The 55,623-nt window shown below is 71.5% G+C and carries 52 protein-coding genes and 2 tRNA genes (1 of these 54 only partly in view); 26 read left to right on the forward strand and 28 right to left on the reverse strand.

Going from position 1 to position 55,623, the window contains the following annotated elements; genetic code table 11:
* Positions 1-8 precede the first annotated feature (8 nt).
* The 8 genes from V7Q31_RS02760 to V7Q31_RS02795 all read right to left on the reverse strand — a co-directional run bounded on the left by V7Q31_RS02760 (position 9) and on the right by V7Q31_RS02795 (position 6,385).
* Positions 9-98, reverse strand: a tRNA-Ser gene (locus V7Q31_RS02760).
* Positions 99-176: 78 nt separating this feature from the next.
* The gene (locus V7Q31_RS02765; RefSeq protein ID WP_333832143.1) at positions 177-1,646 is read right to left on the reverse strand and encodes a GntP family permease; all 1,470 of its coding nucleotides are present in this window, start codon (positions 1,644-1,646) and stop codon (positions 177-179) included.
* A 3-nt stretch (positions 1,647-1,649) separates the two neighbouring features.
* Positions 1,650-2,690, reverse strand: a complete 1,041-nt coding sequence (locus V7Q31_RS02770; protein ID WP_333832144.1) for a patatin-like phospholipase family protein — start codon at positions 2,688-2,690, stop codon at positions 1,650-1,652.
* 70 nt (positions 2,691-2,760) lie between these two features.
* On the reverse strand, positions 2,761-3,948 hold the full coding sequence (locus V7Q31_RS02775) for an MFS transporter (RefSeq protein WP_333832145.1): 1,188 nt from the start codon (positions 3,946-3,948) through the stop codon (positions 2,761-2,763).
* 18 nt (positions 3,949-3,966) lie between these two features.
* On the reverse strand, positions 3,967-5,034 hold the full coding sequence (locus V7Q31_RS02780; RefSeq protein WP_333832146.1) for an AI-2E family transporter: 1,068 nt from the start codon (positions 5,032-5,034) through the stop codon (positions 3,967-3,969).
* A 24-nt stretch (positions 5,035-5,058) separates the two neighbouring features.
* Complete coding sequence (locus V7Q31_RS02785; RefSeq protein WP_333832147.1) at positions 5,059-5,559, reverse strand: DUF1269 domain-containing protein; 501 nt, start codon at positions 5,557-5,559, stop codon at positions 5,059-5,061.
* Between the two features lie 41 nt (positions 5,560-5,600).
* A complete protein-coding gene (locus V7Q31_RS02790; RefSeq protein WP_333832148.1) occupies positions 5,601-6,206 on the reverse strand; it encodes a DUF3611 family protein in 606 nt (201 codons plus the stop codon).
* Positions 6,203-6,385, reverse strand: coding sequence for a hypothetical protein (locus V7Q31_RS02795; RefSeq protein WP_333832149.1), 183 nt, complete (start codon positions 6,383-6,385; stop codon positions 6,203-6,205). Before V7Q31_RS02795 ends, V7Q31_RS02790 begins: the two co-directional genes overlap by 4 nt.
* Here V7Q31_RS02795 and V7Q31_RS02800 point away from each other — a divergent pair.
* From V7Q31_RS02800 to purL, 7 genes are all read left to right on the forward strand, one after another.
* On the forward strand, positions 6,384-7,733 hold the full coding sequence (locus V7Q31_RS02800; RefSeq protein ID WP_333832150.1) for a hypothetical protein: 1,350 nt from the start codon (positions 6,384-6,386) through the stop codon (positions 7,731-7,733). The two genes, V7Q31_RS02795 and V7Q31_RS02800, sit on opposite strands and share 2 nt — an antisense overlap.
* Positions 7,730-8,716: a hypothetical protein gene (locus tag V7Q31_RS02805; RefSeq protein ID WP_333832151.1), complete on the forward strand. Its 987-nt coding sequence runs from the start codon at positions 7,730-7,732 to the stop codon at positions 8,714-8,716. The genes V7Q31_RS02800 and V7Q31_RS02805 overlap by 4 nt, the downstream gene beginning before the upstream one ends.
* Positions 8,717-8,904: 188 nt before the next feature.
* A complete protein-coding gene (gene gyrA / locus V7Q31_RS02810) occupies positions 8,905-11,565 on the forward strand; it encodes a DNA gyrase subunit A (RefSeq protein ID WP_442976324.1) in 2,661 nt (886 codons plus the stop codon).
* On the forward strand, positions 11,549-12,403 hold the full coding sequence (locus tag V7Q31_RS02815; RefSeq protein ID WP_333832152.1) for an ABC transporter substrate-binding protein: 855 nt from the start codon (positions 11,549-11,551) through the stop codon (positions 12,401-12,403). The genes gyrA and V7Q31_RS02815 overlap by 17 nt, the downstream gene beginning before the upstream one ends.
* The gene (locus tag V7Q31_RS02820) at positions 12,400-13,404 is read left to right on the forward strand and encodes a FecCD family ABC transporter permease (RefSeq protein ID WP_333832153.1); all 1,005 of its coding nucleotides are present in this window, start codon (positions 12,400-12,402) and stop codon (positions 13,402-13,404) included. The genes V7Q31_RS02815 and V7Q31_RS02820 overlap by 4 nt, the downstream gene beginning before the upstream one ends.
* Positions 13,401-14,174, forward strand: coding sequence for an ABC transporter ATP-binding protein (locus tag V7Q31_RS02825; protein WP_442976323.1), 774 nt, complete (start codon positions 13,401-13,403; stop codon positions 14,172-14,174). The genes V7Q31_RS02820 and V7Q31_RS02825 overlap by 4 nt, the downstream gene beginning before the upstream one ends.
* 56 nt (positions 14,175-14,230) lie before the next feature.
* Positions 14,231-16,450, forward strand: a complete 2,220-nt coding sequence (purL, locus tag V7Q31_RS02830; RefSeq protein ID WP_333832154.1) for a phosphoribosylformylglycinamidine synthase subunit PurL — start codon at positions 14,231-14,233, stop codon at positions 16,448-16,450.
* Here purL and V7Q31_RS02835 read toward each other — a convergent pair.
* From V7Q31_RS02835 to V7Q31_RS02895, 13 genes are all read right to left on the reverse strand, one after another.
* Entirely contained in the window at positions 16,441-19,326 is a 2,886-nt protein-coding gene (locus V7Q31_RS02835; RefSeq protein ID WP_333832155.1) for an FAD-binding and (Fe-S)-binding domain-containing protein, read from the reverse strand. The two genes, purL and V7Q31_RS02835, sit on opposite strands and share 10 nt — an antisense overlap.
* A gap of 196 nt (positions 19,327-19,522) precedes the next feature.
* Positions 19,523-21,271 carry a nickel-dependent hydrogenase large subunit gene (locus tag V7Q31_RS02840; RefSeq protein ID WP_333832156.1) on the reverse strand — a complete coding sequence of 583 codons (1,749 nt, stop codon included), beginning with the start codon at positions 21,269-21,271 and terminating at the stop codon, positions 19,523-19,525.
* A gap of 4 nt (positions 21,272-21,275) precedes the next feature.
* Positions 21,276-22,598, reverse strand: a complete 1,323-nt coding sequence (locus tag V7Q31_RS02845) for a (Fe-S)-binding protein (RefSeq protein WP_333832157.1) — start codon at positions 22,596-22,598, stop codon at positions 21,276-21,278.
* Positions 22,595-23,248, reverse strand: a complete 654-nt coding sequence (locus V7Q31_RS02850; RefSeq protein WP_333832158.1) for a nitrate reductase — start codon at positions 23,246-23,248, stop codon at positions 22,595-22,597. The genes V7Q31_RS02845 and V7Q31_RS02850 overlap by 4 nt, the downstream gene beginning before the upstream one ends.
* A gap of 3 nt (positions 23,249-23,251) precedes the next feature.
* Entirely contained in the window at positions 23,252-24,313 is a 1,062-nt protein-coding gene (locus V7Q31_RS02855) for a hydrogenase small subunit (protein ID WP_333832159.1), read from the reverse strand.
* A 50-nt stretch (positions 24,314-24,363) separates the two neighbouring features.
* Positions 24,364-24,846, reverse strand: coding sequence for a hydrogenase expression/formation C-terminal domain-containing protein (locus tag V7Q31_RS02860; RefSeq protein ID WP_333832160.1), 483 nt, complete (start codon positions 24,844-24,846; stop codon positions 24,364-24,366).
* Positions 24,843-25,334: a HyaD/HybD family hydrogenase maturation endopeptidase gene (locus V7Q31_RS02865; protein ID WP_333832161.1), complete on the reverse strand. Its 492-nt coding sequence runs from the start codon at positions 25,332-25,334 to the stop codon at positions 24,843-24,845. The genes V7Q31_RS02860 and V7Q31_RS02865 overlap by 4 nt, the downstream gene beginning before the upstream one ends.
* 172 nt (positions 25,335-25,506) lie before the next feature.
* Positions 25,507-26,268, reverse strand: a complete 762-nt coding sequence (locus tag V7Q31_RS02870; RefSeq protein WP_333832162.1) for a succinate dehydrogenase/fumarate reductase iron-sulfur subunit — start codon at positions 26,266-26,268, stop codon at positions 25,507-25,509.
* Positions 26,269-26,281: 13 nt separating this feature from the next.
* Positions 26,282-28,243: a fumarate reductase/succinate dehydrogenase flavoprotein subunit gene (locus V7Q31_RS02875; protein ID WP_333832163.1), complete on the reverse strand. Its 1,962-nt coding sequence runs from the start codon at positions 28,241-28,243 to the stop codon at positions 26,282-26,284.
* Between the two features lie 5 nt (positions 28,244-28,248).
* Positions 28,249-29,010, reverse strand: a complete 762-nt coding sequence (locus tag V7Q31_RS02880) for a succinate dehydrogenase cytochrome b subunit (RefSeq protein WP_333832164.1) — start codon at positions 29,008-29,010, stop codon at positions 28,249-28,251.
* Positions 29,011-29,204: 194 nt separating this feature from the next.
* On the reverse strand, positions 29,205-31,157 hold the full coding sequence (locus tag V7Q31_RS02885) for a TRAP transporter permease (RefSeq protein WP_333832165.1): 1,953 nt from the start codon (positions 31,155-31,157) through the stop codon (positions 29,205-29,207).
* Positions 31,158-31,166: 9 nt separating this feature from the next.
* Positions 31,167-32,096: a TAXI family TRAP transporter solute-binding subunit gene (locus V7Q31_RS02890; protein ID WP_333832166.1), complete on the reverse strand. Its 930-nt coding sequence runs from the start codon at positions 32,094-32,096 to the stop codon at positions 31,167-31,169.
* A 137-nt stretch (positions 32,097-32,233) separates the two neighbouring features.
* Positions 32,234-33,073, reverse strand: a complete 840-nt coding sequence (locus V7Q31_RS02895; RefSeq protein WP_333832167.1) for a class I SAM-dependent methyltransferase — start codon at positions 33,071-33,073, stop codon at positions 32,234-32,236.
* A gap of 145 nt (positions 33,074-33,218) precedes the next feature.
* Between V7Q31_RS02895 and V7Q31_RS02900 the strand changes: the two genes are divergently transcribed.
* The gene (locus V7Q31_RS02900) at positions 33,219-34,433 is read left to right on the forward strand and encodes an NADP-dependent isocitrate dehydrogenase (RefSeq protein WP_333832168.1); all 1,215 of its coding nucleotides are present in this window, start codon (positions 33,219-33,221) and stop codon (positions 34,431-34,433) included.
* 28 nt (positions 34,434-34,461) lie between these two features.
* Here V7Q31_RS02900 and phnF read toward each other — a convergent pair whose 3' ends face one another.
* Positions 34,462-35,172, reverse strand: a complete 711-nt coding sequence (gene phnF, locus V7Q31_RS02905) for a phosphonate metabolism transcriptional regulator PhnF (protein ID WP_333832169.1) — start codon at positions 35,170-35,172, stop codon at positions 34,462-34,464.
* Between the two features lie 127 nt (positions 35,173-35,299).
* Between phnF and phnG the strand changes: the two genes are divergently transcribed.
* From phnG to V7Q31_RS02945, 8 genes are read left to right on the forward strand one after another with little or no spacing between them, the layout of a single operon-like run.
* The gene (phnG, locus tag V7Q31_RS02910; RefSeq protein ID WP_333832170.1) at positions 35,300-35,764 is read left to right on the forward strand and encodes a phosphonate C-P lyase system protein PhnG; all 465 of its coding nucleotides are present in this window, start codon (positions 35,300-35,302) and stop codon (positions 35,762-35,764) included.
* A complete protein-coding gene (phnH, locus tag V7Q31_RS02915) occupies positions 35,761-36,360 on the forward strand; it encodes a phosphonate C-P lyase system protein PhnH (protein WP_333832171.1) in 600 nt (199 codons plus the stop codon). The genes phnG and phnH overlap by 4 nt, the downstream gene beginning before the upstream one ends.
* Position 36,361: 1 nt before the next feature.
* Positions 36,362-37,438 (forward strand): carbon-phosphorus lyase complex subunit PhnI, encoded by a 1,077-nt coding sequence (locus tag V7Q31_RS02920; RefSeq protein ID WP_333832172.1) that lies wholly within the window; start codon positions 36,362-36,364, stop codon positions 37,436-37,438.
* Positions 37,435-38,307, forward strand: a complete 873-nt coding sequence (locus V7Q31_RS02925) for an alpha-D-ribose 1-methylphosphonate 5-phosphate C-P-lyase PhnJ (RefSeq protein ID WP_333832173.1) — start codon at positions 37,435-37,437, stop codon at positions 38,305-38,307. The genes V7Q31_RS02920 and V7Q31_RS02925 overlap by 4 nt, the downstream gene beginning before the upstream one ends.
* Entirely contained in the window at positions 38,304-39,128 is an 825-nt protein-coding gene (gene phnK, locus V7Q31_RS02930; RefSeq protein WP_333832174.1) for a phosphonate C-P lyase system protein PhnK, read from the forward strand. The genes V7Q31_RS02925 and phnK overlap by 4 nt, the downstream gene beginning before the upstream one ends.
* 9 nt (positions 39,129-39,137) lie before the next feature.
* A complete protein-coding gene (gene phnL, locus V7Q31_RS02935; protein ID WP_333832229.1) occupies positions 39,138-39,824 on the forward strand; it encodes a phosphonate C-P lyase system protein PhnL in 687 nt (228 codons plus the stop codon).
* Positions 39,821-40,429, forward strand: a complete 609-nt coding sequence (gene phnN, locus V7Q31_RS02940; RefSeq protein ID WP_333832175.1) for a phosphonate metabolism protein/1,5-bisphosphokinase (PRPP-forming) PhnN — start codon at positions 39,821-39,823, stop codon at positions 40,427-40,429. Before phnL ends, phnN begins: the two co-directional genes overlap by 4 nt.
* The gene (locus tag V7Q31_RS02945) at positions 40,429-41,361 is read left to right on the forward strand and encodes a LysM peptidoglycan-binding domain-containing protein (RefSeq protein WP_333832176.1); all 933 of its coding nucleotides are present in this window, start codon (positions 40,429-40,431) and stop codon (positions 41,359-41,361) included. Before phnN ends, V7Q31_RS02945 begins: the two co-directional genes overlap by 1 nt.
* On the opposite strand, the gene V7Q31_RS02950 is transcribed toward V7Q31_RS02945, so the two are convergent.
* Entirely contained in the window at positions 41,334-42,119 is a 786-nt protein-coding gene (locus tag V7Q31_RS02950) for a DUF1045 domain-containing protein (protein ID WP_333832177.1), read from the reverse strand. The genes V7Q31_RS02945 and V7Q31_RS02950 overlap by 28 nt on opposite strands.
* A 132-nt stretch (positions 42,120-42,251) precedes the next feature.
* Between V7Q31_RS02950 and V7Q31_RS02955 the strand changes: the two genes are divergently transcribed.
* Positions 42,252-43,403 carry an alpha-D-ribose 1-methylphosphonate 5-triphosphate diphosphatase gene (locus V7Q31_RS02955; RefSeq protein WP_333832178.1) on the forward strand — a complete coding sequence of 384 codons (1,152 nt, stop codon included), beginning with the start codon at positions 42,252-42,254 and terminating at the stop codon, positions 43,401-43,403.
* Here the strand turns inward: V7Q31_RS02955 and V7Q31_RS02960 are convergent.
* Genes V7Q31_RS02960 through V7Q31_RS02970 form a run of 3 tightly spaced genes read right to left on the reverse strand, consistent with a single transcriptional unit; the run spans position 43,391 to position 45,886 of the window.
* Complete coding sequence (locus tag V7Q31_RS02960; RefSeq protein ID WP_333832179.1) at positions 43,391-44,500, reverse strand: hypothetical protein; 1,110 nt, start codon at positions 44,498-44,500, stop codon at positions 43,391-43,393. The genes V7Q31_RS02955 and V7Q31_RS02960 overlap by 13 nt on opposite strands.
* 4 nt (positions 44,501-44,504) lie before the next feature.
* Positions 44,505-45,215: an ATP12 family chaperone protein gene (locus V7Q31_RS02965; RefSeq protein WP_333832180.1), complete on the reverse strand. Its 711-nt coding sequence runs from the start codon at positions 45,213-45,215 to the stop codon at positions 44,505-44,507.
* Entirely contained in the window at positions 45,212-45,886 is a 675-nt protein-coding gene (locus V7Q31_RS02970) for an HAD-IA family hydrolase (protein ID WP_333832181.1), read from the reverse strand. Before V7Q31_RS02970 ends, V7Q31_RS02965 begins: the two co-directional genes overlap by 4 nt.
* 159 nt (positions 45,887-46,045) lie before the next feature.
* Between V7Q31_RS02970 and V7Q31_RS02975 the strand changes: the two genes are divergently transcribed.
* From V7Q31_RS02975 to V7Q31_RS02985, 3 genes are all read left to right on the forward strand, one after another.
* Positions 46,046-47,512, forward strand: a complete 1,467-nt coding sequence (locus V7Q31_RS02975) for a YcjX family protein (protein WP_333832182.1) — start codon at positions 46,046-46,048, stop codon at positions 47,510-47,512.
* An 11-nt stretch (positions 47,513-47,523) separates the two neighbouring features.
* Positions 47,524-48,546, forward strand: a complete 1,023-nt coding sequence (locus tag V7Q31_RS02980) for a YcjF family protein (protein WP_333832183.1) — start codon at positions 47,524-47,526, stop codon at positions 48,544-48,546.
* 145 nt (positions 48,547-48,691) lie between these two features.
* On the forward strand, positions 48,692-50,734 hold the full coding sequence (locus V7Q31_RS02985; RefSeq protein WP_333832184.1) for a hybrid sensor histidine kinase/response regulator: 2,043 nt from the start codon (positions 48,692-48,694) through the stop codon (positions 50,732-50,734).
* Here V7Q31_RS02985 and V7Q31_RS02990 read toward each other — a convergent pair.
* Positions 50,706-51,317: a flavin reductase family protein gene (locus tag V7Q31_RS02990; protein ID WP_333832185.1), complete on the reverse strand. Its 612-nt coding sequence runs from the start codon at positions 51,315-51,317 to the stop codon at positions 50,706-50,708. The two genes, V7Q31_RS02985 and V7Q31_RS02990, sit on opposite strands and share 29 nt — an antisense overlap.
* Positions 51,318-51,396: 79 nt before the next feature.
* Here V7Q31_RS02990 and V7Q31_RS02995 point away from each other — a divergent pair, with 79 nt between their 5' ends.
* On the forward strand, positions 51,397-51,903 hold the full coding sequence (locus V7Q31_RS02995) for a GNAT family N-acetyltransferase (protein ID WP_333832186.1): 507 nt from the start codon (positions 51,397-51,399) through the stop codon (positions 51,901-51,903).
* Between the two features lie 10 nt (positions 51,904-51,913).
* Here the strand turns inward: V7Q31_RS02995 and V7Q31_RS03000 are convergent, their stop codons facing one another.
* On the reverse strand, positions 51,914-52,954 hold the full coding sequence (locus V7Q31_RS03000) for an ABC transporter ATP-binding protein (protein ID WP_333832187.1): 1,041 nt from the start codon (positions 52,952-52,954) through the stop codon (positions 51,914-51,916).
* 324 nt (positions 52,955-53,278) lie between these two features.
* On the opposite strand from V7Q31_RS03000, the gene V7Q31_RS03005 reads away from it, so the two are divergent.
* From V7Q31_RS03005 to V7Q31_RS03025, 5 genes are all read left to right on the forward strand, one after another.
* Positions 53,279-53,590: an ETC complex I subunit gene (locus V7Q31_RS03005; RefSeq protein WP_333832188.1), complete on the forward strand. Its 312-nt coding sequence runs from the start codon at positions 53,279-53,281 to the stop codon at positions 53,588-53,590.
* 27 nt (positions 53,591-53,617) lie between these two features.
* A tRNA-Arg gene (locus V7Q31_RS03010) sits at positions 53,618-53,694 on the forward strand.
* A 24-nt stretch (positions 53,695-53,718) separates the two neighbouring features.
* Entirely contained in the window at positions 53,719-54,885 is a 1,167-nt protein-coding gene (locus V7Q31_RS03015) for a D-alanyl-D-alanine carboxypeptidase family protein (protein ID WP_333832189.1), read from the forward strand.
* The gene (gene tmk / locus V7Q31_RS03020) at positions 54,882-55,523 is read left to right on the forward strand and encodes a dTMP kinase (protein WP_333832190.1); all 642 of its coding nucleotides are present in this window, start codon (positions 54,882-54,884) and stop codon (positions 55,521-55,523) included. Before V7Q31_RS03015 ends, tmk begins: the two co-directional genes overlap by 4 nt.
* A protein-coding gene (locus V7Q31_RS03025; protein ID WP_333832191.1) for a DNA polymerase III subunit delta' crosses the window boundary here: on the forward strand, positions 55,520-55,623 show its beginning. Its footprint extends 1,066 nt past the window's final position; 104 of the gene's 1,170 nt are visible here — the first part of the coding sequence; its start codon is at positions 55,520-55,522; its stop codon lies off the right edge, out of view. The genes tmk and V7Q31_RS03025 overlap by 4 nt, the downstream gene beginning before the upstream one ends.

Here is a 55,623-nt window from a genome sequence, read left to right on the forward strand (position 1 = left end):
AGGGCAAGTGGCGGAGAGGGTGGGATTCGAACCCACGGTGGGGTCGCCCCCACAACGGTTTTCGAGACCGCCCCGATCGACCACTCCGGCACCTCTCCGCAGCTCGGCTGTCGATGGTGGGGGACGCTTACAGGGGCGGCCGGCGGGGCGCAAGGCCCCGGGGCGACCCAATCGCGTCAGAAAGATCCGACCAGACCGCCGAGCAGGATCACCACCGCCAGCGCCGCGAGCGCCCCTACCACCGCGACCATCACGATGTCGAGATAGCTGTCGCGATGGGTGCAGCCGCACACCGCCAGCATCGTCACAACAGCGCCGTTGTGCGGCAGGCTGTCGAGAGTGCCGGAGGAGATCACGGCGACCCTGTGCATCAGCGCGGGGTCGAGCCCGGTGTCGGCTGAGATCTGCATGAAGGTCCCGCCCAGCGCCTCGAGCGCGATGGTCATGCCGCCCGAAGCCGAACCCGTGAGGGCTGCGAGGATGTTGGTCGCGACCGCCAGCGACACCAGCGGCCCGCCGCCGATGCCAAGCACCCAATCGCGCACCATCTCGAAGGCCGGCAACGCCGCCACCACGGCGCCGAAGCCCACGAGGCTCGCCACGCTGAGGACCGGCAGCACCGAGGCGTTGGCGCCGGCGTCCACCGAGGCGCGCAGATCGACCAGCCGCCGGAAGTTCAGCGCCACAAGAACGAGGATCGCCGCCGCCAGCGCCGCTGCGACCGACCACACCCCCGCCACCGCCGAGAGCGACACGCCGCCCCAGCGCTCCTCGGCGAGGAAACCCGCGTCGATGCGCGGCAGCACGAGCTGCGACAGGATCAGGTTGACCGCGATCACCACGACGAGCGGCGCGATGGCGACCAGCGGGCCGGGTTGCGCGGCCGAACGCGCGCCGCGGTCGATCTCGGCGGGGTCGAACTCGCGCGCCGTGCTGGCGAGCTCGCGCACCTGCAGATCCTGCGCGGCCTCCTGCGCCGGCGCCGCCGGGTCGCCTGCGCCGCGCGCGCCGTCGAAGCCCTCGCCCGCCCGCTGCGCCCGCTTGAAGGCCTGCGTCAGCCAGAGCATCCCCATCCCGAACATCACCAGCGCGGCGATCAGCCCGAGGCCCGGCGCGGCGAAAGGGTCGGTCCCGAAGAACGGCATCGGGATCGCGTTCTGGATCGCGGGCGTGCCCGGCAGCGCCGACATGGTGAAGGTCGAGGTGCCGAGCGCCAGCGTCGCCGGCAGCAGCCGCCGCGGCACCTGCCCCGCGCGGAACAGCGCGAGCCCCATCGGCGCGATCACGAAGAACGCCACGAACAGCGACACGCCGCCATAGGTCACCAGCGCGCCCGCCAGCGTCACCGCGAGGATCGCGCGCGACGGCCCGAGCTTGCGCGTCATCAGGTCGGCGATGGCGCCGACCGAGCCGCTGTCGTCCATCAGCTTGCCGAACAGCGCGCCGAGCAGGAAGAGCGGGAAGAACTGCGCCACGAACCCCGCGGCGGCGGGCATGAAAGTCTGAGTCCAATGCGCCAGCAGCGGCTCGGCGGCGAAGGCCGCGGCGATCAGCGCCGCGATGGGCGCCAGCATCAGGATGGTCCAGCCGCGGAAAGCGAAGAACATCATCGCCGACAAGGCGACGAAAATACCCAGAAGTCCCATGGTTCAAGCTCCGCGGATGAAGTCTTCGATGTCGAAGGTCGAGCGCAGACCAATGTCCGCGCGATGGCGCTCGGCGAAGGCCTCGGTGGCGCGGCGGCCCTCGTCGCGCAGCATTTCGAGGAACGCCCATTCCGCGTTGAGCTTCGAAGAGGCGCCGAGCTCGACCATCAGGTCAGTCGTTATTCGGTGCATGCGCATGTCGGCCCACAGCGCGCCCTCGCCTGCGCCTGCGTCGACGACCTTGCGCAGCAGCGCCATCATGCGCAGCTCCTTGAGCAGCGTGGCGTTGAAGGAGATCTCGTTGAGGCGGCTCTGGATGTCTCGCGCGTCCTTGGGCACACCGGGGCGCTCGACGGGGTTGATCTGCACCAGCACGACGTCATGCGCGTCGCATTCGTTGACCAGCGGCGTGATGGTCGGATTGCCCGAGAAGCCGCCATCCCAATAGGCCTCGCCGTCGATCTCGACCGCCTTGTGGAGCGTCGGCAGGCAGGCCGAGGCGAGGAGCACTTCCGGCGTGATCTCGTGCCGGCGGAACACCCGCCCGCGCCCGGTCCGAACATTGGTCGCGGTGATGAAGAGCTTGACCGGACCGTTCGCGATCGCCTCGAAATCGAGCATGTCGCACAGAAGGTCGCGCAGCGGATTGTAGTCGCCCATGCCGATGGCGTAGGGCGATATCAGTCGCGCCATCAGATCCGCCGCCAGATAGGCGGGCGAGTTGTCGAGCGTCCAGCGCCCCATGATCTTGTCGAGCGGCGTGCGCTGGAAAGGGCTCATCGCCGCAGCGCGCGAGACGCGCCGCCAGAACTCCGCCAGCGCCGCCCGCGCTCCCTCGCGCCCGCCCGTCGCCATGCCATGGGCGAGGACGACCGCGTTCATCGCGCCGGCGGAGGTGCCGGAAATCCCCTCGATCTCGATCCAGGGCGCTTCGAGCATCCGGTCGAGCACGCCCCAGGTGAACGCCCCGTGCGAGCCGCCGCCTTGCAGGGCGAGGTCGATCAGCAGCGTCTCGCGGGGGGCGGCGCCCTTGGCGTCTGTCATCTCGACATGTCTCCGATCAAGCGTTGTGCGGCGCAATAGACTCCATAACGATTCGGCGCAATCGCGCCTCTCACGCCGCGCCTGCGCGCAGCGTCCCGGGCGCTGGCCAGACCAGCGCCGCGACCAGCGTCGCCACGGTCGCGACGCCCGCGAAGACCAGCGAGGCGACCTGCATCGACACGGCCACGTCGAGCGCGCCCGCCGCCGCATAGCCCGCGCCGCTCGCCAGCGCCCCGAGCGCGAGATTGGCCGCATAGACGCTCTGGCGGCTGTCCGCCGGCGCAGCCCGCCGGATCAGCGCCGCCGCCGGCGCCTGCGCCATCGCCGCGCCGAACCCGGCCACGGCCCAGAGCGCCAGCAGGCTGCCATAGAGCGACACGCCCGCCGAGAGCGCCAGCGCCCCCGCCATGGTCGCGCCGCCTGCGAGCATCAGCGCGCGCTCCCCGCGCTCGGCCATCAGCCGCGGCAGCATCAGCGCGCCGATCACCGCGCCGAGCCCGAAGGCCGCCAGCGCCGCCGCCGCCCAGCGCCCTTCGAGGCCGAATTTCCCCAGCACCAGCGGCGCGGTGTTGACCGTGATCATCGCCGTCGCCGCCCCCACCCCCAGCGCGAGCGGCGCGAGCCCCGCCAGCGCCGGCGCAGACAGCAGGATGCGGAACCCCGCGACTGGCCCGACCGCCGCCCCTTCGCGCGCGCCCCGCGGCAGACGCGCCCGCGCGACCAGCAGCGCCGAGAGCAGGAACGCCGCCATGGTCGCGATCAGCAGCCCGCGTGGGCTGAGCGCGATCAGCAGCGCCGCGGCGACCAGCGGGCTGATGGCGCCCTCCACTTCCTGCGCGATGCGCGAGCGCGCGAGCGACTGCGCGTAGTCCCCCGGCTCGGGCAGCAACAGCGGCACGCTCGCCTGATAGGCGGGGGTGAAGGCCGCCGAAGCGAGCGAGAACAGCGCGATCAGCGCGTAGAGCTGCCAGATCTCGCTCGCGAAAGGCAAGGCGAGCAGCGCGCCCGCGCGCAGCAGATCCAGCCCGATCATCAGCGGCCGCCGCGCCGCCCGCGCCGTCAGCGCCGCGGCGAGCGGCGCGCCCAGCACATAGGCCAGCGTCTTGATCGACAGCGCCGCCCCGATCACCGCAGGCGCATCGGCCTCGCCCGCGAGCTCGTAGGCCAGCAGCGACAGCGCGACCACGGCGACGCCGGTGCCCAGCAGCGCCAGAAGATAGGCCGAGAACAGCTTGTAATAGCTCGCCTTGTCGGTCACGCCCGAACCCTCCGGCACCTACCCGCGCGGGGCGCCCAGCTCGCCCTTGCGCGACAGCATCACCGCGAAGGGCCGGGTGCTCTCGAACTCCGACAGCACCACCACCGCCACGGCCATGATCGGCACCGAGAACACCGCCCCCGCCACGCCCCACAGGCTCGTCCAGAAGGTCAGCCCCACGAGGATCGCCCAGGGGCTGAGGTTGAGCGAATCCCCCATCACCTTGGGCGCGACGATGTTGCCGATCAGGAACTGCGCCCCCGCCAGCCAGATCGCCAGCCAAACCGCCGCGCCCGGCTCTGGGAACTGCACCAGCGCCGCCGCCACCGGGAAGGCGACGCCGATGAAGGAGCCGAAATAGGGGATGAAGTTCAGCGCCGCGATCACGATGGCGAACACCACTGCGAACTCCAGCCCGAAGGCCCGCATGATGGCCCAGGACAGCACGCCCAGCGCGATGTTGAGCAGCGTCTGCACCGCCAGATACCGCCCGACCCGCGCGCTCACGTCGTCGAGCACCTCGCCGAGCCGCGCCCGCTGCGCCGGCTCCAGCCCCAGCTTGCCGAGCTTCTCCACGAAGTCCCGCCGCTCGACCATGAGGAAGCCGATGTTGAGCAACACGAAGACCAGCACCGCCAGCATCGCCGCGATCGATCCGGCGGCGGCGCGCAGGAAGGAGGGCAGGTTGAGCACCCGCGCCGTCTCGGCCCGCAGCTCGCGCAGCGCCTCCTCATGGTCGAGGTCGAGGAACATCGCGATGCGCTGGAAGGCGTCGAGCAGCGCCGTCTGGTAGTTCGGCGCCCGCGCGGCCAGCGCCCCGATGTTGGCGATGGCGAGCGCGACGAGTTCGACCAGCAGGAACACGATCAGCCCCGCTGCGATCAGGTCGCGCCCCCAGCCGGGCAGGGCGGCGAGGCGGGGGATGCGGGTCAGCAGATTGGACAGGCCGGTGATGACGAAAACCGCCAGCACCGCCGCCACGATTGGCGTCAGCAGCCCCCGCCCGACGAACAGAATCCAGCCGACCATCAGCGCCAGCGCGACGGCGTAGGCGCCGTTCGCGAGCCGACGATCCGCCCCGCCCATCCCGGGCGCCCCCTGCGCCGGGTCTCAGGCGCCGGCCGGCTTCTCGATCAGCGCCTTGAGCTTGGCTTCCTGCTCGCCGCTGAGCGAGGTGTGGATCACCCGGCCCTTCTCGCGGAAAGCGCCGAGCCGCTCCAGCACCTTGTCGCCGGTCACCCGCCGCACCAGCACGAACAGCGCCGAGCCGCCCTCGGGCAGCCCGTTCGCCATCTCGCGGATCGTGTCGTCGTTGATCCCGATGTCGGTCAGCCGCCCCGAGATCGCGCCCGCGCCCGCGCCCACCGCCGCGCCGACCAGCGGGTTGAGGAACAGCAAGCCGATCAGCGCGCCCCACATCGCGCCGCCCGCAGCGCCCGCCGCCGTCAGGTTCACCGCCTGATGCAGCTTCACGTCGCCCCCCGCCTCGCGGGTGACGACGACCACATCCTCCATCTCGATCAGATATTCCTTCTGGAACTTCACCAGCTCCGCCCGCAGGTCGAAGGCGGAGGCGGCGTCGTCGAATTCGACGGCGATCAGGTCGGCCATTGAAGCGATCCTCTGACGGGCTTGCTCGGGGTGAAGTCGGTTCAGTCGGCGCGCGCAGCGCGCGACGTCACGCGGTAGAGCAGCCAGAGGCCCGACACAAGCACGATGATCTCCGCCCCGATGGTCAGCGCGAGGGTCATCAGCCCGAGCATATCGAGCGCGGAAATCCACGTCGCGCCGGCCTCCGCCGTCTGCACCACCATCGCGCCCGCCTGCGGGGCTTCGAGGAAGCGCACGAGCAGATAGACCACCTCCGCCGTCAGCACGACCAGCGAGAAGAGGATACCGACGCTGCTGGCCACAAGGCCGACCCAGACCGCGCGCACCAGCTTCGGCGGATCGGCGCGCTCGCCGCCTTCCTCGAGCCGACGCCCGCGCTTCATGTGCCGCCACGCCCAGAAGGTCGTGAACAGCAGGATCGCGAAGCCGAGCGCGGACATGTAGCCGAGCAAGTTCAGCGACGAGCCCGGCGACTGGGCGTTGGGGATCGAGGCGAAAATGCCCGAGATCACCGCGACCGGCAGGATCGCGATGAAAAGCTGCGTCCAGAAGGTGATCGCGCCCACCTGCCAGAACGATCTGCCGAGGCTCTCGCTCAGCGGGTCCAGCGCCTGCGGTTGCGCGGCGGATTGCGCGGCGTCGCTCATAACATATCTCCCCCGTTCCTGTTTTTCGTCTTGCCGCAGAATGTTACGCCGAACGCCGACGGTTTCCAACCAGCGAACGCGCGACGGTTCCGCGACACCGCGCCGACCTTCGCGATCCCGCTTGCGTCCTTGCGCGCGAGCGGGGACAACTCCGACGCCACCAGGAGGTCGAAGGTCATGCGAGAGAGCTCTGCGACGCGGTCGCAATGGCGTTGGCCGATCCGGATCGGCGCGACGCTCGCCGCCCTCGGCCTGATCTGGTTTCTCACCGGCTGGACGCCGCTCGCGACACTGGCGGCGCGCCTGACCATCTCGGCCGAGTCGGTCATCCCCGAACTCGCGCCCGACGAGGAATACGAGGCCGTCATCCCCTATTACGCCGAAATCTGCGCCACCAGCCAGTGGCGCAAGCAGGTCGGCGGCGGCGGCAATCCGTTCGGCCACGCCATCATCTATCTCAAGGGCGCCTGCGTGGACGAGGAGGCGCCCTTTCCCCAACTCCGCCGCTGCGCGAGCGTCGCCGAAACCTCGACCGACCCCGAGCATGGCGCGGGCGTCAGCGTCGGACGCTTCTTCCGCAACGTGAACTGGATCGCCGTGCCGGGCCGCGCGCTCACTTTCGAGGGCCTCGTCGCCCCCGACGAGCGGCTCACGCAGGAGCGCCTCGACGAAACTGTCCAGCACGCCATCGACGCAGGCCTCTTCCGCGGCGTCGAACTCCACGCCCCCTACAGCGCCGCCACGCGCGAGGATCTGGCCGCCTATATCGGCTCGCACTCCGTCGGCACCGATTTCGCGCTGCGCTACGCCCGCAACGTGTTCTGCGCGCGCGTGCCCATCCCCGAGCCCGCGCTGGAGGAGGCGATCGCCTTTCTCAACGACAAGAACCGCGAATACGCCGAGGGCGAGGCCGACTACAACTGGAGCCTGTTCAACCACAACTGCGTGCACACCGTCCGCAACGCGCTGGCGGCGGCGAATTTCTGGGGGCCGATCTCGGTCGGCGAAGTCAAGCTGCGCGCGCTGTTCAACCTCGCCGTGCCCGCCAACGAGTTCGTCAATCTCGCGCTGCTCGGCGCCGACGGTCCGCTGTCGGCGCCTCAGGTCGCGCGCGACCGCCATGTGCGCGACGCGCTGCACGAATGGGGCTGGACGCCCACCCGCCACGGCGCCGTGGTCAAGTTCCTGCCCGCGATCCGCGACAACGCGCTCTTCGTGCCCGACTTCCAGCTCTTCGCGGTGCAGTCGCTGCTCTGGATGCCGGCGACTCAGGCGACCATGGCGCTGATGGAGGAGCCGCGCCATGTCGATCTCGAGACCAACCTGCGCTGGTTCATCGACCGCTACGCCGCCGAGGAGGCGCGGCACGAAGCGGTCCGCGACCCGCTGGCCAGCGTTCGCGGCGACGCCGAGCGGCGGCTGTCGCGACTGCATCTCGACCACATCCGCGCCCAGCGCGCCGACGCGGAGGCGATGCTCGCCGAGGTGGTCTCATTGAAGGCCGCCCATGCGCAGGCAGGTCCATGAGCGCGGACCTCCCCGAGATCCCGCTGGTCGAGGCCGGCGAGGACTGGGTTGTCGAGACGCTTCGAACTCATGCCGACCGCGCCCACGCGCTGATCGAGGCCGGGGCGGGGAGCCTGCCGACGGCGGCGATCCGCATGGCCGACGCGGTGTCGCGGCGCTGGCTCGCCCGCCACCGCGCGCCGCAACTCGCCGAACTCGACCGCATCGCCGCGATCATTGGCCGGCCCGGCGCGCATTACCTCAACGTCAGCTACGAGTGGGGGTGCAGCTGCGCCGCCGGCCCTTCGCCGGACGGCGCGTCGGCGCGCCTTCTGCGTGTGCTCGACTGGCCCGATCCGGGCCTCGGGCGGTATGTGATGGCGGTGCGGGTCGCCAGTCCGCTCGGGCGCTGGCTGACCCTCACCTGGCCGGGTTACGCTGGCGTCCTTCAGGCCGTGGCGCCGGGCCGGTTCGCGGCTGCGCTCAATCAGGCGCCGCTCGACGGACCGACTGGGCTGTTCGCGCTCGACTGGGTCGCCGCGCGCGGAAAAGTCTGGCGCAGGCCGCACCCGACCGCCTCGCATCTGTTGCGCCGCGTCTTCGAGACGGCGCCCGACTTCGCCGCCGCCCGCAGGATGCTGTCCGAGACGCCCGTCGCCGCCGGCGCCATTTTCACGCTCGCAGGGGTCCGCCCCGAGGAGAGTTGCGTCATCGAGCGCCGCCCCGATACCGCCCATGTGATCGACGGCCCCGCGCGCGCCGTGAACGCCTGGCAGTCGCCCGGCTGGAAGGGCCTGCCGCGCGGCGACGACAACCCTCGCCGCCTCGACGCGATGGCCGCCGCCGCGCTGACGCTCGACCCGGCCCTCCCGTGGCTGCGACCCCCCGTGCTCAACGACCGCACCCGCCTCGTCTTCGCCGCCGATCCCTCCACCGGCGCTTTCGTCGCCCAGGGGCGCGAGGCCGACGGGCCGGCGACCCGCACGCTGGAGGCGGCAGCGTGAGCGAGCGTCGCCCCCCTCCCTCGCATTGCCCGCCCCGGCGCGCGCGCCTATAGTCGCGCCCGAGAGGCCGCAAGGCCCGCGAGCAGGAGACCACCGTGAGCGAGGACGACCCGACCGAGGGCGCGGACGGCCCGCAGCGCCCCGACCGCCCCGCCTATGACGGCCCCACCATCTCGGTCGAGGCCGAGATGAAGCGCAGCTATCTCGACTACGCGATGAGCGTGGTCGTGAGCCGCGCGATCCCCGACCTGCGCGACGGGCTGAAGCCGGTGCACCGGCGCATCCTGTTCTCGATGCACCAGAACGGCTTCACCCACGACAAGCCCTATCGCAAGTCCGCCCGCGTGGTCGGCGACGTGATCGGCAAATACCATCCGCACGGCGACCAGTCTGTCTACGACGCGCTGGTGCGGATGGCGCAGGATTTCTCGATGCGCTTGCCGCTCTTGGACGGGCAAGGCAATTTCGGCTCGATGGACGCCGACCCCCCGGCGGCGATGCGCTACACCGAAGTGCGCATGGACAAGCCGGCGTCCTATCTGCTTGCGGATCTCGACAAGGAAACGGTCGACTTCCAGGACAATTACGACGGACAGGACGAAGAGCCCGTCGTGATGCCGGCGCGTTTCCCGAACCTGCTGGTCAACGGCTCGGGCGGGATCGCCGTCGGCATGGCGACCAACATCCCGCCGCACAATCTGGGCGAAGTGGTCGACGCCTGCCTCGCGCTGATCGACAACCCGGAGCTGTCGGTCGCGGAATTGATGGAGCACATCCCCGCCCCCGATTTTCCAACCGGCGGCGTGATCCTCGGTCGCTCCGGCGCGCGGGCGGCCTATCACCTCGGGCGCGGCTCGGTGGTGATGCGGGCGAAGTCGAAGATCGAGGAGATCCGCAAGGACCGCTACGCCATCGTCGTCGAGGAGATGCCGTATCAGGTCAACAAGGCGGCGATGATCGAGAAGATCGCGGAACTCGCCCGCGACCGCAAGATCGAGGGCATCGCCCATGTGCAGGACGAGAGCGACCGCTTCGGCGTGCGGGTGGTGATCGAACTCAAGCGCGACGCGACGCCCGAAGTGGTGCTGAACCAGCTGCACCGCTTCACGCCGCTGCAAACCTCTTTCGGCTGCAACATGCTGGCGTTGAACGGCGGGCGGCCCGAGCAGATGGATCTGCGCACGATCCTGAGCGCCTTCCTGCGCTTCCGCGAGGAAGTGGTGGCGCGGCGCACCGCCTTCGAGCTGCGCAAGGCGCGCGAGCGGGCCCATGTGTTATGCGGCCTCGCCGTCGCCGTCTCGAATGTGGACGAAGTGGTGGCGACGATCCGGGCGTCGGCGGATGCGGCGGAGGCGCGCCAGAAGCTGATGGCGCGGCGCTGGCCGGCGGCGGACATCGCCGACTATATCCAGCTGGTGGACGACCCCAGCCACAAGATGAACGAAGACGGCACCTACAACCTGTCCGAGACGCAGGCGCGCGCGATCCTCGAACTGCGGTTGCAGCGGCTGACGGCGCTGGGGGTGAAGGAAGTCACCGACGAGCTGGCGGAACTGGCCGGCAAGATCGTCGATTATCTCGACATCCTGCGCTCGCGTGAGCGGATCATGGCGATCATCTCGGCGGAGCTCGCGGAGGTGAAGGAGCTTTTCGCGACGCCACGGCGCACCGAGATCGTCGAGGCCGAAGGCGAGGTGGACGACGAGGACCTCATCGAGCGCGAGGACATGGTCGTCACCATCACCCATGGCGGCTACGTCAAGCGCACGCCGCTGGCCGACTATCGCGCGCAGGGGCGCGGCGGAAAGGGCCTCGGCGGCATGGCGATGAAGGAGGAGGATTTCGTCACCACCCTCTTCGTCGCCAACACGCACACGCCGATCCTGTTCTTCACGACCGACGGCATGGTCTACAAGCTCAAGACCTGGCGGGCGCCGCTGGGGTCGCGCAACGCGCGCGGGCGGCCCGTGGTCAACGTGCTGCCGGTGGCGCCCGGCGTATCGATCGCGGCGATGATGCCGGTGGATGCGCCGGAGGAGGAGTGGGACAACCTCCAGATCGTGTTCGCGACGTCCGAAGGCGACGTGCGGCGCAACCGGCTGTCGGATTTCACCAACGTGATGCGCAACGGCAAGATCGCGATGAAGCTGCCGGAGGGCGTCCGCCTCGTCGGCGCGCGCATCTGCGACGAGGACACCGACCTGATCCTGAGCACGGCGAACGGGCGGGCGATCCGCTTCCGGGTGACCGATGTGCGGGTCTTCGCGGGGCGCGACAGCACCGGCGTGCGCGGCGTGCGGCTCGGCGCCGGCGACGAGGTGGTGTCGATGGCGACGCTGCGCCATTTCGAGGCCAGCCCCGAGGAGCGCGCGGCCTATCTCAAGATGCGCCGCGCGGTCGAGGGCGGCGCGCCGGAGGACGAGGACGCGCCGGTGGAGGCCGAGGAGGACGCGGCGGTCGCCGACATCGCGCTGGGCCAGGAGCGCTATGCGGAGATGTCGGCGGCGGAGGAGATCATCCTCACCATCACGTCAAAGGGCCTCGGCAAGCGGACCTCGAGCCACGAATTCCCGCTGCGCGGGCGCGGCGGGCAAGGCGTGATCGCCGCCGATCTCAGCCCCCGCAAGAACGACCCCGACCGCAGCGCCGCCAAAGTGGTGGCGGCCTGGCCGGTGGGCGCGGAGGACCAGATCATGCTGGTGACCGACCGCGGCCAGTCGATCCGCTGCGCGGCCTCGGAGATTTCGGCCATGTCGCGCGCGGCGCGGGGCGTGCGGGTGCTCAACATCGCCGAAGGCGAGCGCGTGGTCAGCGTGGCGCGGATCGCCGAGGATGGCGCGGAGGACTGAGCCGCCGCGGCGGCGCGCTTTCGGGGCGATCGCGGCATTCTGCGCCCTGTGGCTCGGGCTCGCTCCGGCGCAGGCCGCCCCCGCCCGCGTCGTGTCGATGAATCTCTGCGCCGACCAGCTGGCGATGCTCCTCGCCGCGCCCGGCCAGCTCGTCGGCGTGTCGGACTGGGCGGCGCGGCCCGAGGCCTCGAACATGGCGGAACAGGCGCGGGCTTATCCGCTCAACTCGGGCTCGGCGGAGCAGGTCTTCCTCGCGCGCCCCGATCTGGTGCTCGCCGGCGCGTTCTCCGACCCGGTGACGGTCGCGATGCTGCGCCGGCTGGGGCTGGAGGTGGCCCTCCTCCCCGCAGCCTCCGGCTTCGCGGACATCCCCGTCCTCATCCGCGAGATCGGACGGCTGCTGGGCCGCGCGGCGCAGGCGGAGGCGCTCGTCGCCGAGTTCGAGACCGGGCTGGCCGCGCTTGCGGCGCAGGCCCGCGACCTGCCCCGCCAAGCCGGCGCCTATCACTATCCCAACAACTACACCTCCGGCGCCGGCACCCTCGCGCATGACGCGATGGACGCCGCGGGGCTCGACAACGCCACCGCCGCGCTCGGCCTGACCAGCACGGCGCAGATCGAACTAGAGGCGCTGGTGATGGCGCGGCCCTTCCTGATCCGCACGCGCGCCATCTCGCAGGGCCGGCACGGGCGCGCCTATGAGAGCGCCGCACACCCCGCGCTGCGCGCGCTCGACGCGAAGGGCGGCGCGGTGGTGGAGGAGCGCTGGCAGGTCTGCGGCGCGCCCTTCGTGCTGGAGGCGGTGGCCGCGCTGCTGGCGGCGCGCGGCGCGCAGTGACCTCGGACCGCCGCTTCCGTCTGCTGCTCTGGACGCTCGGCGCCATCGCGGCGGCGCTGTTCTGCGCCTCGCTGCTGACCGGGCCGGCGGGCCTGAGCCTCGACCAGAGCCTCGGCGCGCTGCTCGCGGGCGAAGGCGACGCGGCGACGCTGGTGATGCGCGAGATCCGCCTGCCCCGCGCGATCCTGGGGCTGGCCATCGGCGCCTCCCTCGGCCTGTCGGGGGCGGCGCTGCAGGGCTATCTGCGCAACCCGCTCGCCGAACCGGGGCTGATCGGCGTGTCGTCCACGGCGGCGCTGGGGGCGGTGCTGGCGATCCATACGGGGCTCGCGGCGAGCCTGCCGCTCGCCCTCCCGCTCTCGGCGCTGGCGGGGGCGCTGCTGGCGGTGTTCGTCGTGCTGGCGATGGCGGGCGGCGCGGCCTCCACGATCACGCTGATCCTCGCGGGCGTCGCGGTGACCAGCTTCGCCGGCGCGATGACCTCGCTCGCGCTCAACCTCTCGCCCAACCCCTTCGCGGCGGTCGAGATCGTGTTCTGGATGCTGGGGTCGCTGTCGGACCGCTCCTGGCTGCATGTCCAGCTCGCTTTGCCGTTCATGGCGCTGGGCTGGGCGCTGCTGGCTGGCCTCGGGCGCGGGCTCGACGCGCTGACGCTGGGCGAGGACGCCGCGGCCTCGCTCGGCGTTCGGCTCGACCGGCTGCGGCTCGCCGCGGTGATCGGGACGGCGGCGAGCATCGGCGCGGCGACGGCGGTGGCGGGCGCAGTCGGCTTCGTCGGGCTGGTCGTTCCGCATCTGCTGCGGCCGCTGGTGGGCGCGCAGCCCTCGCGGCTTCTGCCGGCCTCGGCCCTCGGCGGCGCGGCGATGCTGCTCGCGGCCGATGTCGCGGTGCGGGTGATCGCGCCGGGGCGCGACCTCAAGCTCGGCGTGCTGACGGCGCTGGTCGGCGCGCCGTTCTTCCTTTGGCTCGTGCTGCGCAGCCGAAAGGGAGGGCTGGCGTGAGCCCGCTTCTGGAGTTGCGCGATCTGCGCGTGAAGCTGGGCGCGCGGGAGGCGGTGCGGGGCGTGACGCTGGCGCTGGCGCGCGGCGCGTTCGTCGGGCTGATCGGGCCGAACGGGGCCGGCAAATCCACGCTGATGCGCGCCGCGCTGGGGCTTATCCCGGCGCAGGGCGACCGCCTGCTCGGCGGCGACCCGGTCGCCCGCCTCGCCCCGCCCGAGCGCGCCCGCCGCGCCGCCTGGGCGCCGCAGGAGCGCGAGATCGCCTGGCCCCTGCCCGTCCGCGCGCTGGTGGCGCTTGGGCGCGCGCCGCATCGCGCCGGTCCCGCGACGGCGCGGGACGCGCGCGCCGTCGACGCAGCGATGGCGCGGATGGACGTCGCCCAGTTCGCCGACCGCCCCGCCGACCAGCTGTCGGGCGGCGAGCGGGCGCGCGCGTTGATCGCCCGTGCGCTCGCGCAGGAGGCGCCGCTGCTGCTGGCCGACGAGCCGACTGCGGGCCTCGACCCCGCTCATCAGATCGCGCTGATGGAGGCGTTCGCCGCACTCGCCGCAGAGGGGCGCGGGGTGATGGCCTCGCTGCACGATCTGGGGCTGGCCGCGCGCTGGTGCCATCGGCTGATCCTGCTGGATGCGGGCCGCGTCGCCGCCGAAGGCCCGCCGCGCGAGGTGCTGACGCCGGAGCTGCTCGCCCGCATCTACGGCGTGCGCGCGCATCTGGACTGGGGGCCGGAGGGGCCGGTGGTGCAGCCCACGGGCCTCGCCCGCGCTTGACAGCCGGGCGCCCGCGCGCGATGCGACGCCCGGCCCATCGCCGAGGGAGCGCCCGAATGACACCCCCAGTCGCCGAGCTTCGCGAACCGCAGGTCGATCAGGCGCTCGCCGCCGATCACGGGCTGAAGCCCGACGAGTACGAGCGCATCCTGCGCCTGCTCGGCCGCACGCCGAGCTTCACCGAACTGGGCATCTTCTCGGCGATGTGGAACGAGCACTGCTCCTACAAATCGTCGAAGAAGTGGCTGCGCACGCTGCCGACCACGGGTCCGCAGGTGATCTGCGGTCCCGGCGAGAACGCCGGCGTGGTGGACATCGGGGACGGGCAGGCGGTGATCTTCAAGATGGAGAGCCACAACCACCCCTCCTACATCGAGCCCTACCAGGGCGCGGCGACAGGCGTCGGCGGCATCCTGCGCGATGTTTTCACCATGGGCGCGCGGCCCATCGCGGCGATGAACGCGCTCAGCTTCGGGCGGCCCGACCACCCGAAAACCCGCAGCCTGCTGGCGGGCGTCGTGGCGGGGATCGGCGGCTACGCCAACGCCTTCGGCGTGCCGACAGTGGGGGGCGAGTTGCGCTTCCATCGCGGCTATGACGGCAACTGCCTCGTCAACGCCTTCGCGGCGGGCATCGCGGAGGCCGACGCGATCTTCTACTCCGCCGCCTCGGGCGTGGGGCGGCCCGTGGTCTATCTCGGCGCGAAAACGGGGCGCGACGGCGTCGGCGGCGCGACCATGGCGAGCGCGGAGTTCGACGACACGATCGAGCAGAAGCGCCCGACCGTGCAGGTGGGCGACCCGTTCACCGAGAAGAAGCTGCTCGAGGCGTGCCTCGAGCTGATGGCGAGCGGGGCGGTGATCGCCATTCAGGACATGGGGGCTGCGGGGCTGACCTGCTCGGCGGTCGAGATGGGCGACAAGGGCGATCTGGGCGTCGCGCTCGACCTCGACGCCGTGCCCTGCCGCGAGGCGGCGATGACGGCCTATGAGATGATGCTGTCGGAGAGTCAGGAGCGGATGCTCATGGTGCTGCGCCCCGAGAAGGAGGCGCAGGCGCGGGCGATCTTCGAGAAATGGGATCTCGACTTCGCCATCGTGGGCGAGACGATCCCCGAGGACCGCTTCCTGATCCGCCACAAGGGCGAGGTCCGCGCCGACCTGCCGCTCAAGGCGCTGTCGGGCGAAGCGCCGGAATACGACCGGCCCTGGGTCGAGAGCCCGGCGCCGAAACCGCTCGGCCCCCTGCCCGAGATCGCGCCGGGCGAGGCGCTGCTGCGGCTGATGGGGACGCCCAATTTCGGCTCGCGCGCCTGGGTATGGGAGCAGTACGACGCGCAGGTTCTGGCCGACACGCTGGCGGTTCCGGGCGGAGATGCGGGCGTCGTGCGCGTGCACGGGACGCGCAAGGCGCTGGCCTTCACCTCCGACGTCACGCCGCGCTACTGCCTCGCCGATCCGGTCGAGGGCGGGAAGCAGGCGGTGGCGGAGGCGTTCCGGAACTTGTGCGCCGTGGGGGCGACTCCGCTGGCCGCGACCGACAACCTCAATTTCGGCAATCCCGAGAAGCCCGCGATCATGGGGCAGCTGGTGGGCTGCATCAGGGGGATCGGCGAGGCGTGCCGGGCGCTCGACTTTCCGATCGTGTCGGGCAACGTGTCGCTTTACAACGAGACCGACGGCGCCGCGATCCCGCCCACGCCCACCATTGGCGGCGTGGGGCTGATGGCGGACTACGCGACCATGCTGCGCATCGCGCCGCGACCCGGGGACGCGCTGGTGCTGCTGGGGGAGAGCCTAGGGCATCTGGGCCAGTCGGCGCTGCTGGCGGAGCTGTTCGACCGCCCCGAAGGCCCGCCGCCGCCGGTCGATCTCGGCGCGGAGAAGCGGACGGGCGCGCTGGTGCGGGCGCTCGCGACGGATGGGCTGGCGACCGCCGCGCACGACCTCTCCGATGGCGGGCTCGCCGTCGCCGCCGCCGAGATGGCGCTGGCGGCCGGGCGCGGGTTCGCGCTCGAGGCCGACGCGCTCCTGCCGCCGCTCGCTTGGTTCTTCGGGGAGGATCAGGCGCGCTATCTGGTCGCCTGCGCGCCGGACGACGCCGCCCGCGTCACGGCGCTGGCGGCCGAGGCCGGGATCACCGCCCGGCAGATCGGCGCCGTCGACGCCGCATCCGAAGCGGATGCGGCGCTTCGGCTCGGCGCCGAGACCGTCGCGCTGGCGGAGTTGCGCGCCGCGCACGAGGCGGCGCTGCCGCGCCTGATGGGTCAGGGCTGAGGGAACGGCCCTTTCGCGACGGTGCAGCGGTCGAGCAGATAGGCGATCGAGCGATAAGGCCGGTCGCTGTGATGCGACAGGCCGATCTCGCAGGTGCGGCTCGACGAGAAACCCTCGGTCACCCCCTCGGGCAGCGCGCCGCGCAACTCCGCCAGCGCCGCCTTGTTGAGGTCCGGCAGGGTGAAGCCCCGGTCGCCCGACCAGCCGCAGCAGTTGATCTCGGTCGGACGGATCACCTCCTCGGCGCAGGCGGCGGCGAGGGCGGCGAGCTTGCCCTCCGCGCCGCGCTTGAGCGTCGAGCAGGTCGGGTGGATGGCGACCGTCTTCTCGCGCCGCGTGACCTCCAGCTTCGGCAGGACGTGGTCGTGCAAGAAATCGGGCAGGTCGAACAGCCGCATGTCGGCGCGGCGGCGCTTCATCGCGCGGAAGGCGCAGGGGCTGGTGTCGAACACCACCATGTCGCGGCCTTCGCGGCTCGCGGCCCAGAGCGCCTTCTCAAGTTCGTCGCCCTTGCGGTCGGCCTCGTTCATGAGCCCCTTGCTCTCGAAGGGCTGGCCGCAGCACATCTTGCCGACGCCCTGGGGATAGACCACGGCGTAACCGGCCTTCTCCATCAGCGAGACCACCTTCGACGAGAGCGAACCGCGCTCTGGATCGTAGCGCGCAGGCCCCATGGCGCGGCTGGCGCAGCTCGGGAAATATACGACGCGCGGGCGATTGCCCTCGGCGGGCAGGCGCGGGCGGGCGAGGCCGCCGGCCCCCGGCATCGAGGACGTCCAGAGCGGGATGCGGTTCCCCGACAGCTTGCGCACGCCGCCGGTGATCGCGCCGAGCGTGCGCGTGCCGAGCAACCGATGCACGATGTCCACCGCGCCCAGCGCATATTTCACGATGAAGGCGACTGCGCCGTAATTGCGCCCGACAAGCCCGGCCACGCGCGGGGCCAGCGCCCCCCAGCGGCGGCTGCGCATGCCCTTGATCATGGCGCCGGTGTCGACCCCCACCGGGCAGGCCTTGGCGCAAAGCGAATCCACGGCGCAGCTGTCGATCGCCTGAAGGTCGAAGGCCGCCTCGAACTCGGCGAGCTTCTGCGGGGACTCTCCCGTGTCGCGCAGCCGCGCCATCTCGCGCAGCGTCGAGATGCGCTGGCGGGGCGTCAGCGTGTAGTCGCGCGAGGGGCAGACAGGCTCGCAGAAACCGCATTCGATGCAGCGGTCGACCTGCGGGTCGGCGGGCGGCATCGGCTTGATGTCGCGAAGATGCGCCTGCGGGTCGTCGTTGAGGATGACGCCGGGGTTGAGCAACCCCTCTGGATCGAACAGCCGCTTGAGCCGGCGCATCAGCTCGGTCGCCGTCGCGCCCCATTCCATCTCGACGAAAGGCGCCATGTTGCGCCCCGTCCCGTGCTCGGCCTTGAGCGCGCCGTCGAGCTCGCCGACCACCAGCGCCGCCAGATCGTCCATGAAGGCGGCGTAGCGCGACACCGCGCCCGGCGCGGCGAAGTCCGGCGTCAGCACGAAATGCAGGTTCCCCGCCAGCGCATGGCCGAAGATGATGGCGTCGTCGTAGCCGTGCTTGCGGAACAGCGCCTGCAGCCCCAGCGTCAGTTCGGCGAGCTTTGACACGTCCGCCGCAACATCCTCGATGATGACCGTCGAGCCGGTGGCGCGCATCGCGCCCACCGAGGGGAAGGACCCCTTGCGCACATACCAAAGCTGCTTGCAGCGCACCGGATCGTCGGTGAAGGCGACCGGCCCAAGCGTGCGGCATGGCGCCAGCGTCGCCTCCAGCTCGGCGATCTTGCGGGCAAGCGCCGCAGCGTCGCCGGCGCGGGTCTCGATCAGCAGCGACGCCGCCGCGTCGGGCAGCGCCGACAGCTCCTCCGGCACGCCCGGCTTGCCCTCGACGCTGCGCAGCGTCGCGCGGTCCATCAACTCGACGGCGTCGGGGCCGTGCGGAGCGAGCGCGATCACCGCCTCGGCGGCGGCGCGCACATCCTCGAACGCCACCAGCGCGGTCGCCTTGAAGGCGGGGTCGTCGACGGTGCGATAGGTGATCTCGGAGATGAAGCCGAGCGTGCCCTCCGAGCCGATCATCAGATGCTGGAGCATGTCGATCGGGTCGTCGAAGTCGATCAGGGCGTTGAGGCTGTAGCCGCAGGTGTTCTTGATCGAGAACTTGCGCCGCACCCGCTCAGCGAGCGCGACATCGGCGCGCAGCTCGTCCGACAGCTCGACGAGCCCGTCGAGCAGGTCCTTGCGCCGCTGCGTGAACACCGCCCGGCTCGTCGGGTCGGCGGTGTCGAGCGTCGAGCCGTCGGCGAGGATGACCCGCATCGAGGCGAGCGTGCGGTAGCTGTTCTGGGCAGTGCCGCAGCACATGCCGGAGGCGTTGTTGGCGGCGATGCCCCCGATATGGGCGCTGTCGATGGAGGCCGGGTCCGGGCCGAGGCGACGACCGTGACGCGCGAGCAGACGGTTGGCCTGCGCGCCGATCACCGCCGGCCCCAGCGTGATCGCGGAGCCGTCCGCAGCGACGCGCCAGCGCCGCCACGGCGCACCGATGCGCACCAGCACGCTGTCGGTGATCGCCTGCCCCGACAGGCTGGTGCCGCCGGCCCGGAAAGTCACCGGCGTCTTCCAGCGACGCGCGGCGGCGAGCACCGCCTGAAGCTCCTCCTCGTCGGCGGGCGCGACCACCACGCGGGGGGTCAGACGGTAGAGGCTTGCGTCGGTCCCGTAGGCGAAGCGGCGCAGCGGGTCGGTGATCACGGCTTCGGGGGGCAACACTCCGGCGATTTCGGAGATGAAGCCGTCATGGGCCTGCGCGTCAGAGGCGGCGCTGTCGCGCCCGGCGGTGAAGGCGGCGTCGTCCATGGCGATCTCCCTGCCCGCGCGCGCGGGCGACGAACTTTGATTTCTTCAAGTCCTTTCAAAAGACCATCGCCGACGCGTACGGCGTCGGCGACCCGGATTTAGGTCGGTGCGGCGATGCGCCATGCGCGGCGGCGCCGCAGAACTTAAGTCTGCGGCGCCTTGGTCGGAGAAGCCTCCGCCGCCGGCTTCGGGGCCGTCAGGAGACCTGCACGGTCACCCCCGGCTCGCCGTCCGGCCCGACCATGTGCACCGCGCAGGCGAGGCAGGGGTCGAAGCTGTGGATGGTGCGCAGGATCTCGAGCGGCTGGTCGTGTACTGCGAGCTGGTGGTTGTCCATCAGCGCCGCCTCGTAAGGCCCGTGCTGGCCCTCCGCGTCGATCGGTCCGGCGTTCCACGTGCTCGGCACGACCGCCTGATAGTTCGACAGCTTGCCGTTCTCGATCACCGACCAGTGGGTCAGCGCGCCGCGCGGGGCCTCGAGGAAGCCCACGCCCTTGCACTGGTCCGGCCAAGTTCTGGGGTTCCACAGCGCGGTGTTGAAGGTCGTGCGGTCGCCGGCGCGGATGTTGGCCACGAGGTCGTCGTACCAGATCATCATCTGATCGGCGATGATCTTGCTCTCGAGCGTGCGCGCCGCCGTCCGACCCATGGTCGAGAACATCGCCGTCAGCGGCAGATCGAGGGTGGACAGCGCATAGCCCGCCAGCTCCTTGGTCGGCTCGTGGCCGGTCGCATAGAGCATCAGCACGCGGGCGAGCGGGCCGACTTCCATCGGCTTGCCCTTCCAGCGCGGCGATTTCAGCCAGGAATAGTCCTGATCGACGTCGAGCTGCGTGTAGGGCGGCTTCGGCCCGGTGTAGTTGAGGGTCGTCTCGCCGTCGAACGGGTGCAGACCCGTGTTCTTGCCGACCGAGTAGTCGTACCAGGCGTGGCTGACGAATTCCTGGATCTGGCTGTCGTCGTAGAGGTCGATCGGCTCGACCTTCGACAGGTCGCGGTCGAGGATGACGCCCGCGGGCAGGAACAGCCCCGACATGTCGCCCCGCGGCCCCGGCGTCGGGAAGTCGCCGACGCACAGGAAGTTGCCCACGCCCTCGCCGCGCTCGAACCAGTCCTTGTAGAAGGACGCGATCGCCAGCGTGTCTGGGACGTAGACCTGATCGACGAAGCGCTGCATCTGCTCGATGACGGTCTTGACCTGCTGGAGGCCGACATCGTTGAACGCGGTCGCCCCCGAGCCGCCGGCGCCGCCCGAGAACGCCGCAGGCACGCCGCCCACCGCGAAGTTGGGATGCGGGTTCTTGCCGCCGAACACCGCATGCAGCTTGACCACGTCGCGCTGCCAGGCGAGCGCCTCGAGGTAGTGCGCCACCGCCATCAGGTTCGCCTCGGGCGGCAGCTTGTAGGCCGGATGCCCCCAATAGGCGTTGGCGAAGATGCCGAGCTGGCCGGACTCGACCAGCCCCTTCACCTTCTTCTGCACATCGGCGAAGTAGCCGGGGCTCGACTTCTCGTAGGGCGAGATCGACTGTGCGAGCTGCGAGGTCGCCGCCGGGTCGGCGCTCAGCGCCGAGACCACGTCCACCCAGTCGAGCGCGTGCAGGTGGTAGAAGTGCATGACATGGTCGTGCACATACTGCGCCGCGATCATCAGATTGCGGATCAGCTGGGCGTTGACGGGGATCTTGTAGTCCAGCGCGTCCTCGACCGAGCGGACCGAGGCCATGCCGTGCACCAGCGTGCAGACGCCGCAGATGCGCTGCGCGAAGGCCCAGGCGTCGCGCGGGTCGCGGCCCTTCAGGATGATCTCGATCCCGCGCACCATCGTCCCCGAGGAATAGGCGCCGGTGATGTTCCCGGTCTCGTCCAGCTGCGCCTCGACGCGCAGATGGCCCTCGATCCGGGTGAGCGGATCGACGACGAGTCGTTCGGTTCCCATGGCCATCTGCTTACTCCGCGACGAGGTTGTCGGCAGCCAGCACGAGCAGGCTGTTCATCTTCTTGTCCCACTTGAAATGCGCGCCGGCGTCGTCGAACTGCGCGCGGCAGGAATTGCAAGTGGTGGCGAGCATGTTGGCGCCCGTCGCGCCGATCTGCTTCATCTTGATCTCGAAGGCCGCGTAGCGCAGCGGATCGGCCCGGCGGATGCTCTGCACCCCTCCACCGCCGCCGCAGCACCAGTTGAGCTCCTCGGGACTGTGCGGCTCGCGCAGTTGCAGACCGAGCGCCTCCATCACCACCCGCGGCGCCTCCGCCGCCCCGCCGCGGCGCGACACCTGGCAGGGATCGTGGAAGGTCACCGTGTCGCCGATCTGCTGGAACTTGAGCGCGCCGGACTTGACGCCCTCCTCCAGCAGCTCGACCGCGTGCAGCACACGGAAGGGCAGCGGCGCGCCGTGGACGTTGGCGGCCTCCCAACGCATCGCCTGATAGTCCTGCCCGCATTCCGGCAGCACCACGGTGCGCGCGCCGAGCGCCGTCGCAGCCCCGATGAGCCTGTCCGACGCTGCGCGCTGCCACGCCTCGTTCCCCGAGACGATGCCGTAATTCGACGTCTCATAGCCTCGCGTCGAATAAGTCCAGTCGAGCCCCATCCGGTTGAGGATCTTCGCCATCGCGACGATCGCCTCGGGATATTGCGTCAGGTCGGCCTGCGAGGTGCAGACCATCACGTCGGCGCGCACCTTGTCGACGTTGATCGGGACGCCGGACTCCGCGCTCAGCGCCCGCACCCGGGCGACGAAGTCGTCGGGCGTCGCGCCGGGCAGACCCACGCCGTCCGCCTGCTCCTTCGCGGCGTCGTAGAGGTCCTGCGGCACGAGGCCGGCTTCGCTCATGCCGTGTCGGGCCTTGCGCACGAGCGAGGCGATGTCGATGCTCATCGGGCAGATCAGCGTGCAGCGCCCGCACAGGGTGCAGCTGTCATAGAGCAGCTCCTGCCAGGTCTCGAGCTCGGCGATCGTCACTTTAGGCTTCAGCCCGAGGCGCTTGTAGATGAAGGCCAGCGGCCCCGCCTCGCGCTTGTAGGCCTGCTTGAACGGCTCGAGCTTGAGGATCGGCGTGAACTTCGGGTCGTGCGTGGCCTCGTAGAAGTGGCAGGCCTTGGCGCAGGCGCCGCAATGGATGCAGGCCTCCATATAGGTCGCCGCCGTGCGCCCGAAATCCTTGGCGAAGTTCTTCATCGCCTTCTCGACGCGGAGCTTGTCCGCATCGTCGCCCTGCGTGTCGGGGACGAAGGGTTGTTCCATCACGGTATCGATTCCGGCGGTCATGCCAGGCCTCCCTTGCGCTCGAAATAGGCGCCGGTCGTATAGCGCGAGGTGACGAACCAGGCGGCGTGCATCAGCTTGCCGAAGGGGAAGTAGATCAGCAGGAGCCACACGCTGAGCAGATGAACGGCGAGGCCGGTCTCGTAGATCGGCCACAGGTTGGACTTGGCGGCGAAGCCGGTGATCAGCGGCATGATTGTCACGAACCAGGTCGCGTAGTCGTCGAAATTGGAGATGCGGCGCATCACCGGGTCGGTCACCCGCTTCACCAGCGTCATGATCAGCGCGACGATGGTCAGGATGCCGAAGAAGGTGATCACCCCGTTCGGCAGGTTCGGCCACCCGAATCCGAGGATGCTCTTGAAGAACAGGATATGCGCCCCGTAGAGCAGCAGCACGATGAAGAATCCGAGATGGAACACATAGCCGACCGCGTATTGCAGCGCGACTTGCGGCTCGAAGGGCTTGTAGGGCCACAGATGGACGTAGAGGCCTTTGAGCCCGCCGACCCAGGCGTAGTTCTTGCGGGCGGTCGAGAGGTCCTTCCTGCCGGGCAGCAACAGAACGCCGACGAGCCGCCAGAAGAAGCCGAAGGCGAAGATCGCGATGGCGGCCTCCATCGCCGGGCCGCGCGCGAAATCAAGCAACGTCATTGGTCATTTCTCCTTGGCGATGCGGCTGGTGTTGACGCGCGAGGCGACCGACGCCGCAGCGCCCACGGCGACGCCGGCGGCCGCGGCCGCGACGATCCCCGCGGCCGAGCCCCAGCGGCCCGCCGACAGCGGCGTGTAGAAGCTGTCCTTGTCCCAGAAATTCGGCTCGGAGCAGCCGAGGCAGGGATGGCCGGACTGGATCGGGAAGGTGAACCCCTCGTTCCACTTGATCGTGGCGCAGGAGTTGTAGGTGATCGGCCCCTTGCAGCCGAGTTCGATCAGGCACCAGCCGGCGCGCGCGCCCTCGTCGTCGAAGGAGCGGGCGAACTTGCCCTGATCGTAGAACGGGCGGCGGTAGCAACGGTCGTGCACCGTCTCGGCGAAGAAGGCTTTCGGGCGCTTGAGGTGATCGACTTCCGGCAGTTCCCCGAAGGTCAGGAAGCTCGTCAGCACGCCGGCGATCACTTCGGGCATCGGCGGGCAGCCGGGCACGTTGATGACGGGGCGGTTGGTCACGATCTGGTCGGCCCCGACCGCGCCGGTCGGGTTGGGATGGGCCGCGCCGACGCCGCCGAAGCAGGCGCAGGTGCCGATCGACACGATCGCCGCCGCCCCCGCCGCCGCCTCCTTGAGGATCTCGACATTGGTGTGGCCATTGATCGTGGAGTAGACGCCGTCATTGGCCAGCGGAATCGAGCCGTCGACCACGACGATGTACTTGCCGAAATTCTCCTTCATCGCGACTTGCAGCGCTTCTTCGGCCTGATGGCCGGCGGCCGCCTGCAGCGCCTCCTGATAGTCGAGCGAGATCACGTCGAAGAGCAGCGACTCCAGCGTCGGCGCGTGGCTGCGGGTCAGCGACTCGATGCAGCCCGTGCATTCCTGGAAAGACAGCCAGATCACCGACTGGCGGCGCGAGGCGGCGACGTTCTGCGCCATCGTCGGCACGACGCTGGCCGGCAGCGCCATGGCGGCGGCGATGCCCGAACAGTATTTCAGAAGCGCCCGGCGGCTGATGCCGCGTTCGCGCAGGGCTTCTCCGATAGTGCCGGGTTCGTCGCGCATGCGGCGGTCCTCCTTGCAGCGGGGCCGCGCCGCGACCCCTGTGAACGCGCTTACGGCTGGCCTGCGGCGCGCGCCGCCAGTCGCTGCGCCAGGGCCTCGGCCCCGGCGCGGATGTCGCCCATGTCGGCGGCGAGGATGAGCGGCGCTGTCGCGATCTCGATCTCCTCGGCCAGCACGGCGCCTTCGGGATTGCAGTTCTTCACCCACCACACGCCGGAGACGGAGGTCTCCTGCGCCTCGACGAGCCCGCCGACGCGCACTTCGACACGGGCCTCGCCCGTCCCCAGAGCGGCGCGCAACGCGTGGTAGTCCTCGGGGCCGATGGGCAGCCCGCGCAGCGTGACGATGCGGCGGTCGTCCTCGCCCGCCGCGACCGCGCGCAGATGCTCCAGAACCTCGGCCAGGACGGCGTCGACCATCGGCCCGCCCGCGATCGGCTCGGGCGAGGCGACCGGATCGTCGGCGCCCGACAAGCCCTCCAGCGCGCGCGCGACGGCCTGGAAATCATGCGTGTGCGTCGGCTTTGCGCTCACAGACCCCACGCCTCCAGCTTCGCCCGCGCCAGCGCCGCCATGCGCGGCAGTGCGGCTGAAACGGCTTCTGTCGGCGTCATGCCCCAGTCGAGCGAGCCCGGCTGCACCCCCACCAGCGCGCGCCGCTGCGGCAGCCGGTCCTGGATGCGGGCCATCCCGAGCACTTCCATAAGGCTGACTTCATGCACCGAGGTCTTGGGGCCGGTGGTCAGAAAGGCGTCCATCTCGGCGCCTTCGAACACGCGCAGCGTTCCGGGCTCCGCGTGCAGCTGGGCCGTGTCGAGCACCAGCAGCGCGTCGCAATCGGCGATCGGCCCGGCGAGGGTGAAGGAGAGCGTGCCGCCGTCGAGGAAGCTCAGGCCGGGGCGCGCGCCCATCGCCGCTTCGAGCGCGCGCAGCGCGTGCACGCCCGCGCCTTCGTCGCTCAGCAGGGTGTTCCCGATCCCGAGGACCAGCGCGCCCCCAGCATGCTCCAGATCACCGTCCAACGCCGTCTCCCTGTCCCTACGATCCTCGCCTCACCTGGGCCGGGGGTCCGCCGGGATCGTCGGAAACTGGATCAGATCGGCGTCTTTCCCCTTGACCAGTGTCAACTTTTAAAGCGCGCTCAGTCGATTATTCCACTCGTGCGACGAAAGTTCTGGTGCACAGTCGCTTAACTTAAGCGCTCATGCCAAGTAGTCGCTTCGCCGCAGCGCGCGCATAGTCTCTGTTCAACAACGCAATGAAGTCGAGGGAGACGCCCTTGGGGCAGACCGCCTCGCATTCTCCATGGTTCGAGCAGGCGCCGAAGCCCGTCGCGTCCATCGCGTCGACCATCGCCAGCGTGCGGCGGTCGCGCTCGGGCTGGCCTTGCGGCAGCATGTTGAGCTGCGCGACCTTGGCGGCGAGAAACAGCATCGCCGAGCCGTTCGGGCAAGCCGCGACGCAGGCCCCGCAGCCGATGCACATCGCCGCCTCCATCGCGCGGTCGGCGGTCTCGTGGGAGATCGGGATGGCGTTGGCGTCCGGGGCCTGGCCGGGTCGGACGCTGACATAGCCGCCGGCCTGCTGGATCTTCTCCAGCCCCGAGCGGTCCACCGCCAGATCGCGCAGCGGCGGGAAAGGGCCGGCGCGGAAGGGCTCGATGGTGATCGTCTCGCCGTCCTGATAGCGGTACATGTGGATCTGGCAGGCGGTCAGCCCGCCATGTCCGCCATGCGGCGCCCCGTTGACCGTCAGCGAGCACATGCCGCAGATGCCCTCGCGGCAGTCATGGTCGAAGACGATCGCCGGCTCGCCCTTGGCGACCAGCTTCTCGTTGAGCAGATCGAGCAGCTCGAGCAGCGACACGCTCGCGGCGACGTCGCGCATCTTGTAGTCGACGAAACGGCCGCGATCCTCGGCGTCGCGCTGACGCCAGATGCGCAGGGTGAAGTTCATCGCGCCTCTCCGGTCACTTGTAGCTGCGGGTCGCCATCGCGACCTCCTCATAGGCGAGCGGCTCGACGAGCCGTGCGGGCTCCGCCCCCTCCCCGCGATGCGCCCAGACGGCGACATGGGCGAAATTGGCGTCGTCGCGCACCGCCTCGCCGTCCGGGGTCTGGTGCTCCTCGCGGAAATGGCCGCCGCAACTCTCGTCGCGTTCGAGCGCGTCGCGGCACATCAGCTCGCCGAATTCGAGGAAATCGGCGACGCGGCCCGCGCGTTCGAGCTCGGCGTTCATGCAATCGGCGTCGCCGGTCATCAGCAGGTCGGACCAGAACTCCTCGCGCAACTCGGGGATGCGGGTCAGCGCCGAGCGCAGGCCGTTGGAATTGCGGCTCATCCCGCACTGGTCCCACATGATGCGCCCGAGCGTCTTGTGGAACTGGCGCGCCGTGCGTTTGCCGCGGCCCGACATCAGCCGGTCGACCCGGCCCTCGACGTCGTGCCGCACGGCGGCGAAATCGGGCGAGCTGGTCTCCGGCGCCCCGGCCCCCACGCGGGCGAGATAGTCGCAGATCGTGGAGGGCAGGATGAAATAACCGTCCGCCAGCCCCTGCATCAGCGCGCTCGCCCCGAGCCGGTTGGCGCCGTGGTCGGAGAAATTCGCCTCGCCGATCACGAACAGGCCGGGCACGGTGCTCATCAGGTTATAGTCCACCCAGAGCCCGCCCATGGTGTAATGCGCCGCCGGGTAGATGCGCATCGGGCGGGCGTAGGCGTTCTCATCGGTGATCGAGCGATACATCGCGAAGAGGTTGCCGTAGCGGTCGGCGATCTTGTCGACGCCCAGCCGGTCCCCGCTTTCGGTGAAGTCGAGATAGACGCCACGGCGTTCGCCGTCGACCGCCGGCCCCACGCCGCGCCCCTCGTCGCAGACCTGCTTGGCGGCGCGGCTGGCGATGTCGCGCGGCGCGAGGTTGCCGAAGCTGGGATATTTCCGCTCGAGATAGTAGTCGCGGTCCTGCTCGGGGATGTCGCGCGGGTCCTTCTCGCAGTCGCGGACGTTCTTCGGCACCCAGATGCGCCCGTCATTGCGCAGCGACTCGCTCATCAGGGTGAGCTTCGACTGATCGGCGCCATGCATCGGGATGCAGGTCGGGTGGATCTGGGTGAAGCACGGATTCGCGAAACCCGCGCCGCGCTTGTGGGCCCGCCAGGTCGCCGTGACGTTGCAGCCGATGGCGTTGGTCGAGAGGTAGAAGACGTTGGAGTAGCCGCCCGTGGCCAACACCACGGCGTCGCCCGAGAACGCCTCGACCTTGCCGGTCACCAGATTGCGGGTGACGATGCCCTTGGCGTGCCCTTCGCCGTCGACGCCGCGCGCGATCACCACGTCGAGCAATTCGGTGCGATTGTGCATCGTCACCGTGCCGGCGGCGATCTGCTGGTTGAGCTGGGAATAGGCGCCGAGGAGGAGCTGCTGACCGGTCTGACCCTGAGCGTAGAAGGTCCGGCTGACCTGCGTGCCGCCGAAGGAGCGGTTGTCGAGCATCCCGCCATATTCGCGGGCGAAGGGCACTCCGGTGGCGACGCAATGGTCGATGATCAGGTTGGAGACTTCGGCGAGCCGGTGGACATTGGCCTCGCGGGCGCGGAAATCGCCGCCCTTGATCGTGTCATGGAACAGCCGGCGCACGCTGTCGCCGTCATTCTGGTAGTTCTTGGCCGCGTTGATGCCGCCCTGCGCCGCGATCGAATGGGCGCGACGCGGGCTGTCCTGATAGCAAAAGCACAGGACGCGATAGCCGAGCCCCCCCAGCGTAGCCGCCGCGGACGCTCCGGCGAGCCCTGAGCCGACCACGAGGATCGTGTATTTGCGCCGGTTGGCCGGGCTGACGAGTTTCACGCTCGCCCGGTGCTTTTGCCATTTCTCCGCAAGAGGTCCGTCGGGAATCTTCGCGTCGAGCGTGAAGGGCGCAGCGTCGAGCATGGGTCTCACGCTCCGTTCAGATGATGGAGAAACGACGACTTGTCGAAGATCGGAACGCCCAGCCAGGCGTCGAGCAGCACCGCGAAGGGGATCGAGGACAGGCCGATGAACACGAACCAGCCATAGAGCGAGGCGATGCGCTCGAGCCGCGCGCGCCAGACCGCGTTGCGCCAGCCGATGCTCTGGAACACGCTGGCCACGCCATGCGCCAGATGGCCCGACAGCAGCCACATCGCGGCGATGTAGAACAGCGAGATGAAGACGTTGCTGAAGCCGATATAGGTCATCGCATAGACGTTCATCACCGGATGGGTGACGCCGCGCAGCGTGTAGTCCTGCAGCATCGAGAAGTCCTGCACCGAACGCGTCGTCAGATGCAGGATGTGGAAGACGATGAAGAGCAGGATCACACCGCCGCTGATCATCATGCCCCGGCTCGCGCTGGTGGCGGCGAGGTAGCGCTCGCCGAGATAGCCGCGCGCCTTCACCTTGGAGTTTTCCCCGTTCAGCGCGCCGGCGAAGCCCGCATGGACGAGGAACGCGCTCAGCACCAGAGCGCGCACCACCCAGATCAGCCCGAAGGGCAGCGACTGGAGGTGATGGGCGTAGGTGTTGATCGCGCCAGGGCCTATGAAGATCGTGAGATTGCCGACCGTGTGGCCGAGCGCGAAGATCGCAAGGAACGCGGCGGAGCCCGCCACGAGGAATTTGCGCCCGATCGAGGACCGGAAGAGATATCGCCAGGGAAGCGGTCGAGCTGCCTGCACCGTGTCATCCTCGGCGCGTCGAGACCGCGCCGCCTCTGTCAGAACCATCGATGTGATGAGCGCCCGAGCCTCGCCCCGCGCGCAAGTCCGACCATAGGACCGGTGGCGCGTGCGAACGGTTGCGCCATATCAAGCGAAGGCTTTGCGGCGCCGCGGCATATCGTCGGCAGGCCGGGGCGCAGCGCGGCGCCGCCTCAGCGCGAGCGCGCCGCGGCCCGCGCAGGCGTCGGCGTCCCCCGACCCGGCTCGGCGCGCGCAAGATGCGCCATCAGCGCCAGACCGCCGATCAGCGCCGCGATCAGCACGCCGTCCGGCGCGCCCGCGCCGAAGGCGGCGAGGTTGGCCGCAGCGAGCGCCAGCGCCAGCAGCCGCACGCCCTGGCTCAGCGGGCGCGCGACATGGCCGATCGACGCCGCCGTGATCAGCGCGACGGCGAGCAGCGCGCGCAGCAGCGCCAGCGCCGCCGCCGCCGGATCCGTCCCGACGCCCAGCAGCATGTCGGGCTGATTGGCGAAGGCGATGGGGATGACGTAGAAGCCCGCCCCCAGCCGCAGCGCCGCGAAGGAGGTCCGCCAGGGGTCCGCCTTCGCCACAGCCGCCGCCGCGAAGCTCGCGATGGCCACGGGCGGGGTGATCATCGAAAGCATCCCGAAATAGAAGACGAACATGTGCGCCGCCATCGGGGGCGCACCCATCTGCGCCATCGCCGGCGCGGCCAGCGCGGCGAGCAGGATGTAGACGCCGACGGTCGGCATCCCCAGGCCCAGCAGAAGGCACAGCCCCGCCGTCATCGCCAGCAGCAGCGCCATGCTGCCGCCCGCCGCCGCCAGCATCTGCAAGGTGATGGCGAAGGAGATACCGGTCAGGTTCAGCACGCCGATGATCAGTCCCGCCGCCGCCGCCAGCACCACGATGTCGGCGACCTGCTCCATCGCGTCGAGCAGCCGGCGCCCACTTTCGCGCAGCCGCGCCAGCGCGCCGGGACCGGGCAGGCCGACATGCAATGCGATCAGGACGGCGGTCGCGAGCAGCCCCGCCTGCTGCGGCGAGCGCCCCTCGACGAAGAGCAGCCAGATCAGCGCGGCGACCGCCAGCAGATGGCGCCAGGGCGCGGCATTCTCGCCCTCCACGGTTCGCGCAGCCGCGCGCGCGCGCAGCTGCGCGGCGTCGTCCTCCGGCGCGCGCCGGCGCGCCTCGAAATCGACCGCGAAAAGCAACGCCGCGTAGAAGAGCAGCCCCGGCCCCAGAGCGGCCAGCGCGACCTCGGCGTAGGGGACTTCCAGAAGCTCCGCCATGAGGAAGGCCGAGGCCCCCATGATCGGCGGCATCAGCTGGCCGCCGGTGGAGGCCACCGCCTCGATCCCCGCCGCAACTTCGCGCCGATACCCCGCGCGCCGCATCATCGGGATGGTGACTGCGCCCACAGCCGCCACATTGGCGACCGCGCTGCCCGACACCGCCCCGAACAGCCCCGAGCCCAGCACCGCAACCTTCGCCGCCCCGCCGCGCATCCCGCCGACGAGCCTCGAGACCGCCTCGGTCGCCGCGCGGGCGCCGCCGAAGGCGTTGAGCAGCGCGCCGAAGGCGATGAAGGGGGCGATGGTCGTCACCGCGATGTCGAGCATCTTCGAGAATAGCGCGTTGGAGTCGAACGCCAGATACACGCCCAGCCGCTCCGGGCTCACCGGGCGCGAGGCGTAATCCGCTGGCAGGTGCGGACCGACGAACAGCGCGAAGCCCGCCAGAAGCGCCAGCAGCGCCGGCAGCACCAGCCCGGTGCGCCGCCGCACCGCCTCGAGCACGCCCGCGATCATCAGCGCGCCGAGCGCCACCGCCTCCGGGGGCGCGAAGGCGATGTCGAGCTGGATCGCGGGATAGCGCGCCGCGACATAGAGGAACGCCGCCAGCACCGAGGCCGCGAACCCCGCGTTGAGCGCCGCCGCCACGCGGCTCCACGGGCGGGCCGGCGGCGTGAGCAGCGCGAGCGCCGCGCACAGGCCGAGCCCGAAGGCGATCATCTGCTCGGTGTAGAGATGCGCGCCCAGCCGCCCCGGCGCGTCGAGCGCCCAGAGCGTCAGCCCCAACGCGAACGCGGCCCGCAGCCCGTCGCGCGCGCGTTCGGCCGCCCAGCGCATTGCGCGCGCCACCGCCGCCCCTCAGCGCGCGCCGAGCGCATCGTGGAACGGCACCCGCAGCCCCTGCTTCACGAGCGCGTCGGGGTCCAGCCCGCGAAACAGCGGAAAGCCCGCGATCAGCGCCTCGCGATGCGCCGCCAGCCCTTCGACCACGGCGCGCACCGTCTCCGCCGGCGCGTCGGCGCGGGTGAGCAGCAGATTGTCGAAGGCGAGCACCGGCGTCGGCTGCGCCACCCCGGTCATTCCCGGCGCCGCGGGCGCGGTCGCGATGTAGCCCTCGGGGAAGATGTCGCGCACCCGCGCGAGCGCCTCCGGACTGTCCTCGATTGCGAGGATGCGCACCGGCGTCGTCGCGTCGACTTCGGAGACCTTGGCCGCGCCCACGGCGAAGAAGAAGGCGTCGGCGCGCCCGTCGACGAACTGGTCGGCGCCGGCGGCGACCGACGGGGTCGGCGCCGGGCGCACGTCGTCGAGCGTGACGCCGCCCGCGGCCAGCGCCGCCTTCAGAAGCGTGTCGACAGACCCCATCGCCGAGAAGCCCGACGTCACGCGCCGTTCGCGCAACTCCGCGACCGTCGAGATGCCGTCGGCGGCGCGGGCGAACAGCGCGACGCGCAGCGGATAGAGCACGGCGGCGACGCGGAGGTTCTCGAGCCGGCGCCCTGCGAACATGCCGAGCCCCTCATAGGCTTCGGCGGCTTCGAGCGCGTTGGCGATGGCGAAGTCGAGCTCGCCGGAATTGAGCAGCGGCAACAGCGTCGACTCGCCGGAATTGGGCTGGACGCGGGCCTGGAGCGCGAGCCTCTCGTTCATCATCTGGGCGATCACCGAGCCGGTGGTGTAGCTGAGCGTGCCCTGCGACATCGTCCCCACGCCGATCACGCCCTGCGCCGCCGCCGGCCCCGCCAGCGCAAGCAGCGCCGCGACCGCAATGCCGAAAATCCGCTTCACCCGAGCCTCCGCCCATTTCCCGCGCACGCCGGGGGCCGAGCCCGCGACGATCCCGCACGGCACCCTATCCGAGCGGGTCGGACCATCGCCACAACGCGATGGCGCCGACACTGCGCGGCGCTGCGCCGCAGCGCCCCTCACCTCCGCTCCAGCCACAGGCTGCTCTCGAAGACGCCCGGCCGCAACGCGCGCGCCGGCAGGGCCGCCTCGAGGGTCGCGGGCGCCTTCATCCGCGTCGCAGCCCAACGGCAAGAGAACACCGGGCGGAGCGCCCCGCCCAACAGCCAGCCGCCAAGCGCGCACTGCTCGGCGTAGCCGCGCCATGTCCACTCCGGCGGATAGGGGTCCGGCAGGAACACGTCGTGAATGTGGACGAGGACTCCGGGCTTCAGTACCGGCAGGACGCGGTTGAGGATCACATCCACATCGCCATGCGGCAGCAGCAGATGCGAACTGTCGAACACGGCGAAATCGCCCGCCTCAAGCGCCGTGAATTGAGGAAGGTGCGCAGGCGCGAGCACCTCCGCGCGATGCGCGGCGCCCGGCGGCAGCGGCGCGCGCGGCGCGGGGTCGATGCAGAGGATCCCGGTCGCCAGCCCTTCGTCGGCGCAGGCGCGGGCGAGAAAGCGGGTGGAATGGCCCGAGCCGACCTCCACGATCCGCCGCGGCCGCCGCGCCCGCGCCAGCGCATAGGCCGCGCCGGCGTCGAGCCGCGGGAACCATTCCTGATCGATGCGCGGCTGCGGGGCCGGGCCGGTCATCGCCGCCAGCGCCGACGAATGATCCGCTATCAGATCAAGAACATGCGCGAAGTCTCTCTCATGCCGCGCGAAGAGGTCGGCGATTGCGGGATACCCCTCGGCGGCCGGATCGGGCGGGCGCGGCACGCTGTCCGCGTAGCGATAGGGGATGAACGCGCCGCGCCGGCGCAGCCCCAGCAGCGTCGGCAGACCCATGCGCAGCAGCCGCCAGTCCATCGCCCCTCCAGCCCCGCCAAGGGCAATTCACATCCCGGCGCACGCGCATTCATGTCGCGGCGCCTCGCCTTGCCGCGCAGCGGCGCCCCCTGTAGCGTCGCGCCGAAATTCCGCAAGCGTCCCCCCCCGCAGAAAGGCCCCGTCGATGAGCAAGATCAAGGTGGAGAACCCTGTCGTCGAACTCGACGGCGACGAGATGACCCGGATCATCTGGGACTTCATCAAGCAGAAGCTGATCCTGCCCTATCTCGACATCGACCTGAAATATTACGACCTCGGCATCGAGGAGCGCGACAGCACAGACGACCAGATCACCGTCGACGCCGCCCACGCCATCCTGAAATACGGCGTCGGCGTGAAATGCGCCACGATCACGCCGGACGAGCAGCGGGTCGAAGAATTCGGCCTCAAGCAGATGTGGAAGTCGCCGAACGGCACGATCCGCAACATCCTGGGCGGCGTGATCTTCCGCCAGCCGATCATCTGCCGCAACGTGCCGCGCCTCGTGCCCGGCTGGACCCAGCCCATCGTGATCGGCCGCCACGCCTTCGGCGACCAGTACCGCGCGACCGATTTCCGCTTTCCCGGCAAGGGCAAGCTGACGATCAAATTCGTCGGCGAGGACGGGACGACCATCGAGCGCGAGGTGTTCGACGCGCCGGGCTCGGGCGTCGCGATGGCGATGTACAATCTCGACGAGTCGATCCGCGACTTCGCCCGCGCCAGCATGAATTACGGCCTGTCGCTCGGCTGGCCCGTCTATCTCTCGACCAAGAACACCATCCTCAAGGCCTATGACGGACGCTTCAAGGACCTGTTCGAGGAAGTCTATCAGGCCGAGTTCGCCGACAAGTTCAAGAAGGCCGGGATCACCTACGAGCACCGCCTGATCGACGACATGGTGGCCTGCGCGATGAAGTGGTCGGGCGGCTATGTCTGGGCCTGCAAGAACTATGACGGCGACGTGCAGTCCGACACGGTGGCGCAGGGCTTCGGCTCGCTGGGCCTGATGACCTCGGTCCTTATGACGCCCGACGGCAAGACGGTGGAGGCCGAGGCGGCGCATGGCACCGTCACCCGCCACTACCGCGAACATCAGAAGGGCAAGGAGACCTCGACCAACTCCATCGCCTCGATCTACGCGTGGACCGGCGGCCTGAAGCACCGCGCCAAGCTCGACGACAACGCGGCCCTGCTGCGCTTCGCGACCACGCTGGAGAAGACCACCGTGGACGCCGTCGAGGCGGGCTTCATGACCAAGGATCTCGCGCTGCTCGTCGGGCCCGACCAGAAATGGCTCACCACGATGGGTTATCTGGAGAAGGTCGACGAGATGCTGAACAAGGCGCTCGCAGGCTGACGCGCGGCGCCGCGGGAGGCGCCCGCCTTCACTCCGGCTCGACGACGAACTGCGCGCGCGCTCCGGCCCAGAAGGAGACCGCGTATTCGATCGGCTGGCCCGCCATGTCGAGATTGAGCGCCTCGACCCGCAGCACCGGCTGCGTCTCGGACTGACGCAGCCGCGCCGCCACCACGCGCGACGGCGCCCGCGCGGTGATCCGCGTCCAGCTGCGTCGGTAGTCGATTACGCCGTAATTCTTCAGCGCCTCGGTGATCGAGCCGCAGGCCTCGAAGGCCTTGATCAGCCCCGGAAACCGCGCCGCCGGGAAGATGTGGCGGCAATTGTGCACCGGCAGGTCGTCGGCGAAGCCGAGCGTCTCCAGCTCGATCGCCTGCTCGCCGACGCGCAGGCCCAGATGGCGCTGCGTCGGCTCGTCGGCGGGGACGATCTCGGCGCGCAGCAGCTTGTGCGCCGGCGCGCGACCGAGCTCGCGCACATTCTGGCTGAACTTCACCTTCGGGCCGATCCGGTAGTCTACGACCCCTTCCGCCACATAGGCGCCCGAGCCGCGCCGCACCCAGATCGCCCCCTCCGTCGTCAGCTCCGCCAGCGCGCGGCGGACGGTGTGGCGGTTGACGTCGAAGCGCTCCGACAGCTCCTTCTCGGTCGGAAGCTTGTCGCCGGTTCGGAAACGACCCTCGCCGATGTCGCGCCGGAGCGCTCCATAGATCTCGCGCCATATGGGCGAATTCGCCATCTGTCCCCGCCAGCCTCCGCCGTGATGTCGTGGAAAATTCACAGGATCGACGCCGGGTTCGGATTGCCGAGGCGGCGCGTTGAGGTAGTATCTGTCTAGACCACTAGATAAGTTCCCGTGAAATTCCATGTCAAGCGACGACATCGACACGCGTCCCGGCTGGATGGGCGTTCTCGCGCGCTCCGAGCCGCGCGGGCTGGCGGCGGCGGTAGAGGCGCTGTGGGCCGAACTGGGCGGCGCGCCCGAGGCGACCGATCTGCGCGCGCCCCAGACCGGTCTCGCGATGGCGCGCGGGCGGGCCGGCGCGACGGGGTCGGCCTTCAATCTCGGGGAAGTGCCGGCGACGCGCTGCGCGCTGCGGCTGGCGGACGGGACCGTCGGGATCGCCTATGCGCTGGGCCGCGACCGCGCCCATGCGCGCCGCGCCGCGCTGTGCGACGCGCTGATGCAGACGGCGCAGGCCGCGACGGTGCGCCGGATCGTGCTCGCCCCGCTCGCCGCGGCGGAGGCCGACCGCGCCGCCCGGCGGGCCGCCCGGGCCGCCGCGACCCGGGTGGAGTTCTTCACGCTGGTCCGGGGAGAGGACGGATGAGCGCGCCCGCCCTCGCCGCCGCTCCCGCAGGAGGCTTCGCCGATCCGGTGCGCGATGCGGCCTTCGCCTTCCGGGCGCTGCTCGACGCGACGGCGCAGCCGGGCCGGGTTTTCGCGCTGGGCGCCGGCGTGCTCGCGCCGCCGCCGCTGTCGCCCGCTGCGGCGGCGGCGCTGCTGACGCTCGCCGACGCGGACGCGCCGGTCTGGCTCGCGCCGTCGCTGCGCGCGCCGGCGGTCGAGGGCTGGCTGCGCTTCCACCTCTCCACCGCCCCCGAGGCGGAGCCCTCGCGCGCCGCCTATGCGGTGGGGCGCTGGGACGACATCGCCGGGTTGGACTGGCCGGTGGGTTCGGCGGAGCACCCAGACCGTTCGGTCACGCTGATCGTCGAAGTCGAGGCCTTGCGCGAAGGCGCCGGCGCGCGGATTTCCGGGCCAGGCGTCGCGGGCGCGCGACGTCTGGCGGTCGACGGCGTCGGGTCCGGCTTCTGGGCGGCGCGGGCGGCCAACCGGGCGCTGTTCCCGCTGGGTTGGGACGCGATCCTGACGGCGGGCGCGACGGTCGCGGCGCTGCCGCGCGCGACGCGGGCGGAGCTCTGAGATGTACGTCGCGGTCAAGGGCGGCGAAGCGGCGATCGACGCCGCCCACGCCCAGCTCGCCGAAGCCCGGCGCGGCGACCCCGCCGTCGCCGAGCTGTCGGTCGCCCAGATCCGCGAGCAGCTGGCGCTGGCGGTGGCGCGGGTGATGGCCGAGGGCTCGCTGCTCGACCCCGATCTGGCGGCGCTCGCGCTCAAGCAGGCGCGGGGCGACGCGGTGGAGGCCGCCTTCCTGCTGCGCGCCTATCGCGCGACCCTGCCCCGCTTCGGCGCGGCGCATCCGCTCGACACCGGGGCGATGCAGGTCAAGCGGCGCATCTCGGCGACGTTCAAGGACGCTCCGGGGGGCCAGATCCTCGGGCCGACTTTCGACTACACGCACCGGCTGCTCGATTTCACGCTGGCGGCGGAGCGCGAAGCGACCGAGGCGCCCCAGTTCGCCGCGCCGGACGGCCCGCCGCCGGCCCCGCCGCCCCACATCCTCGGGCTGCTCGACGCCGAGGGGCTGATCGAGCGGGCGGAGGACGACGGCGCCGTCCCGCCTGACCTGACGCGCGAGCCGCTCGCCTTCCCCGCCTGCCGCGCGCTCCGGTTGCAGGCGCTCGCGCGCGGCGACGAGGGGTTCCTTCTCGGCCTCGCCTACTCCTCCCAGCGCGGGTTCGGGCGCACGCACCCGTTCGTCGGCGAGCTGCGCGTCGGCCATGTCCGCGTCGCGCTCGACATTCCCGAACTCGGCTTCGCCGTGGAGATCGGCGAGATCGAAGTCACCGAGTGCGAGACGGTCAACCAGTTCGCGGGCGACGGCGAGACGCCGCCGCAGTTCACGCGCGGCTACGGGCTCGTCTTCGGCCATTGCGAGCGCAAGGCGCTGGCGATGGCGCTGGTCGACCGCGCGATGCGCTTCGCGGAATTCGGCGAGGAAGGCGGCGCGCCCGCGCAGGACGAGGAATTCGTCCTCAGCCATTGCGACGCGATCCAGTCGAGCGGATTTCTCGAACACATCAAGCTGCCCCACTACGTGGACTTCCAGTCGGAATTGCAGCTGATCCGGGCGCTGCGCGCGCGGAAGGCCGCCGAATGAACGCCGCCGACAACTCCACCGGCGTCGAGGGCTACAATTTCGCCTATCTCGACGAGGGCGCGAAACGGATGATCCGGCGCGCGCTGCTCAAGGCGGTGGCGATCCCCGGCTATCAGGCGCCCTTCGCAAGCCGCGAGATGCCGATGCCCTATGGCTGGGGCACCGGCGGCGTGCAGGTGACCGCCGCGTGCCTGACGCCCGACGACACGCTGAAGGTGATCGACCAGGGCGCCGACGACACCACGAACGCCGTCTCGATCCGAAAGTTCTTCCAGCGAGTCGCGGGCGTCGCCGTCACCGAGCGCACCGAAGAGGCGACGCTGATCCAGACGCGCCACCGCATCCCCGAGACGCCGCTGCGCGAAGGCCAGATCCTCGTCTATCAGGTGCCGATCCCCGAGCCGCTGCGCTTTCTTGAGCCGCGCGAGACCGAGACGCGCAAGATGCACGCGCTGTCGGAGTACGGCGCGATGCATGTGAAGCTCTACGAGGACATCGCGCGCCATGGCCGCATCGCGACAAGCTACGACTATCCGGTGCTGGTGGAGGGGCGCTACGTGACCGACCCCTCGCCGATCCCGAAATTCGACAACCCCAAGATGTCGGACAGCCCGGCGCTCCAACTGTTCGGGGCGGGGCGCGAGCAGCGGGTTTACGCGATCCCGCCGCACACGAAAGTGGTCAGCCTCGATTTCGAGGACCACCCGTTCGAGCGCGGGGGAACGGGGGAGACCTGCGCGCTGTGCGGGACGGCTGAGTCCTATCTCGACGAGATCGTGATCGACGACGCCGGCGGGCGGATGTTCGCCTGCTCCGACACCGACTGGTGCGCCAAGCGCCGCGCGGAAGCCGGGGAGGCGGCGCGATGAGCGCGCGCGCCGAACGAACGGTCGCGCTGCGCCCGGCCACCGAGGAGGTCCCGGAGCCGCTGCTCGACGTGCGCGGCCTCACCCGGCGCTACGGCGCGCGGATCGGCTGCGCGGACGTGTCCTTCACGCTCGACGCGGGCGAAGTGCTGGGCGTCGTCGGCGAGTCGGGGTCGGGGAAAACGACGCTCCTCTCCTGCCTGTCCGGCCAGCTTCCGCCGAGCGCCGGCTGCGTGCGCTACAACGCGCCCGGCGAAGGCTGGATCGCGCTCGAGGCGCTCAGCGAGGCGCGGCGGCGGCTGCTCATGCGCACCGACTGGGCCTTCGTGCGGCAGAACCCGCGCGACGGGTTGCGCATGGGGGTGAGCGCGGGCGGCAACATCGGCGAGCGGCTGATGGCCACGGGCTGGCGGCATTACGGGCGCATCCGGGGCGCCGCGCTCGACTGGCTGGAGCGGGTGGAGATCGCCGGCGACAGGATCGACGACAAGCCCACCCAGTTCTCGGGGGGCATGCAGCAGCGGTTGCAGATCGCGCGCAGCCTCGCCACCTCGCCGCGGCTGGTGTTCATGGACGAACCCACGGGCGGGCTCGACGTGTCGGTGCAGGCGCGGCTGCTCGACCTGATCCGCGAACTGGTGGGGGAGTTCGGGCTGTCGGCGATCGTGGTGACGCATGATCTGGCGGTGGCGCGGCTGCTCGCGCACCGGCTGATGGTGATGAAGGACGGCCGCACGGTCGAGACGGGGCTGACCGACCAGGTGCTCGACGACCCCCAGCATCCCTACACCCAGCTGCTCGTCAGCTCGATCCTGCAGGTCTGAGCCATGGAGATGATCGCGGTCGAGAACGTCGCCAAATCCTTCACGCTGCACACGCAGGGCGGCGCGCGGATCGCCGCGCTGGACGGCGTGTCGCTCAGCGTGCGGGGGGGCGAATGCGTGGCGCTGACAGGCGAGTCCGGCGCGGGCAAGTCCACGCTGATGCGGATGATCTACGGCAATTACCTCGCCGAGCGCGGCGCGATCCGCGTGCGCGAGGGCGCCGATTGGGTCGACGTCGCATCTGCGGCGCCGCGCGACATCCTGCGGCTGCGGCGCGGCGCGCTCGGCTACGTCTCGCAGTTCCTGCGGGTGATCCCGCGCGTGCCGGCGCGCGACGTCGTGGCCGAGCCCTTGCGCGCGCTGGGCGTGGATCGCGAGGCGGCGCGGGCGCGGGCCGAGGAGTTGCTCGAGCGGCTGCGCATCCGGCGCGCGCTGTGGGATCTGTCGCCCACCACCTTCTCGGGCGGGGAACAGCAGCGTGTGAACATCGCGCGCGGCTTCGCCCATCCCTACCCCGCGCTGCTGCTCGACGAGCCGACCGCTTCGCTGGATGCGGCAAACCGCGCGACGGTGCTGGCGCTGATCGCCGAGGCGAAGGCGCGGGGCGCGGCGATCCTCGGGATCTTCCACGACGCCGAGGCGCGCGCGCAGGTCGCAGACCGCCTGTTCGAACTCGCGCCGGTTCGGGCGGCGTGACGGACCGTCTCCGTGCGCGCGGCGTCCTGCACCTCGTCGTCGGACCGTCCGGGGTCGGCAAGGATGCGCTGATCGACCGCGCGCGGGTCGCCCGTCCCGACATCCTGTTCCCCCGCCGCTGGATCACGCGCAGCGCCGACGCCGGCGGCGAGGCGCATGTCGCAGTCGCGCCGGAGGCGTTCGAGGCGATGGCGGCGGCGGGCGATTTCGCGCTGCACTGGCGGGCGCACGGGCTGGCCTACGGGGTCCCGCGCGCGATGGCCGACGCGCTCGGGGCGGGGCGGCATGTCGTGCTCAACGCCTCGCGCGCCGCGGTGGCGCAGGCGCGGGCGCAGTTCCAGCCGGTGCGGGTGCTGCTCGTCGCCGCGCCGCCCGAGGCGCTGGCCCGCCGCATCGCCGCGCGCGGACGCGAGACGGAAGCCGAGGCGCGCGCCCGGCTCGACCGCGCGCCGCCCCCTCCGACCGGGCCGGATGTTCGGACGATCGACAATGGCGGCGCGCTGGACGACGCCGCGGCGGCCTTTCTCGCGGCGTTGGCGCCGCCCGTTGATCCCGAGCCGGAGGCCGGGCAATCTCGCTCCCGGCTGATGGAGGAGCGAAGCTGATGCGCGGATGGCTCGGAGCGGCGCTCGCCGCATGCGCGGCGGGTCTCGCCCCGTCGGGCGCGGCGGCGCAGGAAGTCGCCTGCGGCGTTCCGCATGTGATCGCGCCGGGAGAGACGCTGCACCGCATCGCCGTCCGCGCCTATGGAGCGGACGGGAACTTCCGCACGCTGTTCACGGCGAACCGCGCGCGGCTGGGCTGGCGAGACCCCTCCCAGATCGAGATCGGCCAGGTGATCGCCATCCCCTGCCCCGAGGGCGCGCCGCAACCTCCGCTCGCGCTTCTCGCCGCTCCGCGCGCGACAGGTGGCGCAGATCCCGACCTCGCCGCCGAAATCGCCATCGCCGCGCTGGCGGAGACGCGGCGCGGGGAGGACTCCGTCGCGCTGACCGTTCTGGGACCGCGAGAGGCGCATCTCGGCGGCCTGCTCGGCCCCGATCTGCACCGCCTCAGCCTGCCCTGGCCGCGCCCGGACTGCGCGGCGGCGGCGACCGATCACGCCGATCCGCAGACCGCCCGCCTGTGTTCGGAGTTCCTCTGGTCGCGCCCGCTCCGCGCGCGGTTCGACGTGGCGGTCGCGCGGGAGGGCGACGCGCCCGGACCCGAAGCGCCCACTTGCCGGGCCGAGGACAGGGAGCAGGCGCGCGCCTGTCTCGACGCCCTGCGCACGGGCGCAGCCGAACTCGCGGCGATGGAGGCGGCGCTGCTCGACGCGCTCGCCGCCGAGCCGGGCGCGCTCGACGGGCTCGCCGAACTGCCCGGACTCACCCGAGAGACCATGCTTCACGCCATCGCGCCGATCGCCTCGCCGACCGCCGCAGCCGACATCGCCCGCCTCGACGCAGGGCTCGCGGCGCTGGAGGCGTCGGGCGCGGCGCTGGCGCTGCGCCTCTCGGCGCTCGCCGCTCAGGGCTCGGAGACGACGACGCCCTGAAGCGGGAACCGGCGCAGCAGACGGAAAGTCGCGCCGTCGCCCGGATCGCCGAACACGCAGATCTCCTCGATGTGGAAATCGGCCTCCAGCCCGGGGGCGAACAGGTCCTGAAGGATCGGCGCGGCCACTGCGGCTTCGGTCGAGGCGAGCGGGCCGGTCAGGGTGATGTGGAAGCGGAACCGGTCCAGCACCCACGGATAGCCCCAGTTGCGCAAATGCGCCTCCTCGACCATGTCGAGCCCCGCGCGGCGGCGGCGGTGCGTCTCGGCGCCGGTCAGCGGCGCGCGCAGCAGGTCGAGTTCGGTCACGCAGGCGTCGGCCAGCGCGCGCAGCGCCGGCGGGTCGACGGGCTGTCGCGCCGGATCGGGCGCCTTTTCGCCGCCCTCGCCCTCCGCCTCGGGATCGGGCGGCCCGAGCGGGCGCAGGCTGAGAAATCCGAGACCGAAATCGACCCGCAGCCCCGGCGCGCGCACCGGCGGCGTGCGTTCGGCCAGCGCCGCCACGGCCTCGCAGAGCGTGTCGGGGTCGATCCCATCGGCGAGACGGAAGGGCGGCTTGAGCGTCGCGTGCAGCCCGTAGCGGCGCGCCTCGCGGGTGAGGCGCGCGCGCGGCGCGGGCAGGCCGGGAGGCTCGGGCGCGGCGACCCCGTCTCCGGTCTCGGGATCGGCGCCGAGCCATTCCGCTCCGATCCGCGCCAGCGCGGAGCCCTGAGGCGGCGCATAGAACACGGCGTAGCGGGCGTAGGCGGTCGTGCGCATCGCATCCCTCGGGCGAGTCGGCGGCTCTGCTGCGCTTCTATCCCTCTGAGCGTGACCGATATATGAAATTGACGCCGGCGCCGCGCTCGACTACCGCCCGACGCGGCCCGCCGCCGCCGCAGGAGCCCCGCAATGCCCTCCCCTTCCGCCGAACTGACGCTGGCCAACGCGCGAGTCGTCGCCCCAGACCGGGTCTTCGTCGGCGCGGTTCTGGTGCGCGACGGCATGATCGCCGACATCTCCGAAGGGGCGCGCGCGCCGGCCGGCGCGGTCGATTGCGAAGGCGACCACCTTCTTCCCGGCCTCGTCGAGCTGCACACCGACAATCTGGAGCGCCATCTGCACCCCCGCCCAGGCGTGGACTGGCCGCGCCGCGCCGCCGTCGCCGCTCATGACGCCGAATTCGCCGCCGGCGGCGCGACGACCGTGCTCGACGCGCTGCGTCTCGGCTCGACGACCGGCGAGGACCTCGCCGCGCTGGCGCTCGAAGCGCTCGAGGCGATCGGCCAGCTGCGCGCGCTCGACCTGCTGCGCGCCGACCATTTCGTTCATCTGCGCTGCGAACTGACCGCGCCCGAACTCGTCGCCGAGTTCGACGCCCTGCATGGCGAGGACCGGCTGCGGCTGATCTCGATCATGGACCATACGCCCGGCCAGCGGCAATTCGCGAGCCTCGACCAGTACGTCCTCTATTACCGCGACAAGAAGGGCTTCACCGACGCGCAGCTCGACGCCCACATCGCCGAGGCCAAGGCGTTGCAGGAGGCCCATGGCGCGCCGAACCTCGCCGCGATGGTCGCGCGGATGCGCGGCGCGCGCTTCGCCATCGCGAGCCATGACGACGCGACCGAAGCCCATGTCGCCGAAAGTGCGGCGCTCGGCGCGGGCATCGCCGAATTTCCCACGACCCTCGAAGCCGCGCGCGCCTCGCGGGCGGCGGGGATGCGCATCCTGATGGGCGCGCCCAACGTGCTGCGCGGCAAATCGCATTCGGGCAACGTCTCGGCGCTGGAGCTGGCCCGCGACGGGCTGGTGGACATCCTGTCCTCGGACTACGCCCCCGCCTCGCTGCTGCTCGCCGCCTTCAAGCTCGCCGAGGAGGTCGAGGGCTGGACTCTGCCGCGCGCCGTCGCCTGCGTCACCCGCAACCCGGCCGAAGCCGTGGGCCTCGACGACCGCGGGGCCATCGAGATCGGGCGGCGCGCCGACCTCGCGCGCGTCTATCACGTCGAGCGGCTCTGCGTGACGCGGGGGCTTTGGCGGGCGGGGCGTCAGGTGCTCTGAGGGCTCGGCGCCGCGACGGGCGCGATCAGGCGGGTCAGCGTCTCGGGATTGCGGAAATACTGCTCGTGGGTCGAGGCGTTCCAGCCGGCCCACCAGCCCTGAGGCGAGCGGACCACCAGCGAGGACGCCTCGCCGAAGGCTTCGCGGTGGCCCGGCGTGAACCCCGCAACCCAGTCGTTGCGCGCGATCACGTCAGTCCAGCCTGCGAGCGGGGGATCGGCGGCGAGCAGCTTGGCGCGCTCGGCGTCCATCTCGGGCTCCTGCGCGCAGAACACCCGCATCGGCGCGCCCCAGCTGTGGAAGTGGGTGCGCGCGCGGTCGGCCCCCCAATCGGCCAGCGCGTCGATGGCGATGGCCGCGCCCATGCTGTGACCGACGACGAAGACTTCGTCGTAACACTCTGGCGAAGCGTAGATCTGGGCGAGCAGCCGCTCGACGCGGCTTTTCGCGCGCGCGCGCACGCCGGCGGCGGCGTCGCCTTCGCGCGCGTCGGTGAGATAGCTCTTCGAGAACTCGGCCAACGCCGCGATCCGGTCGGCCTGAAGCCCCGCCAGAAGCCCCGGCAGGACGGTCCACCAGGGCTGCGCCTGCACCCATCCCACCGCGCCCGAGAGCGCGTCGGCGCCGACGAGCCCCGACAGCCAGCCCGGCGCGAGCGAGGGGTCCGACGCCAGCGCCTTGGCCGCGAGCAGGGCCAGCGAGGCGTACCACGCCAGCAGCAGCGCACCCGAAGCCGCCAGCGCCGCGCCCAGATAATTGGGCCGCAGCAGGCCCTTGGCGACGCCACCGAAGAACCAGTAGGCCAGCAGCGCGAAACCGCGCGTGACCTTGCGAACAGGGTCTGCGGGCAGTTCGGCGGGGATCAGATCGCCCCAGAACGCCTCGTGGACGTCGATGCGGATGGCGGGCGCGTCGGGCCGACGCTCGGTCGCGGTCAACCGGCGCGCCGAAAAGCCGTTGAGCTCGACCGGGTCGGGTTCGAAATCCCGCGCGAAGCCGTCGGCGTGGAACTCGAAGGCGGCGCAGAGCTGGTCGCGAACCGCCCCCTGCTCGCGCTTGCCGTAGCCCGGAACGACGACGACCGCGCGGCGGATCATGGCGCTACCGTGCCTCGCGCAGCAGCGCCGCGAGCCGCGCCGCGTCGAGGAACGCCGCGCGCCGGCGTTCGGCGGCGGCTTCGGCCTCGGCGTCCGCGCCCCATTGCGCGATCTGCCAGATCTCGTCGACCCGGCTCGCCTCCCAGGCTTCGGCTGCGTCCATCGCCCCCTCCGCCGCCGCCAGCCCCAGCACGAGCGACCCCGAAAGGCTCGTCAGTTCGGCCAGCGCCGTCAAGGCGAAAGCGTCGCAGGCCGCCACCGCCGCGCGCAGCCGCGCGAGGCTCTCGGGCGGCTGGGCGACAGGGGCGATCCCTTGCGCGCAGATCAGCGGCGCGCCGTGGCGGGCGCGCGCCCAGGCGAGCGGCGGGTCCCACGCCGCCGCCTCGCGCGCGACGAGTTCGGCGGGCGCGGCGGCGCGGTAACAAAGAAGATCGCTCGCCCCGTAAGCCGCGACGTCCTCGACCACCTGCGCCTGCGCCGGGGCGACTCGGTCAAGCGCGGTGTTGAGCGCGCGGGTCAACGGCATGGTCTGCGGCGCGAGCGTCTCGCCCTGCGCCGCCCATTCCGAGGCGACGCCCTCGGCCAGCGCGCGCAGAGGCGCCGCCAGCGGCCTGCCGGCGGGGGTGCGGACGGGCCGGCCGTCGAGCAGCACCGCCCAGCCCTCGGGAGCCTCGACGGCGGCGGCCTCGGTCCAGAAGCGTTTGCGCGCGGTCATTCCAGCGCCTCCAGCGCCGCGTCGAGCGCGTCGAAATGGTCGATCACGATCTCGGCGCCGGCCGCCAGCAGCGCGTCCGGCGCGTGATAGCCCCAGGCCACCCCGATCGCGCGCGCGCCGGCGTTGCGCGCCATCGCGACGTCGTAGATCGTGTCGCCGATCACAACCGCGTCGCAGGCCTGCGCGCCAGTCGCCCGCAGAGCGTTCAGCACCATGCCGGGATGGGGCTTCGATGGCGCGTCGTCGGAGGTCTGCAGCGTCAGGAAAAAGCCCCGCAGATCATGCGCATCGAGCAAATGGTCGAGCCCGCGCCGGGCCTTGCCGGTCGCCACGCCCAGAAGCCGCTCGGTCCGGGACAGCCGGGCGAGCGCGGCGCGCGCCCCGGGATAGAGGGGCATCGCCGCCTCGCCGCCGGTCTCGGCGCGAATTCGGATGAAGGCGCGCTTGTAACAGGCTGCGATCTCGACCGTTTCGACATCGGATAGGCCGGGGTCGAGCGCCGCGGCGGCCTCGACCAGCGACAGGCCGATGATGGCGCGGATCGCGCCGTCGGGCGGAGCGGGCCGTCCGAGATCGGCGAAGGCGGCCCGCATCGCGGCGAGGATGAATCGCTGGCTGTCGATCAGGGTGCCGTCCACGTCGAACAGCGCGAGGCGCAGGCGCGAAGACATCGGCGGGCTCCGTGGCGGCGGGGGCGGGCTTGGCCGGGTTCTAGCGCCCCGCGCCCGGCGCTGGAAGCCCGCGCCGGCGCATTCGCAGGGCGAGCGCCTCTCCCAAAGCGGCGGCGCGCAGTCTATATCGGCCGGGCGCCCCCAGTCGGAACTCCGCCCATGCTCGGCCGCCTGATCGACGACTTGTTGCTGCGTCCCGTCGAGGAGGCGCGCGACGCGGCGTCCGAAGCTTTTCTGGAGCCGACGCTGCGGCTCGGCGTCACCGGGCTCAGCCGGGCGGGCAAGACGGTCTTCATCACCTCGCTGGTCGCCAATCTGCTGGCGCGGGGGCGGATGCAACGGCTGCGCGCGCAGGCCGACGGGCGGATCGCCGCCGTGGCGCTGCGCCCTCAGCCCGACCGCGGCGTGCCCCGCTTCGAGTTCGAACGCCACATGGCCGATCTCGCCGGCGAGCCGCCGCGCTGGCCGGCCTCGACGCGCTCGGTCTCGCAATTGCGGCTGTCGGTGCGCTACCGCTCCGAGAGCTGGCTCGCCGGGCTGGCCGGCGCGTTTTCGGGTCCGCAGACCCTGCATCTCGACATCGTCGACTATCCCGGCGAATGGCTGCTCGACCTGCCGCTGATGGGAATGCGCTACGCCGAGTGGTCGGCGAAGGCCCTCGCCGCCGCCGAGACGCCGCTGCGCGCGGGCTTCGCGGAGCGCTGGCGCGCGGCGCTGGCGGAGGCCGACCCGACGGCGCCTTACGACGAGGCGCGCGCCCAGGCGCTGGCGGAGGGGTGGCGGGTTCATCTGGCCGCCTGCAAGGACGCCGGCCTGTCCGGGCTGACGCCGGGCCGCTTCCTCGCGCCGGGCGATCTGGAGGGGTCGCCGGCGCTGACCTTCGCGCCATTGCCGGACGGCCCCGGAGACAGGCGCTCGCTGCGCGCGGAATTCGCCCGCCGCTACGACGCCTATCGCGCGCAGGTGATCGCGCCGTTCTTCCGCGACCATTTCGCGCGGATCGAGCGGCAGATCGTGCTGGTCGACCTGCTGAGCGCGCTCGACGCGGGTCCCGGCGCCGTCGGCGACCTGCGGGCGGCGATGGGCGAGATCCTCGGCTGCTTCCGCCCGGGCGCCAATTCCTGGCTCAGCGCGTTGCTGGGCCGCCGGGTCGACCGCATCCTGTTCGCCGCGACCAAGGCCGACCACGTCCACCACTCCCAGCATCCGCGGATGACCGCGATCCTGCAGGCCCTGCTGCGCGAGAGCGTCGAGAGGGCGCAGTTCCGCGGCGCGCAGGTCGAGGCGCTGGCGGTCGCGGGGCTGCGCGCGACGGTGGAACAGGAGATCGCGCGCGATGGCGAGACGCTCGCCTGCGTCCGCGGCAAGCTCAAGGCGACCGGACGCGAGGCGGCGCTCTACCCCGGCGAAATTCCCGACGATCCGCAGGCGGTGCTCGCCTCGGCGCGCGAGGGGCTGGCGCACGAACCCGGCTGGCTCGGCGGCGCCTTCGACGTGATGGATTTCGCGCCCCCCAAAGGCGCAGGCGGCGCGTCGGCGGCGCCGGGCCGGCGCGACGCCGACGGGCCGCCGCACATCCGGCTCGACCGGGCGCTCGACTTCCTGATCGGCGACCGGCTGGCCTGAGGAGCCCCGCGATGACCCGCACCCCCCGCCGACCCGTCGTGTTCGACGCCGACGATCCCGCCCTCGGCGCCCCCGCCCCCGACCCCGGCGACGCGCCCGAGATCGGCCCGGAGATCGGCGCGGAAGGGCGGGACGCGCTTGCTGGCGAACCGGCGGGGCTGCGCGCGGCGCGGCTCGCGGCCCGCCCCTCGTCAGCGCTCGCGCGCTGGTTCTGGAGCGCGGCGCTGGCGCTGGTCGGGCTCGCGACTTCGGTCGCGCTGTACGATTTCGTCGCCGGGCTGATCGCGCGCAATGCGATCCTCGGCTGGGTGGCGCTGGGGCTGACGGCGGCGCTCGCCGCCGCGCTGGTCGTCTTCGCACTGCGGGAGGCGGCGGCGGTGGCGCGGCTCGGGCGCGTCGACGCGCTGCGCGCGCAGGCGGCGCGGGCGCGCGAGAGCGGCGACGCGCGCGCCGCGCAAGCGACGCTGAAAGGGCTGCGCCGGCTCTATGCGGGGCGGCGCGACATGGACTGGGCGCTCGCCGACCTCGCCCGCGCCGCCGACCAGCCGCCCGAGGCCGAGGCGCTGCTCGACGCAGCCGAACGCGCGCTGATGCGCGATCTCGACGCGCGCGCGGCGGCGGCGGCGGGGCGGGCGGCGCGGACGGTGGCGGCGGCGACGGCGCTGATCCCTCTGGCGCTGGTCGACGTCCTCGCCGCGCTGACCGCCAATCTGCGCATGATCCGCGAGATCGCAGAAATCTACGGTGGGCGGGCGGGATGGTTGGGCTCGTGGAAGCTGCTCAAGGCCGTGGCGGCGCATCTTGTGGCGACGGGCGCGGTGGCCGTCGGCGACGACCTGATAGGGCCGGCGATCGGCGGCGGCGTTCTCGCCCGGCTGTCGCGCCGCTTCGGCGAAGGGCTGATCAACGGCGCACTGACCGCGCGCGTCGGGGCCGCCGCCATCGCCGTCTGCCGCCCGCTGCCCTTCGCCGCGCTGCCCCGCCCGACGGGTCGCGGTCTGGCCGCGGCGGCGCTGAAGGGCCTGATGCGCTGAGCCCGGAGAACGGCCGCCCGCGCGCTTGAGTCCCACAGACGCGTCGAGGGTTTTCGTTTACTATCTTCCCCGTAAGGTTGAGCCGCCGCGCGCGGCGATCCGAGCGGTCGCAGCGGGGGCGGGACACCGACCGGATGATCGCTCCATGCCGCGCGACCTCGAAGTGGATTTCCAGGCTCTGCTGCTGAGCGTCTTCGAGACGCTGGGCGCGGCGACCGGCGACGCCTTTTTCGAAACGCTCGCGCGCTGCGCCGCCGAAGGCGTCGGGGCGGATATCGCGCTGATCGGCGCGCTCGAGCCGGGCGGCCGCGCGGTGCGGAGCCTCGCAGTGCTCGAGGACGGCGCCGCGCAGCCGCAAATCGTCTACCACCTGCGCGGCACGCCCTGCGAGAACGTGGTCGAAACCGGCGCCTGCGTCATCGAGGACGACCTTCAGGCGCGTTTTCCCCACGACGCGACGCTGAGGGAGCTCGGGATCGTCGCCTATGCCGGCGCGCCGGTGCGCGATCACGAGGGCCGCGCGGTCGGGCTGATCGCGCTCATGGCGCGCCGCCGCTTCGCCAACGCCGAGATGCTGCCGCCGCTCCTGCGCGCCGTCGCCCGTCGGATCGGCGCCGAGATCGAGCACGCCGAGACCGAACGCCGCCTGCGCGCCGCAGAAGAACGCGCGCAGCTGATGGAGCAGCGGCTGCGCGACGGGATCGAGGCGATGCCGGCGGGTTTCGCGCTGTTCGACGCAGAGGACCGTCTGGTGCTGTGCAACACCGCCTATCGCCGGGACACCGGCCTGCTCGGCGGCGCGCCGGTCGAGGACGGCGCGCGCTTCGAGGACATCCTGCGCCGCAACGTCGCCTCGGGCCGGATGATCGACCCCCTCGCCCTTTCCGACCCCGACGCCTATCTCGCCGACCGCCTCGCCCGCCACGCGGCGCCCGACGGCTCGCCCATCGAACAGGCGATGGAGGGGGCGCGCTGGGCCGAGGTCGTCGAGCGGCGCACCGCCGACGGCGGAGTGGTGATCGTGCGCAGCGACGTCACCGCGCGCAAGCGCAGCGAACTGCGCCTGCTCGACGCCATTGCGAGCATCCCGTTCGGCTTCATCATGTGCGATCCCGACGACCGGCTCCTGCTGGTCAACCGCCGCTATCGCGAACTGTACCCCGAGTTCGGCGACGCGCTGACGCCGGGAACGCCCTTCGCCGATCTCTGCGAAATCTGCGCGCGGGAGATCGACGCGAGCGTCGACGGGCGGGCCCGCGCCCGCTGGATCGCCGAGCGCATGGCCCGCCACCGCGCGCCGGGGGCGCCGAGCCAGCACCAGACGCGCGGGGGGCGCAGCCTGCTGGTCTCCGAAAGCCGCACCTCCGAAGGCGGCTATATCGGCGTGCACGCCGACATCACGCCGCTCGTGCTGATGCACCACGAATTGCGCGCCGCCAGCGAGAGCGCGGCGGCCGCGCTGGCGGTGAAAAGCCGCTTCCTCGCCACGATGAGCCACGAGCTGCGCACCCCGCTCAACGCGATCCTCGGCTTCTCGGAGCTGATGGCGCACGAGGTGAAGGGGCCTCTGCCGGAGGCCTATCGCGAGTACGTCTCGATCATCCGCAGTTCGGGCGAGTTCCTGCTGTCGCTGATCACCGACATTCTCGACCTCTCGCGCATCGAAGCCGGCAAGATGCAGATCGAGCGCGCGCCGCTGGCGCTGGGGCCGCTGGCGACGGAATCGGTCGCGATGCTGTCGGAGATGGCGCGGCGCAAGCGTCTGGTGCTGCGGGCCGAGATCGAGGAGGACCTGCCGCTGATCCTAGCCGACCGCCGCCGCATCCTGCAGATCCTGCACAACCTGCTGTCCAACGCGGTGAAGTTCACCGAGCGCGGCGCCGTCGTCGCCTCGGCGCGCCGGGCCGGCGACGCCGTCGCCTTGTCCGTGCGCGACAGCGGGCGCGGCATGACCCCCGAGGAGATCGAGGAGGCGCTCGTCCCCTTCCAGCAGGCGCGCAGCCTCAGCGGGGCGGAGAAGCTTCAGGGAACCGGGCTCGGCCTGTCGATCGTCAAGGCGCTGGTCGAACTGCACGAGGGCGCGCTGGAGATCCGCAGCGCGCCGGGGGCGGGGACTACGGTCGAAATCCGCCTCCCGGCGGCGCCGGGCGCGGTCGGGCTCAGTTCTCGCCCGGCCTCGGCAGAGTGAACGTCTCGCGCACCACCGCGTAGTCGCGATAGCCGAGGCGGGCGAGCGGCTGGAACGCCGTCACGTCGAACCGGCCGTCGCGCAGGCAGTCGGGGCGCAGATGCACGCCGACGACTTCGCCGAACACCGCGAAATTCGCCGCGCCCTCCAGCCTGAGAATTTGCGTCGCCCGGCATTCGAGGCTCGCCGGCGCCTCCGCCACGCGGGCGCAGCCGATGGTCTGGCAGGGCGCGCGCGCGACGCCGGCATGGGCGAACTCGTCGGCCTCGCGCGGGAGCGCCGCGGAACTCGCGTTCATCGCATGGCGCATCGCGAAGGCGACGATGTTGACGCAGAAGACGCCGGTCTCGCGGATATTGGCGACGCTGTCCTTGGTGTCGCCGCGGTCGGGCTTGGCCGAGGTCGAAGCGAACATCACCTGCGGCGGCGCATAGGCGACGGCGTTGAAGAAGGAATAGGGCGCGAGATTGTCGCGGCCCGCCGCATCGCGCGTTGCGATCCAGCCGATCGGGCGCGGCGCGACGATCGCCCCGAACGGGTCGTGCGGCAGGCTCGGGGGCCGCGCGCCGGGGGTGTAGAACATGGCGCGCCTCGCCTGCTTGCCTGCGTGGAGGCGTCATGCTAGCCGCCCGCGCAGGCGGGGAAAAGGGCGGGAGGCGCCGATGTTCCGGCTGCTTCCCGAACGCCCCGGCGATCTCGACGAGGTCGAGGCGCTCTACGATCTGTGCTTCGCGCCGGGGCGGCGGGCGCTGTCGTCCTACCGGCTGCGCGAGGGCGCGCCGCCTATCCCGGGGCTGTGCCGCGTCGCGCGCGACGAGTTCGACGCGCTGGCGGGCGCGATCCGCTTCTGGCCGGTGCGCATCGGGGAAAGCGGCGCGCCGGCGCTGCTGCTCGGCCCCGTGGCCGTGCATCCGACGCGGCAGGGCGAAGGCCTCGGCGGGGCGCTGATCGCCGACGGGCTCGAACGCGCCGCCGAGGCTGGCTGGACGCGGGCGTTGCTGGTCGGCGACGAACCCTATTACCGCCGCTTCGGCTTCACCCGCGCCCAAGCCGAGGCGCTGGCGTTTCCGCCGCCGACCAATCCCGACCGGCTGCTCGCCCGCGCGCTGGCCCCCGACGCGTTCGACGACGTCGCCGGCTTGGTGCGACGCTGGGACGACGACGCCTGAATCGCGCCTCTCACCCCGGCAGCGCCCAGCCGCCCGTCAGCCGCAACCGCACTGTCTCCCCGACGTTCAGCCGCGCGCGCGCGGCGATCGGCAGCGGCTCGACCAGCCCGTCGAGCGCTGCCTCGCCCTCCCAGATCCCGCCGCGATACCGCGCCGAGACCAGCCGCCCCGGCGCGCCTTCGGGGTCGAGGACGACGTCCTCGGGCCGCAGGACGATCCGGGCGGCGCCCGCCGGCGCGTCCGGCCCGCACGCCACCACGGCCTCGAGCGGACCGATCCGCGCCGCCGCACGCCCGCCATGGGCGGACTCCAGCGCGCCGCGGGCCAGCGCCGCGCGCCCGATGAAGCGCGCGACATGCTCGGTCGCGGGGCGCGCATAGACCTCCTCGGGCGGGGCGACCTGCTCGAACCGCCCCGCGCGCATCACCGCGACCCGATCGGCCAGCGCCATCGCCTCGCGCTGATCGTGCGTGATGTAGAGCGTGGTGAGATCGGCGCGGCGGTGGAAGGCGCGCAGCTCCTCCTCCATCGCCGCGCGCAGATGCGGGTCGAGATTGGCGAGCGGCTCGTCCATCAGCACCGTCCGCGCACGGCTGGCGAGGCAGCGCGCGAGCGCCACCCGCTGGCGCTGGCCGCCCGAAAGCTCCGCTGGTCGGCGCGCTCCGAGCGCCTCGAGACCCACGGAGCGCAGATGCGCGTCGGCCTCGCGCGCAGCCTCGGCGCGGCGCGCCCCGGCGGTTTCGGCGGGAAAGGCCACGTTCTCGCGCACGCTCATATGCGGCCAGAGCGCGTAGGACTGGAACACCACGCCGACGGTGCGGTCCTCGGGCGCGACATGCAGGCCCGGCCCGGCGACGGGGCGGCCGTCGAGCGCGATCTCGCCATTGTCGAGCGTCTCGAGCCCCGCGATCAGCCGCAGCAGCGTGGACTTCCCGCAGCCCGACGGCCCGAGCGCGACGAAGAAGGCCCCGCGCGGGATCGCCACGCTGACCCCGTCGAGCGCCGCGACCCCATCGAAGCGCTTGACCGCGCAGGTGATTTCGACCGACATCGACGCCCTCCGCGGCGCGCGGCGCATCGTCCCGAAACGGGACCGCCTGCGGCGCGCGCGGCCCGTTCTGGCGCAGCGCGACGCCCGCCTCAAGCCGAAACCTCCCCAGAAATGGCGAGTTGTCGGAACTCCTTCATACAGCTTAATTTACCAGCAGAGCCCAGCTCCAGTCGCCGGCCGGGGAGACGCAGCGCTTCACCTCACCCCTCGCCCAGCTTTCCCCGGCCGGCGACGTCCCTCCGCTCCAAAGCCGCAGAGGCCGCGCGCCGGCTTGAATTCCCGGCCGCTTTGCCGCCATATCCGCTTGGGTTTCAGGAGGTGCGGATGCTCGCCAAGATTTACCGACCCGCCAAGAGCGCGATGACCTCCGGGCAGGCGAACGCCCGCGACTGGGTCCTCGAATTCACGCCGCAGCAGGCGCGCAGGATCGACCCGCTGATGGGCTGGACCAGCTCCTCCGACATGGCCTCGCAGGTGAAGCTGCGCTTCGCCTCGCGCGAGGAGGCGGTCGACTACGCCCGTCGCCACGGCCTCGCCTGGCAGGTGCTGGAGCCGAAGCCGCGCAAGCCGGTGATCCGCCCGCGCGGCTATGGCGGCAACTTCGCCACCGAGCGCCGGCAAGCCTGGACGCACTGACCGCCGCGCGCGAAACCCTTGCGAAAAGGCCCCGTAGCTCAACCGGATAGAGCAGCGGACTTCTAATCCGCAGGTTGCAGGTTCGAGTCCTGCCGGGGTCGCCAAGACCAGCACAGGAGAGACGCGCCATGCGCCAGATAGCCCGACGCATCGCAGCCCTCGCCGCCGCGGCGGCTCTCGCGGCAAGCCTCGCCGCACCGGGCGCGCAGGCCCTCGACACGCCCGCGCGCGCCGCCATCGTCGTCGACCTGACCTCCGGCGCGGTGCTGCTGGAGAAGAACGCCGACGAGCCGTTGCCCCCCGCCTCGATGTCCAAGCTGATGACGCTGAACATGGTGTTCGAGGCGCTCGAAGAAGGCCGCCTGACGCTCGAGGACCGCTTCCCGGTCAGCGAGAAGGCCTGGAAGATGGGCGGCAGCAAGATGTTCGTGCGCGTCGGCGACCGCATCCGCGTCGCCGACCTGCTAATGGGCGTCACCGTGCAGTCGGGCAACGACGCCTGCGTCGTGCTCGCCGAAGGCCTCGCCGGCACCGAAGAAGCCTTCGCCGAGCAGATGAACCGGCGCGCCGCCGAGATCGGACTGACCGACTCGCATTTCCTGAACGCGACCGGCTGGCCCGACGAGGGCCATCTGATGAGCGTGCGCGACCTCGCCCGCCTCGCCGAGCGCATCGTGACCAAGTTCCCCGAGCACTACCGCCATTTCTCGATCCGAGAGTTCACCTGGGAGGACATCACCCAGCGCAACCGGAACCCGCTGCTCGATCTGGGCCTCGGGGTTGACGGCATGAAGACCGGCCATACCGAGGCCGCCGGCTACGGGCTGACCGCCTCGGCCGAGCGCGACGGGCGGAGGATCGTGATGGTGGTCGCCGGGCTCGACAGCGTGGGGCAGCGCAAGACCGAAGCCGAGAAGATCGTCGGCTGGGCGTTCCGGGAATTCCGCACCGGCGTGCTTTACGCCGCCGGCCAGCCGATCGTCGACGCGCAGGTCTGGGTCGGCGACGCGCCGAGCGTGGGGCTGGCGCCGGTCTCCGACGTCGTCGTCACGACGCCTTTCGCGCAGTCGGACGCCGTGTCGGCGCGGATCGTCTATGACGGCCCCGTCCCCGCGCCGATCGCCGCCGGCGACGTGATCGCGCAGCTGATCGTGGAGGCGCCCGAGATGCCTCCGGTCGCCTACCCGCTCGCGGCGACGGCGGATGTCGGCCCGGGCGGCTTGCTCGCGCGGGTCGAGGCGGCGGCGCGCCTGCTGCTGCGGGCGAGCGCGTCGCCGGACGGCGCGGCGGAGTGAGCGGGACGTTCGTCACTTTCGAAGGCGTCGACGGCGCGGGCAAGACCACGCAGCTGCGCAAGCTCGCGGCGCGCCTGCGCAAGCGCGGCCTCGACGTGGTCGAGACGCGCGAGCCGGGCGGCGCGCCAGGCGCCGAGGAGATCCGGCGGCTGCTGGTCGAAGGCGCGCCGGGGCGCTGGTCGGCGGAGACCGAGACGCTGCTCTTCACCGCGGCGCGGCGCGATCACATGGAGCGCACGGTGGCCCCGGCGCTCGCGCGCGGAGCGGTCGTGCTCTGCGACCGCTTCGCCGACAGCACGCGCGCCTATCAGGCCGCGGGGCGCGGCGCTTCGCGCGCGCTGGTGGATGCGCTGCATGAGCTCGTCATCGGGCGCGAGCCCGACCTCGCCCTGATCCTCGACGTCGACCCCGAAGCGGCGCTGGCGCGCGGGACGGCGCGCGAGGCGGCGAAAGGCGGCGGCGAGACGCGTTTCGAGGCGTTCGGCCTCGACTTCCAGCGACGTCTTCGCGACGCCTTCCGCGCCATCGCCGCCGCGGAACCGCAGCGCTGCGCGCTGATCGACGCCTCGGGCGCCGAGACCGCGGTCGCCGCCCGGATCGACGCCGCCCTCGCCCGCCTTCCGGCGCTCGCGCCATGAGCCGTCGCGCCGCCGCCGAGGCTCACGATCATTCGGAGATCCCCGAACCCGACCGCGTCCCCGGCGCGCCGCATCCTCGCCAGACCCTGCGCCTGTTCGG

Origin of the sequence: Rubrimonas sp. (genome assembly GCF_036788415.1) — a bacterium.
GTDB lineage: Bacteria > Pseudomonadota > Alphaproteobacteria > Rhodobacterales > Rhodobacteraceae > Rubrimonas.

Bases quoted from the DNA above. Each gene is read 5' to 3' on its own strand.
- V7Q31_RS02800 (WP_333832150.1), top strand. From the start codon at position 6,384: ATGCGAGAGAGCTCTGCGACGCGGTCGCAATGGCGTTGGCCGATCCGG.
- V7Q31_RS03005 (WP_333832188.1), top strand. From the start codon at position 53,279: ATGCTCGCCAAGATTTACCGACCCGCCAAGAGCGCGATGACCTCCGGG.
- V7Q31_RS02795 (WP_333832149.1), bottom strand. From the start codon at position 6,385: ATGACCTTCGACCTCCTGGTGGCGTCGGAGTTGTCCCCGCTCGCGCGC.
- phnF (WP_333832169.1), bottom strand. From the start codon at position 35,172: ATGGCGAATTCGCCCATATGGCGCGAGATCTATGGAGCGCTCCGGCGC.
- V7Q31_RS02770 (WP_333832144.1), bottom strand. From the start codon at position 2,690: ATGACAGACGCCAAGGGCGCCGCCCCCCGCGAGACGCTGCTGATCGAC.
- phnK (WP_333832174.1), top strand. From the start codon at position 38,304: ATGAGCGCGCGCGCCGAACGAACGGTCGCGCTGCGCCCGGCCACCGAG.
- V7Q31_RS02900 (WP_333832168.1), top strand. From the start codon at position 33,219: ATGAGCAAGATCAAGGTGGAGAACCCTGTCGTCGAACTCGACGGCGAC.
- purL (WP_333832154.1), top strand. From the start codon at position 14,231: ATGACACCCCCAGTCGCCGAGCTTCGCGAACCGCAGGTCGATCAGGCG.
- V7Q31_RS02855 (WP_333832159.1), bottom strand. From the start codon at position 24,313: ATGCGCGACGAACCCGGCACTATCGGAGAAGCCCTGCGCGAACGCGGC.
- V7Q31_RS02985 (WP_333832184.1), top strand. From the start codon at position 48,692: ATGCCGCGCGACCTCGAAGTGGATTTCCAGGCTCTGCTGCTGAGCGTC.
- V7Q31_RS02980 (WP_333832183.1), top strand. From the start codon at position 47,524: ATGACCCGCACCCCCCGCCGACCCGTCGTGTTCGACGCCGACGATCCC.
- V7Q31_RS02765 (WP_333832143.1), bottom strand. From the start codon at position 1,646: ATGGGACTTCTGGGTATTTTCGTCGCCTTGTCGGCGATGATGTTCTTC.
- V7Q31_RS02960 (WP_333832179.1), bottom strand. From the start codon at position 44,500: ATGATCCGCCGCGCGGTCGTCGTCGTTCCGGGCTACGGCAAGCGCGAG.
- V7Q31_RS02955 (WP_333832178.1), top strand. From the start codon at position 42,252: ATGCCCTCCCCTTCCGCCGAACTGACGCTGGCCAACGCGCGAGTCGTC.
- V7Q31_RS02975 (WP_333832182.1), top strand. From the start codon at position 46,046: ATGCTCGGCCGCCTGATCGACGACTTGTTGCTGCGTCCCGTCGAGGAG.
- V7Q31_RS03015 (WP_333832189.1), top strand. From the start codon at position 53,719: ATGCGCCAGATAGCCCGACGCATCGCAGCCCTCGCCGCCGCGGCGGCT.
- V7Q31_RS02805 (WP_333832151.1), top strand. From the start codon at position 7,730: ATGAGCGCGGACCTCCCCGAGATCCCGCTGGTCGAGGCCGGCGAGGAC.
- V7Q31_RS03000 (WP_333832187.1), bottom strand. From the start codon at position 52,954: ATGTCGGTCGAAATCACCTGCGCGGTCAAGCGCTTCGATGGGGTCGCG.
- V7Q31_RS02920 (WP_333832172.1), top strand. From the start codon at position 36,362: ATGTACGTCGCGGTCAAGGGCGGCGAAGCGGCGATCGACGCCGCCCAC.
- phnG (WP_333832170.1), top strand. From the start codon at position 35,300: ATGTCAAGCGACGACATCGACACGCGTCCCGGCTGGATGGGCGTTCTC.
- V7Q31_RS02965 (WP_333832180.1), bottom strand. From the start codon at position 45,215: ATGACCGCGCGCAAACGCTTCTGGACCGAGGCCGCCGCCGTCGAGGCT.
- gyrA (WP_442976324.1), top strand. From the start codon at position 8,905: ATGAAGCGCAGCTATCTCGACTACGCGATGAGCGTGGTCGTGAGCCGC.
- V7Q31_RS02945 (WP_333832176.1), top strand. From the start codon at position 40,429: ATGCGCGGATGGCTCGGAGCGGCGCTCGCCGCATGCGCGGCGGGTCTC.
- V7Q31_RS02875 (WP_333832163.1), bottom strand. From the start codon at position 28,243: ATGCTCGACGCTGCGCCCTTCACGCTCGACGCGAAGATTCCCGACGGA.
- V7Q31_RS02925 (WP_333832173.1), top strand. From the start codon at position 37,435: ATGAACGCCGCCGACAACTCCACCGGCGTCGAGGGCTACAATTTCGCC.
- V7Q31_RS02950 (WP_333832177.1), bottom strand. From the start codon at position 42,119: ATGCGCACGACCGCCTACGCCCGCTACGCCGTGTTCTATGCGCCGCCT.
- V7Q31_RS02895 (WP_333832167.1), bottom strand. From the start codon at position 33,073: ATGGACTGGCGGCTGCTGCGCATGGGTCTGCCGACGCTGCTGGGGCTG.
- V7Q31_RS02870 (WP_333832162.1), bottom strand. From the start codon at position 26,268: ATGAACTTCACCCTGCGCATCTGGCGTCAGCGCGACGCCGAGGATCGC.
- V7Q31_RS02790 (WP_333832148.1), bottom strand. From the start codon at position 6,206: ATGAGCGACGCCGCGCAATCCGCCGCGCAACCGCAGGCGCTGGACCCG.
- V7Q31_RS02970 (WP_333832181.1), bottom strand. From the start codon at position 45,886: ATGTCTTCGCGCCTGCGCCTCGCGCTGTTCGACGTGGACGGCACCCTG.
- V7Q31_RS02785 (WP_333832147.1), bottom strand. From the start codon at position 5,559: ATGGCCGACCTGATCGCCGTCGAATTCGACGACGCCGCCTCCGCCTTC.
- V7Q31_RS02815 (WP_333832152.1), top strand. From the start codon at position 11,549: ATGGCGCGGAGGACTGAGCCGCCGCGGCGGCGCGCTTTCGGGGCGATC.
- V7Q31_RS02845 (WP_333832157.1), bottom strand. From the start codon at position 22,598: ATGACCGCCGGAATCGATACCGTGATGGAACAACCCTTCGTCCCCGAC.
- phnL (WP_333832229.1), top strand. From the start codon at position 39,138: ATGATCGCGGTCGAGAACGTCGCCAAATCCTTCACGCTGCACACGCAG.
- V7Q31_RS02835 (WP_333832155.1), bottom strand. From the start codon at position 19,326: ATGGACGACGCCGCCTTCACCGCCGGGCGCGACAGCGCCGCCTCTGAC.
- V7Q31_RS02840 (WP_333832156.1), bottom strand. From the start codon at position 21,271: ATGGCCATGGGAACCGAACGACTCGTCGTCGATCCGCTCACCCGGATC.
- V7Q31_RS02850 (WP_333832158.1), bottom strand. From the start codon at position 23,248: ATGACGTTGCTTGATTTCGCGCGCGGCCCGGCGATGGAGGCCGCCATC.
- V7Q31_RS02990 (WP_333832185.1), bottom strand. From the start codon at position 51,317: ATGTTCTACACCCCCGGCGCGCGGCCCCCGAGCCTGCCGCACGACCCG.
- phnH (WP_333832171.1), top strand. From the start codon at position 35,761: ATGAGCGCGCCCGCCCTCGCCGCCGCTCCCGCAGGAGGCTTCGCCGAT.
- V7Q31_RS02780 (WP_333832146.1), bottom strand. From the start codon at position 5,034: ATGGGCGGGGCGGATCGTCGGCTCGCGAACGGCGCCTACGCCGTCGCG.
- V7Q31_RS02995 (WP_333832186.1), top strand. From the start codon at position 51,397: ATGTTCCGGCTGCTTCCCGAACGCCCCGGCGATCTCGACGAGGTCGAG.